The 56,187-nt window shown below is 74.4% G+C and carries 52 protein-coding genes (2 of these 52 only partly in view); 32 read left to right on the forward strand and 20 right to left on the reverse strand.

What is annotated here, in order from left to right; genetic code table 11:
- The 6 genes from cysC to BM237_RS16280 form a co-directional block, all read right to left on the reverse strand.
- Positions 1 to 524 carry the 5' portion of an adenylyl-sulfate kinase gene (gene cysC, locus BM237_RS16260; protein WP_245793661.1) on the reverse strand. 73 nt of this gene lie to the left of the window's left edge, so 524 of the gene's 597 nt are visible here — the first part of the coding sequence; it begins with the start codon at positions 522 to 524; the stop codon falls past the left edge of the window.
- A gap of 47 nt (positions 525 to 571) precedes the next feature.
- Positions 572 to 1,294: a phosphoadenylyl-sulfate reductase gene (locus BM237_RS16265; RefSeq protein ID WP_093850384.1), complete on the reverse strand. Its 723-nt coding sequence runs from the start codon at positions 1,292 to 1,294 to the stop codon at positions 572 to 574.
- Entirely contained in the window at positions 1,291 to 1,476 is a 186-nt protein-coding gene (locus BM237_RS16270; protein WP_093660134.1) for a hypothetical protein, read from the reverse strand. The genes BM237_RS16265 and BM237_RS16270 overlap by 4 nt, the downstream gene beginning before the upstream one ends.
- A gap of 85 nt (positions 1,477 to 1,561) precedes the next feature.
- Positions 1,562 to 3,259: a nitrite/sulfite reductase gene (locus BM237_RS16275; protein ID WP_093850385.1), complete on the reverse strand. Its 1,698-nt coding sequence runs from the start codon at positions 3,257 to 3,259 to the stop codon at positions 1,562 to 1,564.
- 157 nt (positions 3,260 to 3,416) lie between these two features.
- Positions 3,417 to 3,500, reverse strand: coding sequence for a putative leader peptide (locus BM237_RS30545; protein WP_369126574.1), 84 nt, complete (start codon positions 3,498 to 3,500; stop codon positions 3,417 to 3,419).
- A gap of 121 nt (positions 3,501 to 3,621) precedes the next feature.
- Entirely contained in the window at positions 3,622 to 4,200 is a 579-nt protein-coding gene (locus BM237_RS16280) for a GNAT family N-acetyltransferase (RefSeq protein WP_093850386.1), read from the reverse strand.
- An 89-nt stretch (positions 4,201 to 4,289) separates the two neighbouring features.
- On the opposite strand from BM237_RS16280, the gene BM237_RS16285 reads away from it, so the two are divergent.
- From BM237_RS16285 to BM237_RS16305, 5 genes are all read left to right on the forward strand, one after another.
- The gene (locus BM237_RS16285; RefSeq protein WP_093850387.1) at positions 4,290 to 5,330 is read left to right on the forward strand and encodes a carbohydrate kinase family protein; all 1,041 of its coding nucleotides are present in this window, start codon (positions 4,290 to 4,292) and stop codon (positions 5,328 to 5,330) included.
- Between the two features lie 151 nt (positions 5,331 to 5,481).
- Positions 5,482 to 8,169 carry a bifunctional acetaldehyde-CoA/alcohol dehydrogenase gene (adhE, locus tag BM237_RS16290; RefSeq protein ID WP_093850388.1) on the forward strand — a complete coding sequence of 896 codons (2,688 nt, stop codon included), beginning with the start codon at positions 5,482 to 5,484 and terminating at the stop codon, positions 8,167 to 8,169.
- Between the two features lie 50 nt (positions 8,170 to 8,219).
- Complete coding sequence (gene pflB, locus BM237_RS16295; RefSeq protein WP_093850389.1) at positions 8,220 to 10,523, forward strand: formate C-acetyltransferase; 2,304 nt, start codon at positions 8,220 to 8,222, stop codon at positions 10,521 to 10,523.
- Positions 10,523 to 11,368, forward strand: coding sequence for a pyruvate formate-lyase-activating protein (pflA, locus tag BM237_RS16300; RefSeq protein ID WP_093850390.1), 846 nt, complete (start codon positions 10,523 to 10,525; stop codon positions 11,366 to 11,368). The genes pflB and pflA overlap by 1 nt, the downstream gene beginning before the upstream one ends.
- A 107-nt stretch (positions 11,369 to 11,475) precedes the next feature.
- Complete coding sequence (locus BM237_RS16305; protein WP_245793662.1) at positions 11,476 to 12,621, forward strand: YihY/virulence factor BrkB family protein; 1,146 nt, start codon at positions 11,476 to 11,478, stop codon at positions 12,619 to 12,621.
- Positions 12,622 to 12,684: 63 nt separating this feature from the next.
- Here the strand turns inward: BM237_RS16305 and BM237_RS16310 are convergent, their stop codons facing one another.
- Positions 12,685 to 13,134, reverse strand: a complete 450-nt coding sequence (locus BM237_RS16310) for an SPW repeat protein (RefSeq protein ID WP_093850392.1) — start codon at positions 13,132 to 13,134, stop codon at positions 12,685 to 12,687.
- 416 nt (positions 13,135 to 13,550) lie between these two features.
- Between BM237_RS16310 and rsgA the strand changes: the two genes are divergently transcribed.
- The 4 genes from rsgA (at position 13,551) to BM237_RS16330 (ending at position 17,488) form a co-directional block, all read left to right on the forward strand.
- Complete coding sequence (gene rsgA, locus BM237_RS16315) at positions 13,551 to 14,666, forward strand: ribosome small subunit-dependent GTPase A (protein ID WP_093850393.1); 1,116 nt, start codon at positions 13,551 to 13,553, stop codon at positions 14,664 to 14,666.
- Between the two features lie 152 nt (positions 14,667 to 14,818).
- The gene (locus BM237_RS16320) at positions 14,819 to 15,331 is read left to right on the forward strand and encodes a hypothetical protein (protein ID WP_245793673.1); all 513 of its coding nucleotides are present in this window, start codon (positions 14,819 to 14,821) and stop codon (positions 15,329 to 15,331) included.
- A 127-nt stretch (positions 15,332 to 15,458) separates the two neighbouring features.
- Positions 15,459 to 17,009 (forward strand): AlkA N-terminal domain-containing protein, encoded by a 1,551-nt coding sequence (locus BM237_RS16325; protein ID WP_093850395.1) that lies wholly within the window; start codon positions 15,459 to 15,461, stop codon positions 17,007 to 17,009.
- Complete coding sequence (locus BM237_RS16330) at positions 17,006 to 17,488, forward strand: methylated-DNA--[protein]-cysteine S-methyltransferase (protein WP_093850396.1); 483 nt, start codon at positions 17,006 to 17,008, stop codon at positions 17,486 to 17,488. The genes BM237_RS16325 and BM237_RS16330 overlap by 4 nt, the downstream gene beginning before the upstream one ends.
- 122 nt (positions 17,489 to 17,610) lie before the next feature.
- Here the strand turns inward: BM237_RS16330 and BM237_RS16335 are convergent, their stop codons facing one another.
- The 5 genes from BM237_RS16335 to BM237_RS16355 form a co-directional block, all read right to left on the reverse strand.
- On the reverse strand, positions 17,611 to 18,645 hold the full coding sequence (locus BM237_RS16335; protein ID WP_093850397.1) for a DUF2637 domain-containing protein: 1,035 nt from the start codon (positions 18,643 to 18,645) through the stop codon (positions 17,611 to 17,613).
- 260 nt (positions 18,646 to 18,905) lie between these two features.
- Entirely contained in the window at positions 18,906 to 19,760 is an 855-nt protein-coding gene (locus BM237_RS16340) for a (2Fe-2S)-binding protein (protein ID WP_425443701.1), read from the reverse strand.
- Between the two features lie 102 nt (positions 19,761 to 19,862).
- On the reverse strand, positions 19,863 to 20,672 hold the full coding sequence (locus tag BM237_RS16345; protein ID WP_093850447.1) for a hypothetical protein: 810 nt from the start codon (positions 20,670 to 20,672) through the stop codon (positions 19,863 to 19,865).
- 168 nt (positions 20,673 to 20,840) lie between these two features.
- Positions 20,841 to 21,038 (reverse strand): DUF3099 domain-containing protein, encoded by a 198-nt coding sequence (locus tag BM237_RS16350; protein WP_093850399.1) that lies wholly within the window; start codon positions 21,036 to 21,038, stop codon positions 20,841 to 20,843.
- A gap of 70 nt (positions 21,039 to 21,108) precedes the next feature.
- Positions 21,109 to 22,866: a PucR family transcriptional regulator ligand-binding domain-containing protein gene (locus BM237_RS16355; protein WP_093850400.1), complete on the reverse strand. Its 1,758-nt coding sequence runs from the start codon at positions 22,864 to 22,866 to the stop codon at positions 21,109 to 21,111.
- A gap of 377 nt (positions 22,867 to 23,243) precedes the next feature.
- Between BM237_RS16355 and BM237_RS16360 the strand changes: the two genes are divergently transcribed.
- Entirely contained in the window at positions 23,244 to 24,710 is a 1,467-nt protein-coding gene (locus BM237_RS16360) for an NCS2 family permease (RefSeq protein WP_093850401.1), read from the forward strand.
- 73 nt (positions 24,711 to 24,783) lie between these two features.
- On the opposite strand, the gene BM237_RS16365 is transcribed toward BM237_RS16360, so the two are convergent.
- The 3 genes from BM237_RS16365 to aceB form a co-directional block, all read right to left on the reverse strand.
- On the reverse strand, positions 24,784 to 25,254 hold the full coding sequence (locus tag BM237_RS16365) for a nuclear transport factor 2 family protein (RefSeq protein ID WP_245793664.1): 471 nt from the start codon (positions 25,252 to 25,254) through the stop codon (positions 24,784 to 24,786).
- A 70-nt stretch (positions 25,255 to 25,324) separates the two neighbouring features.
- Positions 25,325 to 26,098, reverse strand: a complete 774-nt coding sequence (locus tag BM237_RS16370) for a hypothetical protein (RefSeq protein WP_093850402.1) — start codon at positions 26,096 to 26,098, stop codon at positions 25,325 to 25,327.
- 239 nt (positions 26,099 to 26,337) lie between these two features.
- Positions 26,338 to 27,975: a malate synthase A gene (gene aceB / locus BM237_RS16375; RefSeq protein ID WP_093850403.1), complete on the reverse strand. Its 1,638-nt coding sequence runs from the start codon at positions 27,973 to 27,975 to the stop codon at positions 26,338 to 26,340.
- 375 nt (positions 27,976 to 28,350) lie between these two features.
- Between aceB and BM237_RS16380 the strand changes: the two genes are divergently transcribed.
- The 7 genes from BM237_RS16380 to BM237_RS16410 all read left to right on the forward strand — a co-directional run bounded on the left by BM237_RS16380 (position 28,351) and on the right by BM237_RS16410 (position 34,924).
- Complete coding sequence (locus BM237_RS16380; protein ID WP_093850404.1) at positions 28,351 to 28,665, forward strand: DUF5955 family protein; 315 nt, start codon at positions 28,351 to 28,353, stop codon at positions 28,663 to 28,665.
- A gap of 177 nt (positions 28,666 to 28,842) precedes the next feature.
- Complete coding sequence (locus BM237_RS16385; RefSeq protein WP_093850405.1) at positions 28,843 to 30,045, forward strand: cytochrome P450 family protein; 1,203 nt, start codon at positions 28,843 to 28,845, stop codon at positions 30,043 to 30,045.
- Positions 30,046 to 30,303: 258 nt separating this feature from the next.
- Complete coding sequence (locus tag BM237_RS16390; RefSeq protein ID WP_093850449.1) at positions 30,304 to 31,290, forward strand: sugar ABC transporter substrate-binding protein; 987 nt, start codon at positions 30,304 to 30,306, stop codon at positions 31,288 to 31,290.
- A complete protein-coding gene (locus tag BM237_RS16395) occupies positions 31,287 to 32,327 on the forward strand; it encodes an ABC transporter permease (RefSeq protein ID WP_093850406.1) in 1,041 nt (346 codons plus the stop codon). The genes BM237_RS16390 and BM237_RS16395 overlap by 4 nt, the downstream gene beginning before the upstream one ends.
- Complete coding sequence (locus BM237_RS16400; protein WP_093850407.1) at positions 32,294 to 33,160, forward strand: ATP-binding cassette domain-containing protein; 867 nt, start codon at positions 32,294 to 32,296, stop codon at positions 33,158 to 33,160. Before BM237_RS16395 ends, BM237_RS16400 begins: the two co-directional genes overlap by 34 nt.
- Positions 33,161 to 33,176: 16 nt before the next feature.
- On the forward strand, positions 33,177 to 34,370 hold the full coding sequence (locus BM237_RS16405; RefSeq protein WP_093850408.1) for an ROK family glucokinase: 1,194 nt from the start codon (positions 33,177 to 33,179) through the stop codon (positions 34,368 to 34,370).
- Positions 34,367 to 34,924 carry a hypothetical protein gene (locus BM237_RS16410; RefSeq protein WP_093850409.1) on the forward strand — a complete coding sequence of 186 codons (558 nt, stop codon included), beginning with the start codon at positions 34,367 to 34,369 and terminating at the stop codon, positions 34,922 to 34,924. Before BM237_RS16405 ends, BM237_RS16410 begins: the two co-directional genes overlap by 4 nt.
- A gap of 59 nt (positions 34,925 to 34,983) precedes the next feature.
- On the opposite strand, the gene BM237_RS16415 is transcribed toward BM237_RS16410, so the two are convergent.
- On the reverse strand, positions 34,984 to 36,348 hold the full coding sequence (locus BM237_RS16415; RefSeq protein WP_217655877.1) for a CE1 family esterase: 1,365 nt from the start codon (positions 36,346 to 36,348) through the stop codon (positions 34,984 to 34,986).
- A 288-nt stretch (positions 36,349 to 36,636) separates the two neighbouring features.
- Between BM237_RS16415 and pcaDC the strand changes: the two genes are divergently transcribed.
- The 4 genes from pcaDC (at position 36,637) to BM237_RS16435 (ending at position 40,082) form a co-directional block, all read left to right on the forward strand.
- Positions 36,637 to 37,956 carry a bifunctional 3-oxoadipate enol-lactonase/4-carboxymuconolactone decarboxylase PcaDC gene (gene pcaDC / locus BM237_RS16420; protein WP_093850411.1) on the forward strand — a complete coding sequence of 440 codons (1,320 nt, stop codon included), beginning with the start codon at positions 36,637 to 36,639 and terminating at the stop codon, positions 37,954 to 37,956.
- 85 nt (positions 37,957 to 38,041) lie between these two features.
- On the forward strand, positions 38,042 to 38,707 hold the full coding sequence (locus tag BM237_RS16425) for an MBL fold metallo-hydrolase (protein ID WP_093850412.1): 666 nt from the start codon (positions 38,042 to 38,044) through the stop codon (positions 38,705 to 38,707).
- A gap of 85 nt (positions 38,708 to 38,792) precedes the next feature.
- Positions 38,793 to 39,581 carry an exodeoxyribonuclease III gene (locus tag BM237_RS16430; RefSeq protein ID WP_093850413.1) on the forward strand — a complete coding sequence of 263 codons (789 nt, stop codon included), beginning with the start codon at positions 38,793 to 38,795 and terminating at the stop codon, positions 39,579 to 39,581.
- A gap of 57 nt (positions 39,582 to 39,638) precedes the next feature.
- Entirely contained in the window at positions 39,639 to 40,082 is a 444-nt protein-coding gene (locus BM237_RS16435) for a DUF6278 family protein (RefSeq protein ID WP_093850414.1), read from the forward strand.
- 94 nt (positions 40,083 to 40,176) lie between these two features.
- Here BM237_RS16435 and BM237_RS16440 read toward each other — a convergent pair whose 3' ends face one another.
- Together BM237_RS16440 and BM237_RS16445 are read right to left on the reverse strand one after the other, a co-directional pair.
- On the reverse strand, positions 40,177 to 40,932 hold the full coding sequence (locus BM237_RS16440) for a GntR family transcriptional regulator (RefSeq protein WP_093850415.1): 756 nt from the start codon (positions 40,930 to 40,932) through the stop codon (positions 40,177 to 40,179).
- A gap of 178 nt (positions 40,933 to 41,110) precedes the next feature.
- Entirely contained in the window at positions 41,111 to 41,893 is a 783-nt protein-coding gene (locus tag BM237_RS16445) for a hypothetical protein (protein ID WP_093850450.1), read from the reverse strand.
- 135 nt (positions 41,894 to 42,028) lie between these two features.
- On the opposite strand from BM237_RS16445, the gene BM237_RS16450 reads away from it, so the two are divergent.
- Complete coding sequence (locus BM237_RS16450) at positions 42,029 to 43,396, forward strand: hypothetical protein (RefSeq protein WP_245793665.1); 1,368 nt, start codon at positions 42,029 to 42,031, stop codon at positions 43,394 to 43,396.
- A gap of 80 nt (positions 43,397 to 43,476) precedes the next feature.
- Here BM237_RS16450 and BM237_RS16455 read toward each other — a convergent pair whose 3' ends face one another.
- Complete coding sequence (locus BM237_RS16455) at positions 43,477 to 44,274, reverse strand: SIR2 family NAD-dependent protein deacylase (RefSeq protein ID WP_093850416.1); 798 nt, start codon at positions 44,272 to 44,274, stop codon at positions 43,477 to 43,479.
- A gap of 145 nt (positions 44,275 to 44,419) precedes the next feature.
- On the opposite strand from BM237_RS16455, the gene BM237_RS16460 reads away from it, so the two are divergent.
- The 4 genes from BM237_RS16460 to BM237_RS16475 all read left to right on the forward strand — a co-directional run bounded on the left by BM237_RS16460 (position 44,420) and on the right by BM237_RS16475 (position 48,923).
- Entirely contained in the window at positions 44,420 to 46,243 is a 1,824-nt protein-coding gene (locus BM237_RS16460) for a gamma-glutamyltransferase family protein (protein WP_093850417.1), read from the forward strand.
- 102 nt (positions 46,244 to 46,345) lie between these two features.
- Positions 46,346 to 47,155, forward strand: coding sequence for an inositol monophosphatase family protein (locus BM237_RS16465; RefSeq protein WP_093850418.1), 810 nt, complete (start codon positions 46,346 to 46,348; stop codon positions 47,153 to 47,155).
- Positions 47,156 to 47,191: 36 nt separating this feature from the next.
- Positions 47,192 to 48,616, forward strand: coding sequence for a phytoene desaturase family protein (locus BM237_RS16470; RefSeq protein WP_093850419.1), 1,425 nt, complete (start codon positions 47,192 to 47,194; stop codon positions 48,614 to 48,616).
- Positions 48,617 to 48,719: 103 nt separating this feature from the next.
- Positions 48,720 to 48,923, forward strand: coding sequence for a DUF2191 domain-containing protein (locus tag BM237_RS16475; RefSeq protein WP_093850420.1), 204 nt, complete (start codon positions 48,720 to 48,722; stop codon positions 48,921 to 48,923).
- A 106-nt stretch (positions 48,924 to 49,029) separates the two neighbouring features.
- Here BM237_RS16475 and BM237_RS16480 read toward each other — a convergent pair whose 3' ends face one another.
- Complete coding sequence (locus BM237_RS16480) at positions 49,030 to 50,745, reverse strand: BCCT family transporter (RefSeq protein ID WP_093850421.1); 1,716 nt, start codon at positions 50,743 to 50,745, stop codon at positions 49,030 to 49,032.
- Between the two features lie 150 nt (positions 50,746 to 50,895).
- Here BM237_RS16480 and BM237_RS16485 point away from each other — a divergent pair, with 150 nt between their 5' ends.
- The 6 genes from BM237_RS16485 to BM237_RS16510 form a co-directional block, all read left to right on the forward strand.
- On the forward strand, positions 50,896 to 52,044 hold the full coding sequence (locus BM237_RS16485; protein WP_245793666.1) for a glycerate kinase: 1,149 nt from the start codon (positions 50,896 to 50,898) through the stop codon (positions 52,042 to 52,044).
- Positions 52,045 to 52,330: 286 nt separating this feature from the next.
- Positions 52,331 to 53,167 carry an ABC transporter ATP-binding protein gene (locus tag BM237_RS16490; protein ID WP_093850423.1) on the forward strand — a complete coding sequence of 279 codons (837 nt, stop codon included), beginning with the start codon at positions 52,331 to 52,333 and terminating at the stop codon, positions 53,165 to 53,167.
- On the forward strand, positions 53,164 to 53,988 hold the full coding sequence (locus BM237_RS16495; RefSeq protein ID WP_175541036.1) for an ABC transporter ATP-binding protein: 825 nt from the start codon (positions 53,164 to 53,166) through the stop codon (positions 53,986 to 53,988). Before BM237_RS16490 ends, BM237_RS16495 begins: the two co-directional genes overlap by 4 nt.
- Positions 53,985 to 54,875, forward strand: coding sequence for a branched-chain amino acid ABC transporter permease (locus BM237_RS16500; RefSeq protein ID WP_093850424.1), 891 nt, complete (start codon positions 53,985 to 53,987; stop codon positions 54,873 to 54,875). Before BM237_RS16495 ends, BM237_RS16500 begins: the two co-directional genes overlap by 4 nt.
- Positions 54,868 to 56,043 carry a branched-chain amino acid ABC transporter permease gene (locus BM237_RS16505; protein WP_093850425.1) on the forward strand — a complete coding sequence of 392 codons (1,176 nt, stop codon included), beginning with the start codon at positions 54,868 to 54,870 and terminating at the stop codon, positions 56,041 to 56,043. The genes BM237_RS16500 and BM237_RS16505 overlap by 8 nt, the downstream gene beginning before the upstream one ends.
- On the forward strand, positions 56,040 to 56,187 hold the 5' end (the start) of the coding sequence (locus BM237_RS16510) for an ABC transporter substrate-binding protein (protein ID WP_093850426.1). Its footprint extends 1,136 nt past the window's final position; 148 of the gene's 1,284 nt are visible here — the first part of the coding sequence; its start codon is at positions 56,040 to 56,042; its stop codon lies off the right edge, out of view. Before BM237_RS16505 ends, BM237_RS16510 begins: the two co-directional genes overlap by 4 nt.

The following is a 56,187-nucleotide window of genomic DNA, read 5'->3' on the forward strand; positions in this document are numbered from 1 at the left end:
TCGATCCGCAGGTCCGGATCGGCCGGCGCCTCGTACGGGTCGTCCACCCCGGTCAGCCCGGACAGCTCCCCGGCGGCCTGCCTGGCGTACAGCCCCTTCACATCGCGCTCGGAGCACACCTCCACGGGCGTGGCCACATGCACCTCCAGATAGGCCGTGCCCTCGGCCTGGTGGCGCTTGCGGACCGCCTCGCGGCTGTCGGCGTAGGGCGCGATCACCGGGACCAGGGCCTTCACGCCGTTGGAGGCCAGCAGCTCGGCGACGAAGCCGATCCGCTGCACGTTGGTGTGGCGGTCCTCGCGGGAGAAGCCCAGACCGGCGGAGAGGAACTCCCTGATCTCGTCGCCGTCCAGCACCTCCACCCGGTGGCCCTCGTCGCGCAGCCGCCCCGCCAGCGCGTGGGCGATCGTGGTCTTGCCGGCGCTGGGCAGGCCGGTGAGCCAGATCGTGGCTCCGGTGCCGGTGCCGGTGGTGCTGCCGGTACTGCCGGTTCTGTCCGTGCCGGAGGCGGTCGCCCCGCTCATCTGACGCTCCTCAACTGTCTGGGCCCCTACGGCCTTCGGGTTCGCCATCAGCCATGCAGTCCGCACTCGGTCTTGCCGCGTCCGGCCCAGCGGCCGGAACGGGCGTCCTCGCCCTCCAGCACCCGCCGAGTGCAGGGCGCGCACCCGATGGAGGGGTAACCGTCCATCAGCAGAGGGTTGGTGAGGACACCGTGCTCGGCAACGTAGGCGTCCACGTCGTCCTGCGTCCAGCGTGCGATGGGCGAGACCTTGACCTTGCCCCGCCTCTCGTCCCAGCCGACGACCGGAGTCCCCGCCCTGGTCGGGGACTCGTCGCGGCGCAGCCCGGTGGCCCAGGCGTCGTACCCGCGCAGACCCTCCTCAAGCGGCCTGACCTTGCGCAGCGCGCAGCACAGGTCGGGGTCGCGGTCGTGCAGGCGCGGCCCGTACTCGGCGTCCTGCTCGGCCACGGTCTGCCGGGGTGTGAGCGTGACGACGTTGACGTCCATCACCGCCGCGACCGCATCCCGGGTGCCGATGGTCTCCGGGAAGTGGTAGCCGGTGTCGAGGAACACCACGTCCACACCGGGCGCCACGCGCGAGGCCAGGTGCGCGACGACGGCGTCCTCCATCGAGGAGGTCACGCAGAAGCGCGGGCCGAAGGCGCCGGCGGCCCAGCGCAGGACCTCCAGCGCCGGGGCGTCCTCCAGTTCACGGCCCGCCTTCTCGGCGAGCCGGCGCAGCTCGCCTGCGTCCGCCCGCAGGTCGTACCGGTCCTCGGCGGCGTTCATCGTGTGCTGTCTCCCTCGGTGGAACCGGACCGCCGCAGGCCGTCGGCCAGCAGTCCGAGGAACGAGAGCCTGAAGGCGCGGTTGCAGGAGGCGCACTCCCACGCGCCGTGGCCGTCCTCGGACGGCCGCAGGTCCTCGTCTCCGCAGTACGGGCAGTAGAACGGGGCGGCGCGCTCACTCACGGTGCCTCCCTGTGAGCTTCTCCGCCCGCGCGGCGGGGGTGCGGGTTGGCGGTCGTCTGCGGGGTGGTGGCCGCGTGTGCGTCGCTCACTTGAGCGCACCCTCCTCGGCCCGCGCCGCCCACTGTGCGAAGCGCTCGCCGTCCTGCCGCTCCTCGCGGTAGCGGGTCAGCAGGCGCTCGACGTAGCCGGGCAGTTCGGCGGCGGTGACCTTCAGGCCGCGCACCTTGCGGCCGAAGCCGGGCTCCAGCCCCAGCGCGCCGCCGAGGTGGACCTGGTAGCCCTCCACCTGGTTGCCGTCCGCGTCGGTGACGAGCTGGCCCTTGAGGCCGATGTCGGCGACCTGGATGCGGGCGCAGGCGTTGGGGCAGCCGTTGATGTTGATGGTGACCGGCTCGTCGAAGTCCGGCAGGCGGCGCTCCAGTTCGTCGATGAGGGTGGAGCCGCGGCCCTTGGTCTCGACGATGGCCAGCTTGCAGAACTCGATGCCGGTGCAGGCCATGGTGCCGCGCCGGAAGACCGACGGACGCGCCGTCAGGTCCAGCGACTCCAGGCCCTCCACCAGGGAGTCCACCCGGTCCTCGGTCACGTCGAGGATGATCATCTTCTGCTCGACGGTGGTGCGGACCCGGCCCGAGCCGTGCCCCTCGGCCAGCTCGGCGATCTTGGTGAGGGTGGCGCCGTCGACGCGGCCGACGCGGGGTGCGAAGCCGACGTAGAAGCGGCCGTCCTTCTGGCGGTGCACGCCGACGTGGTCGCGCCAGCGCTGGACGGGGGCCTCGGGGGCGGGGCCGTCGGCCAGCCTCCGTCCCAGGTACTCGTCCTCCAGCACCTGGCGGAACCTCTCCGCACCCCAGTCGGCGACGAGGAACTTCAGGCGGGCGCGGTTGCGCAGCCGGCGGTAGCCGTAGTCGCGGAAGACCGAGACGACGCCCTCCAGGACGTCCGCCACGTCCTCCAGCGGCACCCAGGCGCCCAGCCGGACGCCGAGCTTGGGATTGGTGGACAGGCCGCCGCCCACCCACACGTCGAAGCCGGGGCCGAGCTCGGGGTGGCGTACGCCGACGAACGACACGTCGTTGATCTCGTGCGCCACGTCCAGCAGGGGGGAACCGGAGATGGCCGCCTTGAACTTGCGGGGGAGGTTGGAGAACGCCGGGTTGCCGACGACGCGGCGCTTGGCCTCCTCCAGCGCGGGCGTGCCGTCGACGATCTCGTCGGCGGCGATCCCGGCGACCGGCGAGCCCAGGAAGGCGCGCGGGGTGTCGCCGCAGGCCTCGGTGGTGGACAGGCCCACGGCCTCCAGACGGCGCCAGATCTCGGGGACGTCCTCGATGCGGACCCAGTGGAGCTGGATGTTCTGCCGGTCGGTGATGTCGGCGGTGCCGCGGGCGAACTCCTGGGAGATCTCGCCGATGACGCGCAGCTGCTCGGTGGTCAGCCGTCCGCCGTCGATGCGCACGCGCATCATGAAGTACTCGTCGTCCAGCTCCTCCGGGGCCAGGACGGCGGTCTTGCCGCCGTCGATCCCGGGCCTGCGCTGGGTGTACAGGCCCCACCAGCGCATCCTGCCGCGCAGGTCGGAGGGGTCGATGGAGTCGAAGCCGCCGTGGGCGTAGATCGTCTCAATGCGTGTCCGCACATTGAGACCGTCGTCGTCCTTCTTGAACTGCTCGTTGGCGTTCAGCGGGGTGAAGTGCCCGGCGGCCCACTGGCCTTCGCCGCGGTGGCGGCCGGCCTTGCGGCGGGTCGGGGCAGCGCTGGCTGGCTTGGGGGTGTCGGCCATGGCGGTGTGTTCGTCCTTCTGCTGGACTCGGCTGCGCGGAAAGCGGACCGGACCCGTCCGGGCGCACTGAAGTGCGCGAACCCGGACGGAGAGCGGGAATCGGGGGGCGCCTGCCCGCGACGACGGGGGCGGCGGATGTGCGGCGGTGCTGGGACTGTCAGCCCGTCGGACAGATGGCGCTGGACATGCGGCCGAGGTCGACGTGCCGCCGACTCACCAAGGCAATTCCAGCTCGAGACATGGCAGAAGCGTGGCATGAGCATCTCGCGGCAGTCCACCGATATCCACAGTGCGGACAAAGGTGTCCCGACTCGCGAGACGGGGTGATGTCGTTCCCGGGGTCGCGGGGCCCCGGGAGGGGCTCACACCCCCGCTCCCGGCCAGGGGCCCGGGGCGGGGACGTCCGGTTCGTCCTCCGTCCTGGTGTCGAAGAGACGGAAGCCCCGCCGCCGGTAGTTCGCCAGTGCGTGGGGGCCGTCCTTGCTGCAGGTGTGCACCCACACCCGCCGGGTGGGCTCCCGCTCCGGCCAGCGCTCCGCCAGGTCCCAGGCGCGCGCGGTCCCGTACGACAGCAGGTGCCCGCCGACGCGCCGGCCGCGGAAGGCGGCGATCAGGCCGAAGTAGGTGATCTCCACCGTCCCTTCGGGCTGCGCCTCCAGTTCGATGTACCCGGCCGGGGTCCCGCGGTCGTACGCCACCCACGTCTCCACGCCGGGCCGCTCCAGGAACTCCCGCCACCGTGCGTACGTCCATCCCAGCCGGTCCGTCCAGGTGACGTCCCCGCCGACGGCGGTGTAGAGGAAGCGGCTGAACTCCGGGCTGGGCACCTCCGCCCGGACGATCCGGATGCCGGACCCGCTGTCCGGAATGTGGGCGGGGGAGAGGTCGGACGGGGAGGTCTGCTCCAGCGACCAGGTGGTGACGGCGACGGTGGTGCTCATACTGGGCAGTGAAGCACGCTGCCGCAGGCGTCCGGGAAGCGGCCCCGCGGACCGCCTCCCGGACGGCGGCGCGTACCAGAATGCCCCCCATGCCCACACCCGTGCCCGAGCCCGGCGCCGTCCCCGAGTACGCCGCCCCCGCCTCTCCCGCCGCCGCCCCGCCCGTCGCCGTGCTCGGCGAGTGCGTCGCCGACGCCTTCACCGTCCCGGCGCCCGGCGGCGGGGAGCGGCCCTCGACCCCCTCGATCGGGCTGGAGGTCCTGCCCGGCGGCGGACCGGCCAACACCGCCGTGACCCTCGCCCGCCTCGGCACCCCCACCCGCTTCCTGGGCAGGCTGTCGCGGGACGTCTTCGGCCGGCTCTTCCGCGAGCACCTGGCCGCCTCCGGCGCGGACCTCGGCGCGGTGGTCGAGGCGGCCGAGCCCAGCACCCTGGCCGTCGCCGACGTCGACGCCGACGGCCGCGCCGAGTACTCCTTCCACGCCGAGGGCACCGCCGACTGGCAGTGGACGGACGGCGAGCTGGAGCGGGCCGCGGCCGCTCCGGCGGCCTGTCTGCACACCGGATCGCTGGCACTGGTGCGACCGCCGGGCGGGGATGCGGTGGAGCGGCTGCTGGAGAGGGCGCGCGGGCGGGCCACCGTCTCGATCGACCCCAACGTCCGGCCACTGCTGGTGGAACCGGCCGCCTACCGCGAGCGGCTGCCGCGCTGGTGCGCCGCGGCCGACATCCTGCGGCTGTCCGACGACGACCTCGGCCACCTCCTGCCCGGCGCCGGCGTGGAGGAGGCCGCCGCCGTCCTCCACGGCCACGGCGCGACCCTGGTCGTCGTCACGCTCGGAGCGGCGGGCGCGTACGCCTCGCTGGAGGGCGCGGGGCGCGTACGGCTGAGGGTGCCGGCCGAGCCCACCGCCGTGGTGGACACCGTCGGCGCGGGCGACGCCTTCACGGGCGGCCTGCTGCACTGCCTCCACACCGCCGGGGCCCTCGGCGGGCGCCTGGACGGGCTGACCGCGAACGTCCTGGAGCAGGCCCTGGCCACCGGCGCCGCCGTCGCCGCCGCCACCTGCGCGGTACGGGGCGCCGACCCGCCCTGGACGCACCAGATGGGCCGTCATACGCGCAGGTGAGCGCCCTACCGGCCGGTACGGGACCTTCGGCCCGCACCCCCCGCCGGGGCGGGACCTTCGGCCGCGGGGCAAGGCCCCTTCGGCGACTGCGCCGGATGCCCGGGGCGGCGTGCAATGGAGTCACCGAGGCCCCCACCCAGAGGTGATCCCCATGGCAGAAGCCACCGCACGTCCCGCAGCCCGTCCCGCCGCGCCGGCGGACGCCGGGCGCACCGGGAGCGGCGAGCACGCCGAGACCGTCCGGCACACCGTCGACACCCTGGCCGCGAACGCCGTCAAGTCCCTCGACGAGTACGGCTCCTTCACCCAGGAGCAGGTCGACCACATCGTGCGGAAGGCCTCCCTGGCGGCCCTGGCGAGCCACTGCGAACTGGCCGAGCAGGCCGTCGCCGAGACCGGCCGGGGCGTGTTCGAGGACAAGGCGATGAAGAACCTCTTCGCCTGCGAGCACGTCACCCACTCGATGCAGGGGCTGAAGACGGTCGGCGTCGTCCGCCGCGACGAGCTGAACGGGATCACCGAGATCGCCGAGCCCGTCGGTGTGGTGTGCGCCATGACCCCGGTGACCAACCCCACCTCCACCACGATCTTCAAGGCGCTGATCGCGCTCAAGACCCGCAACCCGATCGTCTTCGCCTTCCACCCCTCGGCCCAGCGGTGCAGCGCCGAGGCGGCCCGGATCGTACGGGAGGCGGCCGTGGCCGCGGGCGCCCCCGAGCACTGCGTGCAGTGGATCGAGGAGCCGTCGATGGAGGCGACCCGTCTGCTGATGAACCACCCGGACGTCTCCACCATCCTGGCCACCGGCGGCAACGCCATGGTCCGGGCCGCCTACTCGTGCGGCAAGCCGGCCCTCGGCGTCGGCGCGGGCAACGTCCCCGCCTACGTCCACCGCACCGCCGACGTCCCCCGCGCGGTGCACGACATCGTGCTGTCCAAGGCCTTCGACAACGGCATGATCTGCGCCTCCGAGCAGGCCGCCGTCCTGGACGCCGAGATCTACGAGCGGGCCGTCGCGGAGTTCCGCCGGCTCCACGCGTACCTGGCCACCGCCGAGGAGAAGGAGAAGCTGGAGAAGTTCCTCTTCGGTACCACCGCCCGGAGCGCCAACTGCGCCGGGGCGAAGCTCAACGCCGACGCCGTCGGCCGGCCGCCGCACTGGATCGCCGAGCAGGCGGGCTTCACCGTCCCCGAGGACACCTCCGTCATCCTCGCCGAGATCACGGGCGTCGGCCCCGCCGAGCCGCTCAGCCGCGAGAAGCTCTCCCCGGTGCTGGCCCTGCTGCGCGCCCAGAGCACCGAGCAGGGCATCGAACTGGCCGCGCGGATGGTCGAGTTCGACGGCCTGGGCCACAGTGCGGTGATCCACGCCGACGACGAGGTGCTGACCGAGGAGTTCGGCCGCCGCGTCAAGGCCGTGCGCATCATCGCCAACGCGCCCTCCAGCCTCGGCGGCATCGGCGACGTCTACAACTCCTTCCTGCCCTCGATGACCCTGGGCTGCGGCTCCTACGGCCACAACTCCGTCTCCGGCAACGTCACCGCCGTCGACCTGCTCAACATCAAGCGCATCGGGCGGCGCAACACCAACATGCAGTGGTTCAAGGTCCCGCCGAAGATCTACTTCGAGCGCCACTCCCTGCGCTACCTCGGCGACATGCGCGGCATGCGGCGCGTCACCGTCGTCACCGACCGCACCATGGACCGCCTGGGCTACCTCACCCGCGTCAAGGACATCCTGCGCTCCCGCACCGAGCCGGTGAACCTCCAGATCATCGACGACATCGAGCCCAACCCGGAGCTGGCCACCGTCGAACGCGGCGCCGCGAAGATGCGCGAGTTCGAGCCCGACACCATCGTCGCCCTCGGCGGCGGCTCGCCCATCGACGCCGCCAAGGTCATGTGGCTGATGTACGAGCACCCCGAGATCGCCTTCGCCGACACCAAGGAGAAGTTCTCCGACATCCGCAAGCGCGCCTTCACCTTCCCGCCGCTGGGGGAGAGGGCGAAGCTGATCGCGGTGCCGACCACCTCCGGCACCGGCGCGGAGGTCACCCCCTTCGCCGTCATCTCCGACCCGGCCGCAGCCCGCAAGTACCCGCTGGCCGACTACGCCCTCACCCCCGACGTCGCCATCGTCGACCCGGTCCTGACCGCCACCCTGCCGCCCGCCGTCACCGCCGACTCCGGCTTCGACGCCCTCACCCACGCCACCGAGGCGTATGTGTCGGTCTACGCCAACGACTACACCGACGGGCTGTGCCTGCAGGCCATCCGGCTGATCTTCGAGAACCTGGAGCGCTGCGTCACCCACGGCCCCGCCGACCCCAGGGCCCGCGAGCGGATGCACAACGCCTCCACCATCGCCGGCATGGCCTTCGCCAACGCCTTCCTCGGCCTGGTGCACGCCATGTCCCACACCCTCGGCAACACCTTCCACATCACCCACGGCCGGACCAACGCGCTGCTGCTGCCGCACGTCATCCGCCACAACGGCCGCATCCCCACCAAGCTGACCGGCTGGCCCAAGTACGAGACCTACCGGGCCCACGAGCGCTTCCAGGAGATCGCCAAGATGCTCGGCCTGCCGGCCGCCACCCCCGAGGAGGGCGTGGAGTCCTACGCCCGCGCCGTGGAGGAACTGCGCGCCCGCTGCGGCGTCCCGGCCTCCTTCCAGGAGGCGGGCGTGGACGAGAGGGAGTTCCTCGCCGCCCTGCCCGAGCAGGCCCGCAACGCCTACGCCGACCAGTGCGCCCCCGCCAACCCCCGGATGCCGATGCTCGACGAGATGCAGGCGCTGATGCGCCAGGCCTACTACGGCCACGCCGCCAAGGCATGAGCACAGCCGCCCGACCGCCCCGCACGGAAGAGCCCCAAGGGAGACCAGCCATGACCACCATCCCGCAGCCGCAGACCCCCCACTCGCCGGACCGCGCCGGTACCGACACCACCGGCCCCCGCGCCGACGCCGGCGCCTGGCAGGGCTTCAAGGGCGGCCTGTGGCGGGACGCCGTCGACGTCCGCGACTTCGTCCAGCACAACTACACCCCCTACGAGGGCGACGGCTCCTTCCTCGCCGGCCCCACCCACCGCACCACCGCCGTGTGGGAGAAGCTGCTGGCGATGTTCCCCGCCGAGCGCGAGCGCGGCGTGTACGACGTGGACACCGCCACCCCCTCCACCATCACCGCCTTCGGCCCCGGCCACATCGACAAGGACCTGGACCTGATCGTCGGCCTGCAGACCGACGCCCCCCTCAAGCGGGCGATCATGCCCATCGGCGGCTGGCGGATGGTCGAGGCGGCCCTGAAGGCCTACGGCCACGAGCCCGACCCGCGGGTGAAGGAGATCTTCACCACCTACCGCAAGACCCACAACGACGGCGTCTTCGACGCCTACACCCCCGAGATCCGGGCCTGCCGCTCGGCCGGCATCATCACCGGCCTGCCCGACGCCTACGGCCGCGGCCGCATCATCGGCGACTACCGCCGCGTCGCCCTGTACGGCGTGGACCGGCTGATCGCCGAAAAGCAGGCCGACCGGGCGCTGCTGGACGACCGCTGGCCCACCGAGGACGTCATCCGCGACCGCGAGGAGAACGCCGAGCAGATCCGGGCGCTGCGCGAGCTGAAGGAGATGGCCGCCTCCTACGGGTACGACGTCTCCCGCCCGGCCGCCACCGGCCGCGAGGCCGTCCAGTGGCTGTACTTCGCCTACCTGGCCGCCGTGAAGGAGCAGAACGGCGCGGCCATGTCCATCGGCCGCATCGACGCCTTCCTCGACGTCTACCTCCAGCGCGACATCGAGCGCGGACTGCTGACCGAGAGCGGCGCCCAGGAACTGGTCGACGACTTCGTGATCAAGCTCCGCATCGTCCGCTTCCTGCGCACCCCCGAGTACAACCAGCTCTACTCCGGTGACCCCACCTGGGTGACCTGGTCGCTGGCCGGGATCGGCGAGGACGGCCGCCCGCTGGTCACCCGTACCGCCTTCCGCGCCCTGCAGACCCTGTACAACCTCGGTCCCGCGCCGGAGCCCAACCTGACGGTCTTCTGGTCGCAGGCGCTGCCCGAGGGCTTCAAGGAGTTCGCGGCGAGGACGGCGGTGGACACCAGCGCCCTGCAGTTCGAGTCCGACGAGCTGATGCGCCCCAAGTACGGCGACGACACCGCCATCGCCTGCTGCGTCTCCGCGATGGCCACGGGGAAGCAGATGCAGTTCTTCGGGGCGCGCGTCAACGTCGCCAAGGCCCTGCTCTACGCCATCAACGGCGGCCGCGACGAGATCACCGGCGAGCAGGTGGTGCGCGGGTTCCGCCCGGTCGAGGGCGAGTACCTGGACTACGCCACCGTCGCCGAGCGCTACGACGCGATGCTGGAGTGGCTGGCCAGGACCTACGTCCACGCCCTGAACGTCATCCACTACATGCACGACAGGTACGCCTACGAGCGGCTGGAGATGGCCCTGCACGACCGCGAGGTGCTGCGCACCATGGCCTGCGGCATCGCCGGGCTGTCGGTCGCCGCCGACTCGCTCTCGGCGATCAAGCACGCACGGGTGCGGGTGATCCGCGACGCCACCGGGCTGGCCGTCGACTACGAGATCGAGGGCGACTACCCGGCCTACGGCAACAACGACGACCGGGCCGACGAGATCGCCCGCGGACTGGTGCACGGCTTCATGGAGAAGGTGCGCCGCCACCCCACCTACCGGGGCGCCGTCCACACCCAGTCGGTGCTCACCATCACCTCCAACGTCGTCTACGGGAAGAAGACCGGCAACACCCCCGACGGCCGCCGCGCCGGCGCCCCCTTCGCCCCCGGCGCCAACCCGATGAACGGCCGCGACCGCCACGGCTACATCGCCTCGGCCCTGTCGGTGGCCAAGCTGGACTACGACGACGCCGAGGACGGCATCTCGCTGACCAACACCATCACCCCCGACGCCCTGGGCCGCACTCCGGCCGAGCGCGCCGGGAACCTCGCCGGGGTGCTGGACGGCTACACCGCCGCCGGGGGCTTCCACATGAACGTCAACGTCCTGGACCACAGGACGCTGGTGGACGCCATGGAGCACCCCGAGAAGTACCCGCAGCTCACCATCCGCGTCAGCGGCTATGCGGTGAACTTCGTCAAGCTCACCCGCGAGCAGCAGCTCGACGTCATCGCCCGCACCTTCCACGGAGCACTGTGATGGAACGCCTGATGCACCGGGCGACCGCGCCGGCGGGGGCCGCCACCCCGGCCGGTGCGGCCACCCCGGCCGGTGCGGCCACCCCGGCCGGTGCGGCCACCCGCCGCCCGGTCACCGGATCGGTGCACTCCTGGGACCTGTCCACCGGCGTGGACGGCCCCGGCACCCGCTTCACCGCCTTCCTCGCCGGCTGCCCGCTGGCCTGCCTGTACTGCCACAACCCCGACACCTGGCGGCTGCGCGACGGCCGCCGCACCACCGCCGACGAGCTCGTCGCCGAGGCGGGCAAGTACACCGCCTTCATCCGGGCCGCGGGCGGCGGCGCCACCCTCAGCGGCGGCGAGCCGCTGCTCCAGCCGGTCTTCACCGGAGAGCTGCTGCACCGCTTCAAGCACGAACTGGGCCTGCACACCGCCCTGGACACCTCCGGCTTCCTCGGCGCCCGCGCCTCCGACGCCCTGCTGGCCGACACCGATCTGGTGCTGCTGGACATCAAGTCCTGGGAACCGGGGCTGTACCGGAAGGTCACCGGGGGCCGCGGCGAGATCGCCCCCACGGTGGCCTTCGCCCGCCGCCTGGCACTGCTGGGCAACGAGGTGTGGGTGCGGTTCGTGCTGGTCCCCGGCCTGACCGACGGGCCCGACAACATCGAGGGCGTCGCCGCCTTCGCCGCCTCCCTCGGCAACGTCTCCCGCGTCGACGTACTGCCCTTCCACAAGCTGGGCGCCGCCAAGTGGGAGGCCGTGGGGAGGACCTTCCCCCTGGCCGGCACCCCCGTGCCCACCCCGGAACAGGTGGCCGAAGCCCGCGGGATCTTCGCCGGTCACGGGCTGTACGCGGTGTGAGCCCCGGGCCGGCACGCACCCGCACCGGTGCGCGGGCCGCGCGGCCCGCCGGGAAACCGGCAGGCCACGGTGTGAGCTGCGGTCACCGGGCCGGATACGTTATGGGCGTGCAACCGGCCCCCTCTCCCCCGAAGCAGTCCTCGAACCCGCTGCGCAGGGCGCGTGCCCTGTACCGCAACGTCCCCAAGCGGAAGCTCGCCTGGCTGCTGCTGAAGGACACCGTCAACTCCGCGATGGAGTACCGGATCCTGGGGCTGGCCGCCGAGGCGGCCTTCTTCACCCTGCTGTCGCTGCCGCCGCTGCTGCTGGGCCTGATCGGGCTGCTCGGTTACCTCGACGCCTGGATCGGCACCGACACCATCGACAGCGTCCGCGCCAACATCCTGAACGCCTCCGCCACCGTCCTGTCCGACCGGGGCGTCAGCCAGATCGCCGAACCGCTGATCGACGACGTGATCGAGGGCGGGCGGCCCGACGTGATCTCCGTCGGTTTCGCGCTGGCGCTGTGGTCCGGCTCGCGCACGATGAACGTCTTCATAGACACCATCACCGTCATGTACGGCCTCGACGGCCACCGGGGCATAGTCGCCACCCGGCTGCTGGCCTTCGGGCTGTATCTGGTCGCTCTGCCGCTGGGCGCGGTCGCCCTGCCGCTGCTGATCGTCGGGCCGGACGCGGTGGTCGGCTGGGTGCCGCAGCTGGAACCGGTGGTCGCGGTCTTCTACTGGCCCGTGGTGGTGGTCGTCTCCATCGCCTTCCTCACCACGCTGTACCACGTCTCGGTACCGGTCCGCTCGCCCTGGGCGGAGGACATCCCCGGCGCGCTGGTCGCCGTGCTGATGTGGATAGCCGGCAGCTTCCTGCTGCGCCTGTACCTCACGCGCACGGTGGACGGGCCGACGCTGTACGGGTCGCTGGCCGCGCCCGTGGCCGTGCTGCTGTGGATCGGCGTCTCGGCCTTCGCGGTCCTGGTGGGCGCGGCCGTCAACGCCGCCATCGACCACGTGTGGCCCTCGGTGACCACCGCCGCCGCCCGCCGCGCCAGCGAGCGGGCCCGCGAGCAGGCCGCCGCCGAGGTCGTCGCCGCGGCGGCGGCGCGGCGCGCGATGCGGGGGGCCGAGGGCGGCGATGGGGGTGAGGGGGAGGAGACGGGGACCGTCGAGCCGCCCGCGGAGTTCCCCGAGCGCTGGACGAAGTTCCTGCCGCCGTCCGACATACGCTCCCGGCTGCGCTCCCGCCGCCGCGACGGCTGACGGCGGGCCGGGGAGGCCTTCCGGCCTCCCCGGCCCGCCGTGCGTCAGCGGTCACGAGCCGGATCACCCCTTCTTGCGTCCGCCGCTGCCCTTGCCGCCCTTCCTGCCGACGGCCAGCAGGGCCAGCCCGAGGAGGAAGACGATCCCTCCGGTGATCACGTTGGTGAGGATCGTCCTGGTGGTGTCCACGTTGCCGGCCACCAGCCAGGGGGAGATCACCGTCCAGGCGCCGATCGCGCACACGGCCATGCTCAGGCCGTAGGCGCGCTCGAACGCCACCGCGAGCGTCAGGCCGATCACGGCGAGCGCGATGCCGGTGACGAAGTTGTTGACGGTCAGCGAGTTGAACTGGCTGAATCCCACGATCCATGGAGACGCCAGCAGGAAGACGCCGCCCAGCACGGTCAGCGCCTCCATCCCCTGCGCCGTCGGCGACGCCGAGGCCTCCGCGTAGCGTGCACGCATCCCGATCAGATCAGGGTGTTCCTCGATGCGTGACGTGGGTGTGGCCATCTGAGCCACCTCCTATGAGACTTTCACCCTTATGCTCTAATTTTCCACCAAACGGCAGGTTATGTCTTCCCGAGGGAGCGCTTCCGCGCGGGCGGCCCGTGAGGTTCCCCCGGACGGGTGAGGGGCGCCGGGAAAACCGGTGGCGCGGGGGCCGCCCGCCGTCCTAGGGTCGGCGGCGCGAGGGCCGGGGAGGCCCTTGGAGGGGCCTGATCGACCTTGATCGGTACGGCCCCGGGGAAGCCGTCGACGATCCGGAACGGGAGGTGGGCCCCATGGCTGCCGTTGCTGCCGCCGCCGCGGGCGCGACCCGCGGCAACGAGTCCGTCCGTTCCACCTCCGCGACCTCCGGCTGACCGCATCCGGCCCGTTCTCCGGGCCGCCGCTCGGGGGCCGCCCTTCCCGAAAGGGCATCCGCGTTGAGTCCTCTCGACGTACCCGCACACCCCGCACACCCCGAACCCCCCGCACACCCGCTCGCCCGCTACGGCTGGGACGGGCACACCGCCGAGGCCTTCGCCCCGTACGGGCGCCGGGGCCTGACCCCCGCCCGCGTGGTCCGCGTGGACCGCGGACGGTGCGACGCCGTCACCGCCGACGGCCCCGTACGGGCCGGCATCGCACCCGTCGTCTCCCCGGACCCGCTGCTCACCGTCTGCACCGGCGACTGGGCCGCCCTCGAACCCGGCGGGCGCCGGACGCCGTGGACGGTCCGGGCCCTGCTGCCCCGCCGTACCGCCTTCGTGCGCTCCACCTCCTCCAAGCGTTCCGAGGGGCAGGTGCTGGCCGCCAACGTCGACCACGCCGTCGTCACCGTCTCGCTGGCCGCCCCGCTCGATCCCGGAAGGCTGGAGCGCTTTCTCGCCCTGGCCTGGGAGAGCGGGGCCCAGCCGCTGGTGGCCCTCACCAAGGCCGATCTGGCACCGGACGCCGCCCACGCCGCCGCCGACGCCGAGGCCGCGGCGCCCGGCGTGACGGTGCTGCCCGTCAGCGCGCTCACCGGCGAAGGGCTGGACGTGCTCGCCGCCGTGCTCGGCGGCGGCACCGCCGTGCTGCTCGGGCAGTCCGGAGCGGGCAAGTCCACCCTGGTCAACGCGCTGACCGGGCAGGAGGCGCTGGAGGTGCGCGAGACCCGCGCGAGCGACGGCAAGGGCCGGCACACCACGACCACCCGCGAGCTGTTCGCGCTGCCCGGCGGCGGAGTCGTCATCGACACCCCGGGGCTGCGCGGCGTCGGGCTGTGGGACGCCGAGGAGGGCGTCGGACGGGCCTTCGCGGACGTCGAGGAGCTGGCGCGCGCCTGCCGCTTCCACGACTGCGCGCACACCGCCGAGCCGGGCTGCGCCGTTCTCGCCGCCGTCGACGACGGCGTCCTGCCGCCGCGCCGGCTGGACAGCTACCGCAAACTGCTGCGCGAGAACCAGTACCTCGCGGCCCGCACCGACGCCCGGCTGCGGGCGGAGCTGCGGCGCGACTGGAAACGGAAGCAGGCGCTGGGCCGCCACATGGCGGAGCGCAAACGCGGCCCGCGCTGACCCGCACCGACCCTCGCCGCCCCGCACGGGACGGGCACGGCGGGCACGGGGCGGCGGAAGCCGGTTGCTAACGTCGCCCCGTGCCCACCCGCAGCGACGCCCCCGCCCAGCCGTTCGGCCCCCGGCAGTTCCAGCTCGTCCTGCTGCGCCGGATGGCCGACTTCCAGCCGGACCTGGTGCTCGACGCGCTGCGCGAACTGGGAGCCGACCGGGCCGAGATGCGCGAGGCCAACCGCCGCTGGCAGGCCGCCGGCCGCTCGCCGCGCCCGCGGGGCGCGGCGGCCCGGTACCGCTCGGTGCTCGGCGAACCGGAGACGGACGAGCCGCGCCGGGTGGGCGACCTGGACTGCCGGGCCCTGCGCTGGCCGCTGCCGCTCTGGCCGGACCTGCGTCTGGAGGTGCTGACCGCGCCGGGCGGAGCGGTGTGGAACGAATGGCTGGTGCGCGCTCCGGGAGCACCCGGCCCCGAGCCGCGCACGGTGGAGGACCTGCTGCCGTGGACGTGCACGGTGGACGAGGTCGCCCGCGCCTTCGCGCCCGCCCGCCCGATGGAGGGCTCGGCGCCCACCCGGTGGCGGCTGGCCTTCACCGCCCCGGACCGGGCGGGAAGGCGGCACGAGGTGATCGCGGAGTTCACCTGGGGCCTGCTCCAGCGACTCCCGTGACACCGGCGGCCTTCCTTTCGCCGACCCGTCTCCGGCCCGGGCGGGCCGATGCCTGCCGGAAGCCGCCACCGTCGCGTCCGATTTCCGCCAGTGGTGGCCCGCCGCGCGGCGCACACTGGATCGCGTGATGGACGACGAGGCCAGGTACGAGGCGGTCCGCAGCCGTGACGAGCGGTTCGACGGAGTCTTCTTCACCGGTGTGCTCACCACCGGCATCTACTGCCGCCCGAGCTGCCCGGCGGTCACCCCCAAGCGGGGCAACGTGCGGTTCTTCCCCTCGGCCGCCGCCGCCCAGCGGGCCGGCCTGCGGGCGTGCCGCCGCTGCCGGCCCGACGCCGTGCCGGGATCGGCCGAGTGGAACGCGCGGGCCGACCTCACCGGCCGCGCGATGCGGATGATCGCCGACGGTGTCGTGGACCGCGAGGGCGTCGAGGGGCTCGCCCGCCGGCTGGGCTACAGCGCCCGCCAGATACACCGCCGGCTCACCGCCGACCTCGGCGCCGGGCCCGTCGCCCTGGCCCGCGCCCAGCGGACGCACACCGCCAGGGTGCTGCTCCAGACGACCGCGCTGCCGGTCACCGAGATCGCCTTCGCCTCCGGCTTCGCCAGTGTGCGGCAGTTCAACGACACCATCCGCGAGGCCCACGCCTGCACCCCGCGCGAACTGCGCGCCCGCGGCCGTGCCAGGGCGGCGACCCGTCCCCGGGGGGCGGCCGAGGAGGCGGCCGGGGGCGGGGGAGTGGAGCTGCGGCTGGCCCACCGGGGCCCGTACGCCGCCGCGGAGGTCTTCGGCTTCCTCCAGCGGCGGGCCGTCCCCGGCGTCGAGGAGGCCACCGGGGAGGCCGGCGCCCGCACCTACCGGCGCACCCTCGCCCTGCCCCACGGCCACGGCGTCGCGGAGGTCCGCGAGAGGGCCGACGAGGCGGGTGGCGGCCCTGGTGGCGGCTCGGGCGGCGGCTGGCTGCCGTGCCGGCTGCACCTGACCGACCTGCGGGACCTGACCACCGCCGTGCAGCGGATGCGGCGGCTGTTCGACCTGGACGCCGACCCGTACGCCGTCGCCGACCGGCTGGGCCGCGACCCGCTGCTCGGGCCCCTGGTCCACCGGCTGCCGGGACTGCGTTCGCCGGGCGCGTCCGACCCGCACGAGGCGGCGGTGCGCGCCGTACTCGGCCAGCAGGTCACCGTGGGCGCGGCCCGTACGCTGACCGCCGCGCTCGTGGCGGCGTACGGCAAGCCGCTGCCCGCCCCCGACGGCAGCCTCACCCACCTCTTCCCCGACCCCGGAACCCTCGCCGGGGCGCCCCTGGACGAACTGCGCATGCCCGGCGCCCGCCGCCGGGCGGTGCGCGCCGTCGCCGCCGCCCTCGCCGACGGCGTCCTCGTCCTCGACCCCGGAGCCGACCGGGACGAGGCCGAACGGGCCCTGCTCGACCTGCCCGGCGTCGGCCCGTGGACGGCCGGCTACATCCGGATGCGCGCGCTGGGCGACCCCGACGTCTTCCTGACCGGCGACGCGGGGGTGCGGCACGGGCTGGAGCGGATCGGGGCCCGCGCGCCGGACGCCGGACGCTGGCGCCCCTGGCGCTCCTACGCCCTGCACCACCTGTGGAACGCCACCCTCACCCCGCCCCCGGCCGAGACCGGGACCGGGACCGAGAACACGGAGAAGCGATGACCACCCTCTACACCACCTGCCCCAGCCCGCTGGGCGAGCTGCTGATCGCCGGCCCCGAGCCCGGCGCGGTGGCCTCGGTCAGCGTGCCCGGCCAGAAGGGCGGCGCCCGGGTGCTGCCCGGCTGGCGGCGCGACGACGCGGCCTTCGCCGGCGTGGTGCGGCAGTTCGACGCCTACTTCGCCGGGGATCTCAAGGAGTTCGACCTGGACCCGGCACCCGGGGGATCGGAGTTCCGCCGGCGGGTGTGGGCCGCCCTGGAGCGCGTTCCCTACGGAGCCACCGTCACCTACGGCGAACTCGCCGCCATGGCGGGCCTGGAGCCGCGCTCGGTGCGGGCCGTCGGGGGAGCGGTGGGCGCCAACCCGCTGATGGTGGTGCGTCCCTGCCACCGCGTCATCGGCGCGAGCGGATCGCTGACGGGATACGCGGGCGGACTGGAGCGCAAGAAACTGCTGCTCACTCTCGAAGGGGTGCTGTGAGGGCACCGTGAGGGTGCTGCGAGCCGCCGTGCCGCCGTGCCGCCGGGGAACGCCGGGGAACGGTACGGCCGCCTCGGCCGGTGGGAACCGGCCGAGGCGGCCGCGGGGGAGAACCGGGAGGATCAGCCGAACTGCTTCTCTATGGCGGCGAGTTTGGCCTCCAGTGAGTCCAGCCGGGGACTGGTCAGGCTCTCCTCGGAGCCGAACGCGTCCGCCGGGCGGGGCGGATCCACCTTGCGCAGCCCGTCCGCGCCCAGCGTGCCGCCGCCGGCGTCGTCCGAGGCGGCCCCCAGCGCGGCGCGCGGCCGCGCGGGCTGCGGGGAGCCCGCGCTGACCTCCAGCTCCACCTGCTGCGCGTCGGCCCCGCGGCCCAGCCGGCTGATCGCCCGCAGCCGGGCCCGCTCCAGCTTCCGCTGCTCGCGCTTGCGGGCGCGCTCCTCCTCCTTGCGGCGGCGGTCCTCGCGGACCTCGTCGACCGCCTCGTCCAGCGTCCGCACGCCCTCCAGCAGCATCAGCGACCAGGCGGCGTAGGTCTCGCGTGGGGCGCGCAGCCAGCGCACCACCCGGATCTGCGGCAGCGGACGCGGCACCAGGCCCTGTTCGCGCAGGGCGGCGCGCCGGGTCTGCTTGAGCGCCCGGTCGAAGAGGATGGCCGCCGCGATCGACATGCCCGCGAAGAACTGCGGGGCGCCCGCGTGCTCGTCGCCGCGCGGGGCGTGCACCCAGTTGAACCACGCCGCGGCGCCCGCGAAGAGCCACACCAGCAGCCGCGAGCCGAGGGAGGCGTCACCGTGGCTGGCCTCGCGCACGGCGATGACGGCGGAGAACATCGCCGCGCCGTCCAGGCCGAAGGGGACCAGGAACTCCCAGCCCCCCGACAGGCCGAGGTTCTCCCGGCCGAATCCCACCAGGCCGTGGAAGGAGAGCGCGGCGGCGACGCCCGCGCAGCAGAACAGCAGCACGTAGGAGGCGATGGCGTAGACCGTCTCCTTGCGGCGGCGGCGCTCCTCCATGCGCTCCCAGGAGTCCGCGGCCTGGTCCTCCTCGGTCCTGTGGCGTCCGCTTCCGCGGCCCATCAGCACGACCGCGACCAGGGCGCCGACGAGCAGTACGGCACCCGCCAGCACCCAGTTCATCGATATGTCCGTCAGTCTCATCCGGGGGTGTCCCCTGCCTGGCGGCATGCCGTCAAGACGGCCCCGCCGTGCTCGCGTTGGCTTCGTTGACCCGCAGCATCCTGGCGGAAAAAAGATTGTGCGGCAGGCCCTTTGGGCCCAAAAAACGCCGATGGTGGCCAGAACGTGCGAACAGGAGTGTAGCGAGCCGTAATCGCTGCCGATTACCGGCCGGATGCTCGAACCCCGGGGGGAGTTCACCCCGCCCGCCCGGACCGCCCCGGCGGAGGAGGGGCGGCGGGTCAGGCGCGCGCGGCGCTCAGCCGCTCCACCCGGTCGGCGTCGCAGGTGCGCGGGCAGGTGACACAGGTGTCCTGCGGGCGCAGCGTGTAGAACATGCAGCAGCTCGCCCGGTCCCGGGTGGGGTACTTCTCGCCGTCCGGCCCGGACAGCTCCCGGAAGGCGGCGCCCCGGGGGAACGGGGCGACCGAGCCCGGCAGCAGCAGCTCCGCCTCGGCCATCGCGCGCCGCTCCTCGCCCAGCAGATGGCCGACGTACCACAGGCCCTCGGTGATCTCGTCCGTCGCCATGCCCCACAGCGCGCGCGGTCCGCGGCGCATGAGCGGCCCGAACGCCTCCAGGAGGGGGCCGAGGTGCTCGGCCACGGCCTCGCGTACGGCCGCCCGGAGCGCCTCCTCGCCGTGGACGACACGGGCGCCGGGCAGGGCGGCGGCCGGATCGCCGGGCAGACAGGAGAACTCCCGGGCGCGCACCGCGATCCGGCCCGAGGCGCGGTCGTAGGCCACCGAGTCCACCGGGACACGCGGCACCCGGCGGTGCAGGAACCAGGGGAGCGTCACCAGCAGGCAGACCGACCAGGCGTAGCGGTGCAGGCCGAAGCCGGCCACCACGTCGGGCCGGGCCCGCTCGCCGTAGTCGCGCCGTACCTGCTCGTCGTCCCAGGCCAGGAAGGCGTCCAGGACGGCCCCGCCCTCGGCCAGCTCCGCCGCCCGTACCCAGCCGCCGCCGCGCGGCAGCTCACCGGCCTCCCGCACCTCGGTGACCCGCAGGCCGGGGAAGACCTCGGCCAGGCGGTCGTAGGCCGCGGCCAGCGGCGACGCGGCGGGCGTCTCGGGCGCGGGGGCGAGAGTGCACATGGCCATGCGGGTACCACCGAATCGACGGCTATAACAGGTAAGGCTTACCTTAGCTCACATGATCGGTGCCGGCGCAATGCCCGTCCGCACGAGTGGCGCGCGTCACTCCGCGGAACCCTCGGCCAGCCGGTCGGCCAGCCAGCTCGGCACCCCGCCCAGCAGGCGGAACAGCCGCCGCGCCTCGGCCCGCAGCCGCTCCGCCTCCGGCTCCGGCCGGACGTCCGCCAAGGACACCAGGGCCGGCGCCATGCCCACCAGATAACCCAGCTCCTCGCGCAGCCGCAGCGACTCGGCGAAGCCGTGCCGCGCCTCGGTGAGCTCACCGCCGCGCAGGGCCAGCCCGGCCAGATGCCGCCACGTGAAGGAGCACAGCAGCGCGTCCCCCTGGGCGGTGGCGGCGGCGTGCGCCCGGCGGTACGCCGCCCGCGCCGCCTGGGGGCTGTCGCCGAAGTGCTCGGTCATCAGGCCGCGCCGGAAGTCCAGCATCGCCCGCCGGGAGGAGTCGGGCGGCAGCAGGGCTGCGGCCCGGCCCAGCGCGGCACGGGCCTCGTCGGCCCGGTCGCGTACGGCCAGCACCGTCGCGGCGTAGGCCAGATGGCCGCGTTCGCAGGCGGCCGCACCCCGCTCCTCGTCCGTCGCCGCCAGGGCCTCGGCCACCCGCAGCGCCTCCTCGGCGCGCTCCCAGCCGTCGGCGGTGAACATGCAGCGCTCCACCAGCAGTCCCGCCCGCCGCAGCGCCGCCCCGGCGTCGTCCCGCGCCACTCCCGGCTCCAGCAGCGCCGCCGCGTCCTCCCAGCAGCCGCGCGACCTCAGCCGCCACACCGCGTGGTCGAGCGGACCGCCCTCCGCGTCAGCGCCCGGCCCCGACCCCGCACCCGATCCCGCACCCTCCAGCCGTACCGAACGTGACATGGCGGTCTCCGCCACAGTGCCCTCCCCAACCAAGCGCGCCGTCGAGCCGGATGTGAGCGAATCCCAGCACGAACACCGGGGCCTCGCCAAGGGGTAAGTGTGAACGGTTTCACAATCTTGGTCAGCTCTTGACACACCCCGGACGGCATGCGTCGCCGACCGTCGCGGTCACTCGTCCCACCAGCGGTCGTCCGGCTCGCGCCGGTTGGCGACGACCGCCGCGACCGGCGGGATGACCATGGCCACCACGCACATGGCGATCGCCAGCGGGACCGACCACAGGCGCACGAAGGCCCACGCGCCGACGAAGAGGGCCAGGCACAGCCCCATCAGCGCGAAGTAGCGGTGCCGCCTGCGCGCGTACACCCTTCCAGCCTAGGGCCGGGCCGGGCCGGGCCTGGCGGCCGGGGAGGCTCGGGGCGGCTCGGGCGGGCGCTCAGCGCATGCGCAGGGCGAGGAAGAAGTCCACCTTGTCCTCCAGCCGGGACAGGTCGCGGCCGGTGAGCCGCTCGATGCGGCCCACCCGGTAGCGCAGGGTGTTGACGTGCAGGCCGAGGTGGGCGGCGCAGCGCGTCCAGGAGCCGTCGGAGGCGAGGAACGCCTCCAGGGTGGGCACCAGTTCGGCGCGGTGGCGGCGGTCGTACTCGTACAGCGGGTCCAGCAGCCGGGCGGTGAAGGCGCGGCGCACGTCGTCGGGCACGAAGGGCAGCAGCAGAACGTGCGAGGCCAGCTCCTCGTGCCCGGCCGCGCAGACCCGCCCCGGCCGGGCGGCGGCCACGCGCCGGGCGTGGCGGGCCTCCTCCAGCGCCCCGTGCAGACCCTCGGCCGAGTGGACGGCGGCGCTGACGCCCAGGGTCAGCCGTCCCTCGGGTCCGCCGAGGCCGTCCAGGCCGCGCTCCAGCGGGTCCCGGAGGGCGTCCAGCAGGGCGGTGGCCGCGAACGCGCCCTCGGTCCCGGCGGGCGGCCCGGCCGCCTCGGCGGTCTCCTCGCCGGCCCCTTCCTCGCCGGGCCCCTCACCGCCGGTCTCCTGCCCGGGAGCCGCCGCGAGCGGGACGAGCGCGACGGCCTCCCCGCCGGCCGGCACCACCGCGACCCGGTCCGCCGCCTCCCGGCCGCCGGCCGGGCCGGCCAGCGCCTCCTCCAGCAGGGCCCCGGCGGCCCGGGCCCGCTCCTCCTCGGACAGGCCGGGGCCGCCCTCCCAGTCCAGCCGGGCGACGACGACCTGCCACAGGGACGCGGCCCCGGCCCCGGGCAGCAGCGCGGGGGCCGTCATCCGCAGCCGGGCGGCGACCTCGGCCGACGGCGCGCCGGAGCGCAGCAGTTCCAGCACCTCCCCGGCCAGGCGGCGGCCCACCGAGCGGGCGGTGTCCCGCCGCTCGCGCTCGGCCGCGATCAGCCGGGTGACGCCGTGCAGCAGGTCCAGTCGCTCGGCCGGCCACTCGTCCGCGTCGGCCTCCACCACCAGCAGCCAGCCCGACAGCGCCGCCAGCACCGCCTGGCGGGGGTCGGCGCCCGCACCGGCCGGCGGGCCGTCCACGGGGAACAGCGAGTACACCGTCTCACCGGCCACCGTGCGGTACGGGCCGGGGCGCCCCGCCCGCACCGCGGCCAGGTGCTCGCCCGCCAGACGGGTGCGGACGGGGGCCGGCAGCCGGTCCGCGCCGGCCCCGGCGACCGGCCGGCCGACGGGGGAGAGCACCCACGCCCGCAGGTCCAGATCGGAGCCCAGCAGGTCCAGCACCGCGTCCGGGCCGCCGCCCGCCGGGTCCGGGGACATCAGCCGCCGGTGCCGCTCCACCACGGCGGCCAGATCGCCGGCCCGCTCGCCGGACACCTGCCGCACCACATGCTCGGTGACGGTGGCGAAGGCGACCTTCTCGTCCACCGAGAACAGCGGCATCCGGTGCCGTGCGCAGGCCGCCACCAGGTCCCCGGGCACCGGGCCCAGCTCCGCCTCGCCCGCCGCCAGCGCGGCCACGCCCGCGGCGGCCAGGATGCGGACGAACGGCTCGAAGTCCTCGGGCCCGCGCCGCCAGGCCAGCCCCGTCAGGACCAGCTCACCGCCCGACAGATAGCGGCTCGGGTCGCGCAGGTCGGTGGTCATCACGCCCCGCACCGGCCGGTCGAGCCCCTCCTCGCCGCTCAGGAGCCGCAGCCCCAGCCAGGGGCTGTCCAGGAGTGCGCGCAACCGCATCGTCGTCGTCCGCCGATCTCTTCCGTACCGCCGGTGCCGTACCGCCGGTGCCGTACCGCCGGTGCGCGGGGCGCGCGTACCGCGTCCCGGACCGCACGGGCCTTCGTTCGAATCTACAAGACCCGCGCGTGGGCCGTACGGGTGCTTCGTGCCGCCGGTGACCGCACCGGCCGGGCGACGAGCCGTTCCGCCGGGGGCGTGCGGTGTAACACGGGTGTAGCCGCCCGATCCCCCGCACTCCCGCCCGGCACCGGATCCCGCCACGGGTCGGCGGGGGAACCCCGCGACCGACCGAGAAGAGCCGACGACGTGGACTTCCCGTGCCCCGCCGACAGAGAGGCGGCGCTCGCCGCCGGCGCCGAGCGCCTGAGCGGCCCATGAGCCGGAGAGGCCCCGAAGGCCCAGAAGGCCCCGAGAAGTCCGAGCCGCCCGAGGACCCCCGGGTGGTCGGCCCCCCGCCCTCCAAGGGATCGCGCGTGGACCGCTGGTTCCACATCTCCCGCCGCGGGTCCACGGTCGCGCGGGAGGTGCGCGGCGGTGTCACCACCTTCATGGCGATGGCGTACATCCTGCTGCTCAACCCCGTGCTGCTGTCCGTCCCCGACCGCTACGGGAACCGGCTGGAGGCCGCCGAGGTGATCACCGCGACCGCGCTGGCCGCGGCCGTCACCACCGTCGCCATGGGCGTGATCGGCCGTGCTCCGCTGGCGCTGGCGGCCGGGCTGGGCGTCTCGGGCGTGCTGGCCACCCAGGTCGCCCCCGAGGTGAGCTGGCCGCAGGCGATGGGGATGTGCGTGATCTACGGATCGGTGATCATCCTGCTGGTGGTCACCGGGATGCGCGAGCGGATCATGAACGCCATCCCGACGGCGCTCAAACACGCCATCACCATCGGCATCGGCCTGTTCATCGCGATGGTCGGCCTGGTCAACGCGGGCTTCGTCGGCCTGGGCGAACCGGGCTCCCCGGTCACCCTCGGCCAGGGCGGCCGGCTGACCGGCTGGCCGGTGCTGGCCTTCTGCGTCACCCTGCTGCTGATCTTCATGCTGCTGGCCCGCGGGGTGCCCGGCGCCCTCCTGATCGGCATCGCCGCCGGCACGGCCGTCTCGATGACGGCCACGGCGGCCTTCGGCATCGGCGGCGAGGAGTGGGGCGGCGCCGTTCCCGAGCTTCCCGGGCGGCTGGTCTCCGCCCCCGACTTCGGCCTGCTGGGGAACGTGGAGATCGGCGGTCTGGCGGGTCTGGGCGTCACCGGCTTCACCATGATCGTCTTCACTCTGGTGCTGGCCGGGTTCTTCGACGCGATGGCCACCATCATCGCCGTCGGCCACGAGGCGGGCCTCACCGACGAGCGGGAGCGGATGCCGGGGCTGGGCCGGGCACTGCTGGTGGACGGCGCGGGCGGGGTGGTCGGTGGAGTGGCGAGCGCGTCGGGCCAGACGGTCTTCATCGAGTCGGCCACGGGCGTGGGCGAGGGCGCGCGTACGGGGCTGTCCGCCGTCGTCACCGGGTTGCTGTTCGCGGCGGCGCTGCTGTTCACCCCGCTGGCGCTGATCGTGCCCGGTCAGGTGGCCTCCGCCGCGCTGGTCGTCATCGGCGCGATGATGATGCAGAACTCCCGGTACGTGGACTGGACCGACCGCACCACGGCGATCCCCGTCTTCCTCACCGTCGTCCTGATGCCCTTCACCTACTCGATCACCACCGGCATCGGCGCCGGTGTCATCGCCTACACCGCCGTGCGCACGGCGGTGGGGCGCTGGCGCGAACCGGGGGTGCTCATGTGGCTGCTGACGGCGGTGTTCCTCGTCCACTTCGCGGTGGGCGGGACGGGAGGGGCGTAGGCGAGCCGGCCGGTGCCGGGCCGGACGACCGCCCGGTCCGGCCCGGCACCGGCCCGGCCCCGAGGGGGCGCCGTCAGTCCCGCCGCTCCTCCATCATCTCGGCCCAGCCGCTCTGGATCATCGTCTGGAAGCGCCAGACACCGCCCCGGCGCACCAGGATGTCGGCGTAGCGCATGCGGTGCTCCTCGCCTCCCGCCGTCATCACCGAGTCGGTGAACACCACGACGAGGCTGGAGGAGAGGAAGAACGGGGTGCGCGCCGACTCGAAGCGGGCCCCCTCGTCCCCCGCGCCGCCCATCACCGCGTTCATCGTCCCGGTGTAACGCCGTCGGTCCCACTGGTCCGTCCGGGCGTCGCCGTCGGAGCCGTCGGTCACCAGGTTGAGCGGGAAGACGGCCATGTCGGCCATGCGCTCGATGTTCTCCGGGGTGGGGGAGGAGGCGAGGCCGTCGTAGGAGGCGAACCACTCCTCCACGCTCCGCAGGTCCTCCTCGGTCGGGGTGTAGCCGGTCAGGGCCGCGGCGATCTCGGTGTTCTTCGGCAAGACTCTCCATTCGTCAAATTTGACTAGTTGCGGGAAGGGTAGCGCCCGCCACCCTGGTGGTCAAACTTGATTAGCTGAAATCCGCCGGAGGCCGGCGCGGGCCGCCGGTGCCCAGCAGCGCTTGCGCCGCCTCGCCGACCGGCTGCGGAGTGCCCGCCAGATCCAGCGTGAAGAGCGGCAGGCCGAGGCTTTCCGCGCGGTCGAGGGCCTGGCGGGTGTAGCCCGCCAGGGAGAAGCAGACGGCCACCGCCGACTCGTTGAGGCCGTGCAGCCACAGCGTCTCGACGGCGTCCGGTCCGGTCGGCGCGGTGGTGGGGTCCACCCGGGCCAGGACATCGGGCCCGCGCAGATCGACACCCGGGACCGGATGGGCCCCGGCCACGGGGCGCACCCGCTCGAAGCCCAGCCAGTCCAGAAAGAGCGCGGCGGCCGTCACCACGTCCCGGGCGGTGCGGATGGCGACCGGCTGGAAGTCGGGCCGCCCGCGGGCCGCCCCCGGCGAAGGCGCGTCCGCCGCCTCCCCGCCGGCGGCCACGGCGGACGGGAAGGCCGCACCGGAGGACTGGGCGGGGAATCGGGCTGGGGGCTCGGCGAGGGGAGGCCGCAGCAGCGCGCCGCACGGGCAGCCCAGCTCCGGCCGGGGCCACTCGTCGTACCGCCCGCAGGCGGAGCAGCGCAGCGTCAGCCAGGAGTCGGCCCACACGCGGTGCCGGATCCGTACGGGAATCCCGCCGCGCAGCAGCGCGGGCGTCACGGGGACGCCGCAGCGGCACGGATAGGAGGGGACGATGTAGAGGTGCTCACGACGGCACTGGGGGCACCGCACCGGCACGGTCTCTGCCAATCTCGGCTCCAGTCGGACGGTCGGACGGTCGGACGGTCGGACGGTCGGACGGTCGGGCCCGAGGGCCGCGGGGACAAGGGGCTCGCGGGCTCATCGTCCCCGACGGACACGCCCGCCGGGAACGGGTCCGCACGGCCGGGGTGCCCCGCGGCGGACCGGAGGGGCGACTTCCGGTCATATTCCCCCGGCAGCTCCGCGACCCGGCGTGCGGTGCGCCGCCACCCGGCGCCCGGCGCCGCTCAGTCCAGCAGCTCGTACGCCGGCAGGGTCAGGAACTCCGCGAAGTCCTCGTCCAGCGCCACCCGCAGCAGCAGGTCGTGCGCCTGCCGCCACCTGCCCGCCGCGTACGCCTCCTCGCCCAGCCCGGCGCGGATGTCCGCCAGGTCCTCGGCGGCCAGCGAGCGCACCAGCTCGGGGGTGACCTCCTCCCCGGTGTCCAGCACCACGCCGGCGTCGACCCACTGCCGGATCTGCGAGCGCGAGATCTCGGCGGTGGCGGCGTCCTCCATCAGCCCGAAGATCGCCACGGCACCCTGGCCCCGCAGCCATGCCTCGATGTACCGGACACCGACCCGGACGGCGCCCACCAGCCCCTCGCGAGTGGGTACGGCCTCCAGGGAGTCGACGGCGAGCAGGTCGGCGGCGGTGACGCGCACGTCCTCGCGCAGCCGGTCCTTCTGGTGCGGCCGGGAGCCGAGCACCGCGTCGAAGGACGCCCGCGCGACGGGCACCAGATCGGGGTGGGCCACCCAGGAGCCGTCGAAACCGTCCCCCGCCTCGCGGTCCTTGTCGGCCCTGACCTTCGCGAAGGCCCGCTCGTTGGCCCGCGGGTCGCGCCGGTCGGGGATGAAGGCGGACATGCCGCCGATGGCGTGGGCCCCGCGCCTGTGGCAGGTGCGCACCAGCAGCTCGGTGTAGGCGCGCATGAAGGGCGCGGTCATGGTCACCGCGTCGCGGTCGGGCAGCACGAACCGCTCACCGGCGTCCCGGAAGTTCTTGACGATGGAGAACAGGTAGTCCCAGCGGCCCGCGTTGAGACCGGAGGCGTGGTCGCGCAGTTCGTGGAGGATCTCCTCCATCTCGAACGCGGCGGTGATCGTCTCGATCAGCACGGTGGCGCGGACGGACCCCTGGGGGATGCCGCAGTAGTCCTGGGCGAAGACGAAGACGTCGTTCCACAGCCGCGCCTCCAGGTGCGACTCCAGCTTGGGCAGGTAGAAGTACGGGCCCCGGCCCGTCTCCAGCAGCAGACGGGCGTTGTGGAAGAAGTACAGCCCGAAGTCGGCCAGCGCGCCGGGCACGGCGCGGTCGCCGACCCGCAGATGGCGCTCGTCCAGGTGCCAGCCGCGCGGCCGTACCACGACGGTGGCCAGCTCCTCGTCGGGCCGCAGCTCGTAGCGCCTGCCCCCGGGCGCGGTGAAGTCGATGCGGCGGCGGTGGGCGTCCATCAGGTTGATCTGGCCGCCGACCATGTTGCCCCAGGTGGGGGCGGAGGCGTCCTCGAAGTCGGCGAGCCAGACGCGGGCGCCGGAGTTGAGGGCGTTGACCGTCATCCTGCGGTCGACCGGACCGGTGATCTCCACCCGGCGGTCCCGGAGCGCCTCGGGGGCCGGCGCCACCCGCCAGGCGCCCTCGCGGACGTGGGCGGTGGAGGGCGGGAAGTCCAGGGTGCCGGTGCGGGCGATCTCGGCGCGGCGCTCGGCCCGGCGGACCAGCAGTTCGTCGCGGCGCGGGGTGAACCGATGGTGCAGCTCGCCGAGGAAGGCGAGGGCGGCATCGGTGAGGACCTCCCCGTGGCGCCCTCGGTGCTCGTCGGGCGTCCGGGCGGGATCGGCGCCGGTGACGACGGCGGGCGGGGGCGGCACTGCTGCGGACATGGCGTGTCACTCCTTCGTCGGGGCGGCGGGCAGGGGGGCCGCTTCCACCGGCACGTTCCGCCGCCGGGGACCAGTGTCCCCACCGCGGCGGGCCGGAGCCCGCCGGGCCCCGGCCCTCATGGCCTGAACCATGCCCCGAGTCTCGCCCTCCGTGTAGCGCGATGTGCGGAGAGTGGCGTTTACTGTGCGCACCCCTTCTCCGGCCGTACGCCGCCGGGAGGGGCCGGGTGGCGGGTCCGTACGGCTGCGGAGCGGCGGCGGAACGGCGGGGGAGCGCCGCGGAGCACCGGGAACGGCACGACGGCAGACGACGGCAGACGACGGAGCACGACGGCAGACGACGAGGAACACAGCATCCATGTGGGGGGAGCTGCGTTGCGGAAGGAAGCGGTAGGACACCGGGCGGTCGTCCACGGACAGGACGACCCGCGGGTCATCGCACTGCGGCGGGCCGTGTCCCGCCTGCACCGGGAACTCGCCGGTTACCGTGCACAACTGGCGGACCGGCAGATAGCCGAGGAGGAACTGGCCGCCATGGAAGCCGCGCTCCGCGCGGGCGCTCCCGAGGTCGGCAGGCTGCGCCACTCGCTGCTGCTGATCGCGGGGGCGGTCGGTTCGGTGAGCGCGCTGGCCGAGGCACTGGCGGAGGTGTGCAAGGCCGTGGAGCTGTTCGGCGCGCCGACGCCCTGAGGGGGACGCCCCCGTGTTCCGCCGGCCGGGCGCGCGGGCCGGCGCCGTCGGGAGGTCCCGTACGGACCGTTTCGGCCCACCTGCGGCCCGCCGGACCACCTGGCCGGATAACGATGTCGCCGCAGGACCTCCCGCTGGCATCATCGGCGGCGGACGGCCACACAGGGGGAGGCGCGGATGAGCACCGACGAGCGGGCACCGGTCGATCTGGCGTCCCTGGGCGAGGACTTCGTCCGCGACCCCTATCCCGTCTACGCCGAGCTGCGGGCCCGCGGCCCGGTGCACCGGGTGCGGATACCCGAGGGCGCCGAGGCGTGGCTGGTCGTCGGATACGAACAGGCGCGGGCCGTCCTGGCCGACCCGCGCCTGTCCAAGCACTGGAGCAACGCCTCGCCCGCCCTGCCGCTGGGCCCTCCGGCGGCCGGGATCAGCATGCTCAGCTCCGACCCGCCGGACCACACCAGGCTGCGCAGGCTGGTCGCCCGCGAGTTCACCGCGCGGCGCACGGCCTCCCTGGAGCCGAGGGTGCGGGAGATCGCCGACGGGCTGCTGGAGACGATGCTGAAGGAGCCGGAGCGGCGGGCCGATCTGGTGGACGCCTACGCCTTCCCGCTGCCCATCAGGGTCATCTGCGAGCTGCTGGGCGTGCCGTTCCTGGACCGGGACGCCTTCCGGGCCTGGTCGGCCACCGTCGTCGGGGACGCGGGCTTCGAGGAGAAGCGGGCCGCGAACGAGGCCGTCACCGCGTACCTCACCGAGCTGCTGGAGGAGAAGCGGCGGCAGCCGGGCGAGGACCTGCTGAGCGCCCTGCTGCACACCGCCGACGAGGACGGCGACCGGCTGTCGGCCGAGGAACTGCTCGGCATGGCCTGGCTGCTGCTCATCGCGGGCCACGAGACCACCGTCAACCTGATCGCGAACGGCACCCTCGCCCTGCTCACCCACCCCGACCAGCTCGCGCTGCTGCGCTCGGACCCCTCCCTGACCGAGGGCGCGGTCGAGGAGATGCTGCGCTACGACGGCCCGGTCGAGACGCCCACCTACCGCTTCACCACCGAGCCCGTCGAGATCGGCGGGACGGTGATCCCCGGCGGAGGGGAGCTGGTGCTGGCGGTCCTCGCCGACGCCAACCGCGACCCGGGGCGCTTCGCGGACCCCGGCCGCTTCGACGTCCGCCGCGAATCCCGCGGCCACCTCGCCTTCGGGCACGGCATCCACCACTGCCTGGGCGCCCCGCTGGCCCGGCTGGAGGGCCGTGTCGCCGTTCGCGCGCTGCTGGACCGCTGCCCGGACCTGGCCCTCGACATCCACCCGGCGGCCGTCTCCTGGCGGCAGGGCATGCTCATCCGCGGCCCGCACCGCCTGCCGGTGCGCTTCTGAGGAGCCGCCCCTCCGCCTCCTCAGCCCCCTCCGTCTCACTCACCCCACCCGCACCGCCCGCTCCCTCCCGCGCCACCCCCGATCCCCGTGCGAGCCGCGGTGACGGATACTTGTGCGGCCGGGGCCGGGCGCCGTCCGCGCCCCGGCACGGCACGAAAGCCGGCCGCCGGGCCGGCACTCACGCAGCGAGAGGGCGGAAACCGTGTGACCACGGCAGGAGGGGTATGCAGGGGCGTACGGACCGGTGCCCGGACCGGCATACGGACGAGGGCCACGGCGCTGGCGGCGGTCCTCGCGCTCGCCCTGGCCGGATGCAGCAGCACCGGCGGGAAGCGGGCCGAGGAGGAGCGCGAGCGCGCCGGAGGCCGCGCGGCGGTGGACACCCCGCGCTGGACGTTCGCGATGGTCACCCACTCGGGAGACGGCGACACCTACTGGGACATCGTCCGCAGCGGCGCCGAGCAGGCGGCCGTCAAGGACAACGTGGAGTTCGTCTACTCCCACGACAAGGAGGCCGGCCGCCAGGCCCAGCTCGTCCAGGCCGCCATCGACCGGAAGGTGGACGGGCTGATCGTCACCCTCGCCAAGCCCGAGGCGATGGAGGCGGTGGTGCGCGAGGCGGTGAAGGCCGGCATTCCGGTGGTCACGATCAACTCCGGCCAGGACGAGTCCGCCGACCTCGGCGCCCTCGCCCACATCGGCCAGGACGAGTCCGTCGCCGGCGAGGCGGTCGGCCAGGAACTGAACGAGCGCGGCCACGACAAGGCCCTGTGCGTCGTCCACGAGCAGGGCAACGTCGGCCACGAGGAGCGCTGCGACGGAGTGCGCGAGGCCTTCGACGGCGAGGTGGAGAACCTCTACGTGGACGGCACCAACATGCCCTCCGTGGAGTCCTCCGTCGAGGCCGAGCTCCAGTCCGACCGGGACGTGGACACCGTCGTCACCCTCGGCGCGCCCTTCGCCGCCACCGCCGCCAAGGCCGTGAAGCGGGCGGGCGGCGGCGCGGAGGTCAACACCTTCGACCTCAACGCCCAGGTCGCCGCCGGACTGCGCGACGGCACGATCGGCTTCGCCGTCGACCAGCAGCCCTACCTCCAGGGCTACGAGGCCGTCGACCTGCTGTGGCTGCACCGCTACAACGGCAACATGCTCGGCGGCGGACGGCCGGTCCTCACCGGCCCGCAGCTGGTGACCGGGGACGACGCCGCCGACCTGGAGAAGTACACCGAGCGGGGCACCCGGTGACCGCCACCCCCGCGGCCCTGGCGGAGGACGCCGCCGAGCGCGGCCCGGTGGCGCGGCGCCTGCCGGCCCGCCCCGAGCTGGGCGCGGTGGTCGGGGCCGCCGCCGTCCTGGTCTTCTTCGCCCTCGCCGCCGACGGCTTCCTGCGCCCCGCCGGCCTGGGCACCGTCCTGTACGCCGCCTCCACGATCGGCATCATGGCGGTGCCGGTGGCGCTGCTGATGATCGGCGGGGAGTTCGACCTGTCGGCGGGCGTGATGGTGACCAGCTCGGCGCTGGTGTCCTCGATGTTCAGTTACCAGATGACGGCGAACACCTGGGTCGGTGTCGCGGTGTCCCTGCCGGTCACCCTCGCGATCGGCTTCTTCAACGGCTGGACGCTCACCCGCACCCGCCTGCCGAGCTTCATCATCACCCTGGGCACCTTCCTGATGCTCACCGGCCTCAACCTCGGTCTCACCAAGCTGATCGGCGGCACGGTCTCCACCAGGGCGATCGGCGACATGGAGGGCTTCGACTCCGCCCGCGCGGTCTTCGCCTCCGACATCACCGTCGGCGGCTTCCAGCTGAGGATCACCATCGTGTGGTGGCTCGCGCTGGTCGCCGCGGCCACCTGGATCCTGCTGCGGACCAGGGCGGGCAACTGGATCTTCGCCACCGGCGGCAACGCGGAGGCCGCCCGTGCGGTCGGCGTCCCCGTCGACCGCGTCCGGATCGGCCTGTACACGGGCGTGGCCCTGGCCGCCTGGATCTCCGGCCAGCACCTGCTGTTCAGCTACGACGTCGTGCAGTCCGGCGAGGGCGTGGGCAACGAGCTGATCTACATCGCCGCGGCCGTCATCGGCGGCTGCCTGCTCACCGGCGGCTACGGCTCGGCGGCCGGCGCCGCTGTCGGCGCCCTGATCTTCGGCATGACCAGCAAGGGCATCGTCTACGCCCAGTGGGACCCCAGCTGGTTCAAGTTCTTCCTCGGGGCGATGCTGCTGCTCGCCACGCTGCTCAACGCATGGATCCGCAAGCGGGCGGAGGCATCCTCGTGAACGGGACACCCACGGCGGCGGCCGGCTCCCCCACGGCACTGGTGGAGCTGGCCGGCGTCGGCAAGCGCTACGGCAACGTGACCGCGCTGGAGGGCGTGTCGCTGGCGGTCCGCCCCGGCGAGGTCGTCTGCGTGCTCGGCGACAACGGCGCCGGCAAGTCGACCCTCATCAAGATCGTCTCCGGGCTGCACCGGCACGACGACGGCGTCTTCCGCATCGACGGCGAGGAGGTCCGCCTCACCTCCCCCCGCGAGGCCCTCGACCGCGGCATCGCCACCGTCTACCAGGACCTGGCCGTCGTCCCGCTGATGCCGGTGTGGCGCAACTTCTTCCTCGGCTCCGAGCCCGTCACCGGGCGCGGCCCCCTCCGCCGCCTGGACACCGCCGCCATGCGCCGCACCACCCGCGAGGCCCTGCTGCGCATGGGCATCGACCTGCGCGACGTGGACCAGCCCATCGGCACCCTCTCCGGCGGCGAGCGGCAGTCGGTCGCCATCGCCCGCGCCGTCCACTTCGGCGCCCGGGTGATCGTCCTGGACGAGCCGACCGCCGCCCTCGGCGTCAAGCAGGCCGGGGTGGTCCTGCGCTACGTCGCCGCCGCCCGAGACCAGGGGCTGGGCGTCGTCCTGGTCACCCACAACCCCCACCACGCCCATCTGGTCGGCGACCGGTTCGTGCTGCTCAGGCGCGGTTCCATGGCCGGCAGCCACGCCCGGGAGGAGATCGTCCTGGACGAGCTGACCCGTCAGATGGCGGGCGGCAGCGATCTGGACCGGCTCGGCCACGAACTGGCGCGCATCCGTCCCTCGGAGCCGGACCGCAAGGCTCCGTAGGGCACAATCGACGGTGATGAGTACGTACCGTGACCGGGCGCACCGAGGCTCTGCCGGATCGGCTGCCGGAACGAGCGCCGGAACGAGTGCCAGGGCGACCGCCAGAGCGACGGTGTTCAGGGCCGTGGCCATGCGCGAGCGGCGCTCCTACGTCTCCGCGCCGCGCGTGCCCACGGTGGGCATCGACATCGGCGGCACCAAGGTGATGGCGGGTGTCGTCGACGCCGACGGCCGCATCCTGGAGAAGGTCCGGGCCGAGACCCCCGACAAGTCCAAGAGCCCGCAGGCCGTCGAGGACACCATCGCCGAGCTGGTCCTGGACCTCTCCGACCGCCACGACGTGCACGCCGTCGGCATCGGAGCGGCCGGCTGGGTGGACGCCGACCGCTCCCGGGTGCTGTTCGCCCCCCATCTGGCTTGGCGCGACGAGCCGCTGCGCGACGCGCTGACCGCCCGCCTGGCCGTGCCCGTCATGGTCGACAACGACGCCAACACCGCCGCCTGGGGCGAGTGGCGCTTCGGTGCCGGCCGGGGCGAGGACCACCTCGTCATGATCACCCTCGGCACCGGCATCGGCGGCGCCATACTCGAGGACGGCCAGGTCAAGCGCGGCAAGTACGGGGTGGCCGGGGAGTTCGGCCATATGCAGGTCGTTCCCGGCGGCCACCGCTGCCCCTGCGGCAACCGCGGCTGCTGGGAGCAGTACAGCTCCGGCAACGCCCTGGTCCGCGAGGCCCGCGAGCTGGCGGCGGCCGAGTCGCCGGTCGCGTACGGGATCATCGACCGCGTCGGCGGCAACGTCCGCGACATCACCGGACCGCTGATCACCGAGCTGGCCCGCGAGGGCGACGCGATGTGCACCGAGCTCCTCCAGGAGATCGGCGAGTGGCTCGGCGTCGGCATCGCCAACCTGGCCGCCGCGCTGGACCCCTCCTGCTTCGTCGTCGGCGGCGGGGTCAGCGCCGCCGACGAACTGCTGATCGGCCCCGCCCGGGACGCCTTCCGCCGCCACCTCACCGGCCGCGGCTACCGTCCCGAGGCCCGTGTCGCGCGCGCCGAACTCGGCCCGGAGGCCGGCATGGTCGGCGCCGCCGACCTCGCCCGGCTGGTCGCCCGCCGCTTCCGCCGCGCCAACCGCCGCCGGGTGGAGCGGTACGAGCGCGCCGGGGTCGGCCTGCTGCCCTCGCGCGGCTGGGGGGCGGGCCGTTGACCGCCACCGTGCCCCTGCCGCAGCCCGGGACCCCGCCGCACCGGCCCAGGCACCGCTGGCTGGTCGCGATCATCGTGGTGCTGCTGATCGCCGTCCCCGCCGGCTACCTGGTGCTCTCCGCCTACCAGAGCCGCGACAGCGGCAAGGACAAGCAGCGCGCCGCCGCGGCCACCGGCCTGGTGTGGCAGTGGCCCAGCAAGCTGGAGAGCCGCATCTACGAGGTGCCCGTGCCCGGCGGGTCCAGTTATGTGGCGCACTACGAGACCAACAGCTGGCAGCGCAGTTCCTTCTATGTGCAGTTCCGTACCTCCCGGCGGGGCCTGGAGAGGTTCATCGAGGAGGCCGGCGGTGATCCGGGAGCCCTGCGCGAGGGTGTCTCCGGGGTCACCGGGCGGCAGGCGCAGACGGTGGGCTGGGAGCTGGACGCCCCCGGCCGCCGCTACGTGGGCGCCAGGATCGAGCGGCCCGGGGAGCGGCCGGATCTGGCGGTCACCGTGGACGTCACCAGCGAGGACCGCCTGCGGGTCTACGCGGTCTCCACGGTCGATTTCTGACGGCCGGCCCCGCCGGAGCACTCCGGCGGGGCCTCACCTCAGGAATGCGGTCCGTCCGGTCAGCTGCGCGAGCCGCCCGCGGCGGCGCAGGCGGTGCCGTTGAGGGCGTAGGAGCCCGGCTGGGCGGTGTCGCCGGTGTGGGTGGCCTGGAAGCCGATGTCGACCGACGCGCCCGGGGCGATGGTGGCGTTGTAGGAGACGTTCCTGGCCGTCACCCGGCCGGAGGCGGGGGAGTACTGCGCGTTCCAGCCGGAGGTGATGGTCTGCCCGTCGGGCAGGGTGAGGGCCAGCGACCAGCCCTCGATCGCGGTGGTGCCGGTGTTGGTGATGGTGATGCTCGAGGTCAGACCGGTGTTCCAGGCGTTGACGGTGGCGGTGACCCGGCAGGTCGCCGGTTCCGGTTCCGGTTCCGGCTCCGGCTCCGGGTCCGGACCCGGGTCGGAGGTGTCGAACTGGGAGAAGAACTTCCATATCTCCGCCGGCAGCCAGGTCCTGGAGCCGCTGTCACCAGGCGCCCCGTCCTGCGGGGCGGCGATGTGCCCCTCGTCGAAAGCGGCCCAGACGACCGGGTGATCGGCCGAGCAGCCCGAGTAGGCGGTGATCCGGTGGCTCAGGCTGCCCTGGGCCGGCTCCGGCGGGTTCTGGGGGGTGCAGCCGTTGTTCCCGACGAACCTGTCCCGCATCGCCCGGCCGCCGGAGATGCCGAGGACGCTGTCCCTGAGGCCGTGCACTCCGAAGTAGGCGATGGGCCTGGTGCCGTCGTCGCATCCGCTGAGTACTCCGGCGCTCTGGACCGCGACCGCGCGGAAGACCGTGGCGCGGGAACACGCGAGCGAGTACGACATCGCGCCCCCGTAGCTGAATCCCAGGGCGAAGCGCTGTTCCTGGTCGACGCACAGGTCCGCCTCGATCCGCCGGATCATGTCGTCGACGAAGGCGGTGTCCCGCCCGCCGGTGTTGGCCCAGCCGTTGTCGAGGCCCTGGGGCGCGACGAAGACGGCGCTCTCGTCGGCCAGCCGCTGGAGCCCGTAGTAGGCCCAGGTGCCCGTGTCCACGGTGCGGCCGGTGGCCACGTCGGTGGAGGTGCCGCCCAGCCAGTGGAACCCGAAGACCAGCCGGTAGGGGCGGTCGCGGTCGTAGCCGTCGGGGATCCGGAGGATGAAGCTCCGGTTCCTGCCGCCGCTCTGGATCGTGTGGGTACCGCTCGTCAGGGTGGGGGCCCTGCCGCATCCGGAGCTCGCGGCGGCGGCGGCGGTGGCGGCGGTGGCGGTGGTGGCGGTGGTGTCAGCAGCCGCGCGGGGGGTCGTGGGCGGGGTGCTCTCGCCCCGGCCGTGGCCCAGCGCGATGCCGTCCATGCCCAGGACGAGCAGTACGGCGACGACGGCCGTCCATAACAGGGACCTTGCCCTTGCCGTCCTTGTCATCGTGAGACTCCTTCTCGGTGTGGGGGGTCGTCCCGGGCCGGCGGACGTGGCGGTGGAACGGGAGCGGTCGCAGCGGCCGCCCACCTAGGTGTACGAAATATCGAACGTCGTTCGGGAATCCGGGATGCCACGGATCCTAGAGAGGTGGCCGGTCGTGTCAACACCGCTCGCGAAACCCGGGGCCCAGGTGTCCGGCCGCGCGAGACCGGACGACCGGACGACCGGACGACCGGACGACCGGTCGCCCCATGCGCCCCGCCGACACCCCCGCCTGTGAGGAACCGGGGGATGTGGGAGCGTGAGCGGGTGAGCGAGAAGAACGTCGACACCCTGCAGTACCGAGTTGACGGGCCGGAGCACGCCCCGGTCCTCGTCCTGGGACCGGCCCTCGGTACCACCTGGCACATGTGGGACCGTCAGGTCCCCGAACTCAGCCGCCACTGGCGGGTGCTCCGCTACGACCTGCCCGGCCACGGCGGCGCGCCCGCCCGCCCCGCCACCTCCGTCGGCGACCTCGCCGCCCGGCTGCTGGCCACCGCCGACGCCGCGGGCGCCGACCGCTTCGCCTACGCGGGCTGCTCCCTGGGCGGCGCCGTGGGCGCCCGGATCGCGCTGGACGCGCCCGGCCGGCTCACCTCCCTGGCGCTGATCTCCTCCGCCCCCCGCTACGCCACCCCCGACACCTGGCGGCAGCGCGGCGTGGTGGTGCGCACCAACGGACTGGACCCCATCGCCCGCTCCACCCCCGAGCGCTGGTTCACGCCCGCCTTCGCCGCCGCCCAGCCCGCCATCGTGGAGTGGGCCGTCCAGATGGTCCGCACCACCGACCCCGGCTGCTACATAGCCGCCTGCGAGGCGCTGGCCTCCTTCGACATACGTCGGGAGCTGGCCCATATCGGCGTGCCCACCCTGGTCGTCGCCGGGGCCGAGGACCGGGTCACCCCGCCCGCCGACGCCCGCGCCCTGGTGGCGGGCATCCCCGACGCCCGGCTCGCCCTCGTCCCCGACGCCTGCCACATGGCCCCCGTGGAGCGGCCCGGCGAGATCACCGAACTGCTGGCCGGACACTTCTCGGCCGCCCTCCCCGCCGGCCGGCGGGACGCCCCGGCGGCCGTCCCGGTCCCCGCCCAGGCGCCCGCCGGCGGCGCGGGCCGCACGCCGGACGCCCTGCCCACCCGTACCGCGATCGCCGCCCTGACCGCCGGAGAGCAGAGCCAGGACCACCCCGGCGCCGCGTACGACACCGGTCTGAGGCTCCGCCGCGATGTGCTCGGCGACGCCCACGTCGACCGCGTGGCCGAGGAGACCGACGACTTCACCGGCGACTTCCAGGACCTCCTGACCCGCTACGCCTGGGGCGAGGTGTGGGCCCGCACCGGCATCGACCGCCGCACCCGCTCGGTGGTCACCCTCACCGCGCTCACCGCCGGCGGGCACCTGGAGGAGCTGGCCTCGCACACCCGCGCCGCGCTGCGCAACGGGCTCACCCCGCAGGAGATCAAGGAGGTGCTGCTGCACACGGCCGTCTACTGCGGAATGCCCGCCGCCGGAGCCGCGTTCGCCGTCGCCCGGCGCGTCATAGCGGAGGAGACCACCCCCCGCGACTGACACCCCGAGACCGAACCCCGGGACAGGTTCCGGAGGATGGCGGGACTTCGCGGCGAAGATCGCGGACGGGCAGCACAATGACCCCATGGAGCTCACCAAGAAGGGCCACGCCTGCGTCGCCCTGCACCGCGAAGGACGCACGCTCGTCATCGACCCGGGCGGCTTCAGCGAGGCGGACGCGGCCGTCGGCGCCGACGCGATCCTGGTCACCCACGAGCACCCCGACCACTTCGACGAGAGCCGGCTGCGCGCCGCGCTGGAGGCGAACCCGGCCGCCGGGATCTGGACCCTGCGCAGCGTCGCCGAGCGAATCTCGGCCGCCTTCCCCGGACGCGTCCACACCGTCGGCGGCGGGGACGCCTTCACCGCCGCCGGCTTCGAGGTGGAGGTGCACGGCGAGCTGCACGCCGTCATCCACCCCGACATCCCGCGCGTCACCAACGTCGGCTACGTCGTCACCGCCCCCGGCGCCGGCACCGTCTTCCACCCCGGCGACGCCCTGACCGTCCCCGGCCGCCCGGTGGACACCCTGCTGCTGCCGGTGCACGCCCCCTGGAGCAAGGTCGCCGAGGTCGTCGACTACGTGCGCGAGGTACGGCCGCGCGTGGCGTACGACGTCCACGACGGACTGCTGTCGGACTTCGGGCATCTGATCTACGGCCGCCTCCTCGGCCCGAACGGTCCCGGCACCGCCGGTGCGGAGCACACCCGGCTGGAGCCCGGGCAGAGCGTCGCGCTGCGGGAGGACTGAGCCCCGCCGGAGGGAGCGCCCCGCCGGCGGCCGGCTGCCGCCCGCCGTCCGCCGGCTGTCGGTGCCGGGCGGTAGATTCGCTGCCATGCGTATCGCCACCTGGAACGTCAACTCGATCACCTCACGGCTCGAACGGCTGCTGGCCTGGCTGGAGAGCAGCGGCACGGACGTGCTGTGCCTGCAGGAGCTGAAGTGCACCGCGGAGGCGTTCCCGGCCGAACCGCTGCGCGAGCTGGGCTACGAGGCCGCGGTCAACGCCTCGGGCCGGTGGAACGGGGTGGCGGTGCTGTCCCGGGTGGGTCTGGAGGATCCGGTGATCGGCCTGCCCGGGGGGCCCGACTACGAGGGCGTCACCGAGCCCCGCGCGGCGGGCGCCACCTGCGGCGGGGTGCGGGTGTGGTCGGTGTACGTGCCCAACGGCCGCGAGGTGGGCCACCCGCACTTCGAGTACAAGCTCCGGTGGTTCGCCGCGCTGCGCGAGCTGGCCGTGCGGGAGACGGCGGGGGAGGCCGGAGGACGGCCCTTCGCCGTCCTCGGCGACTACAACGTCGCGCCGGCCGACGAGGACGTCCACGACCCCGCCGTCTTCGAGGGCTCCACACACGTCACCCCGGCCGAGCGCGAGGCGCTGGCCGCGCTGCGCGCGGCGGGCCTGGCCGACGTCGTGCCGCGCCCGCTGAAGTACGACCGCCCCTACACCTACTGGGACTACCGCCAGCTCGGCTTCCCCAAGAACAAGGGCATGCGCATCGACCTGGTCTACGGCAACCCGGCCTTCGAGTCGGCGGTGAAGGACGCCTACGTCGACCGCGAGGAGCGCAAGGGCAAGGGCGCCTCGGACCACGCCCCGGTCGTCGTCGACCTGGAGGTGTGAGGGCCCGCCCGCGTGCCTTGTGCCGTTCGCCGCGCCGGTGATGTCACGCTGAGGCGTATGAACATCCCCTTCCTGGACAACTGGCGCAAGAGGCACGGCATGTCCCGCGGGGTGGCGGTGATGCAGCCCGCCTCCCACGACGCCGAGGGAGTGGCGCAGCTGCTGTCCGAGTGCGAACTGCTGCGCAGGCAGGCCGAGTCGGCGGGGATCGAGTTGGAGGACACGCCCGGTTCACTGGCCGCCCTCGACCAGCTCCTGCCGCGCTGGCGCGACGAGGGTCCCGAGGCGCTGACCTGGCTGGGCAACGACGCGGGCCTGTATCTGGGCACCGTCGTCGTCCGCACGGTGCCGGGCGCGGAGTGGCAGGTGTGGCCGAACGGCCGGCCGGTGGTGCGGCTGGCCTCCGGGCGGGAGCTGGACGTGGTGGCGGCGGGCCACGAGTGGGCGCTCAGCGGCACACCGGAGCTGTCGCAGGTGTACGCGGAGGCATCCGAGGCGTGACGGGCGCCGGCCGGACCGGCGGCGAGCGCATGACGGGCGCCGGCCGGGACGCACCCGGGCCGCGAGACCCGGTCGTGGCCGGGGAGCGGGCCCGTCAGCCGGGGAAGTCGATGCGGTACTCCAGCCGCCACCGGTCCGCGCGCACCACGATGTCGGAGGTCTCCACGGCCCGGCCGTCCGCCGTGTGGTGGGTGCGCTCGATGACCGTCACACACTGCCCGGGGGAGCATCCCAGGGCCTGTGACTCCGCGCTGGTGGCCGACCGCGAGCCGACCAGCTCGGTGGCCCGCGCCACGGGGAGGCCGATGGCCGCGAACCGCTCGCGCACCCCGCGCCGGGCGTACGGGCCGCGCTCGGGGAAGACCACCTCGGTGCCCTCGGTGAGAGCCAGCGGCTCCCAGCTGGTGGCGAGCTGGAGCGGGCGCCGGTCGGCGAGGTACTCGTACCGCGTGCACATCACCCGGTCGCCCGCGCCGATGCCCAGCCGTTCGGCTATCCGCGGCGGGGCCCCGGTGGCGGCGGAGGCGGCCTCCCACAGCAGTGCGGGGGCGGCCGGGGAGCCGGTGAGCAACCGGGCCGCGAACGGCGAGTCCACCGCCTCGCCGGTGCGCAGCAGGCTGCCGGCGGGGCTGCGGTCGGTGACGAAGACCCCCCGCCCGAACTGCCCCTCCGCATAGCCGGCGGCCTTCAGCACGCGCACCGCCCGGTCCACGGTCTGGTCGCTGGCGGCGTAGGTGCGTTTCAGCTCCGAACGCGAGGGGATGCGGGAGCCCACGGCCAGGGCCCCCTCGTCGATCTGCTGCCGCAGATCGTCGGCGATCCGCTGGTAGACCGGTCTGCTGTCGCCCATCCGGGACTCCTCTCCGTACTGCCGCCTGCGGGGTGGGAACGGTCTCCGTACCTGGGTCAACAGGGTAGGAGGGGGGCCTGTGCCGCATGAGGCGTCGTGGGCAACATCATCAAGAACACCTCGGCGACATCGGTACCCGGTTCCGCGAACTCCTTGCGTAATCCGGTGCTTGACCGGGTCAGTTCTCCGTGCGGCTCCTCGCCCGGTGCTGGCGGCGGGCGGGCGGGGGTACGGAGGCGGGCGCGGACGGCGCGGTGGTGGCGTCCCGGGTTACGTCCGCGACCAGTTCGACGACATCGGGTCCGTACGCCTGGGAGTTGACCACCTTCAGCAGCAGGCAGAAGTCGCCGCCGGTGCCGTACTTGCGGGCCAGCCGGGCGTGGTGGCGGGCGAGATGCCGGGCGGCCGCCTGGTTGGTGACGGCCCGCTGGCCGCACAGGACGAACACCGGGTGGGAGCCCTCGCCCGCGGTGAGCCGGGCGAGCAGGACGTACTCCACCGATCCCCGCTCCATCCGGTAGCGCTCGCCGCCGATGGTGAACGCGGCCTGGTCCGGGCCCGGTTCGGGGGTGGTGTCGATCCTCACCCCCGGCAGCAGGGAGTGGAGGTGGGCCGCCGTCCGCCGGTTCGCCGCCGGGCCTCCCACGCAGAACTCGGTCCGCTCGCCGAAGCCCTGGCGGACGTTCTCGTGCGACAGCACCTGCGCGTTCGCGCGGCACTCCTTGACCAGTGCGGACAGCTCCAGCAGGGCGAACACGTCGTCGCGGGAGACGGCGCCCTCCCCCGTGGCGGCCTTGCGGCCGACCACCAGCAGGCACTCGGAGTGCTCCGGCATCCCGAAGAAACGCTGTTTGCGGCGGAGCGCGCGGCGCCACAGGTAGGTGCGGCCGAACCAGCCGAGCGAGGTGGTGATGCCGGCCGCGAGCACGCCCAGCACGATGTCGCGCAGGTTGTCGTCCATGGGGCGGAAGCGTATCGCCGGATGCCGCATCTGTTCGAAACATGACAAGGGAACGGGGGGCGGGGCGGGGGCGTGAAAACTGTTCGTAGCACGGCGGTGACAGCCGATGAAACACACCCGGTGTGCCATGGCCCCATGCCAGTGCCGAAACCGACCGGCAGCATCCACCGGGCCGCTGCCTGCCTCGACGTACCCGGCGGTCCGGACCTGCCCGAGGCCGCCGAGTTCGCTGCCGCGCTCACCGCGCTCACCGCCGAACTCGACCCGGCCGCCGGATGGTACGCGGTCTTCGCCCGGCGCGACCCCGAAGGGCTGGCCGCCTGCCTGGCGGGCCGCCGGATCCCGCCGTGGGACGTGGTCGCATCCCTGCTGGACGATCTCACCGTGCGCCGGGGCCCCCGGCGGGCACGCCCCCGGGCCGCATGGCTGAGGACGCTGTACCTGGCGTCGCTCACGGCCTGCGACGAGGCGGCCGGCGACCCGCGGCGGCGGGCCGCAGAACTGCGGGACGTGCTGACGCGGACGCTGCGTGAGCAGCGGCACGCGGCCCAACGCGAACAGGCCCTGGCCCGCGTGCTGACGGCGGGCGGCCACCCGGCCGGCGCCGGCAGCCTGGCCGCCGACCTCGCCTGGGCGCGCGACGACCGGGCCCGTGCCACGGCCCGCTGCCGGGAACTGCGCGAACGCCTGGCCGTCCTGGTGGCCCGCGGCGGGGCCGGTCCGGGGCACGGACCCGGACACGTCCCCTCGTCCCCGGAGCCGTCCGGCCCGGTGCGCGCCCGGCCGCGAGGGGCCCGGTTCGCCGGGCTGGAGACCGGGGCGCGGGCCGATCCGGCCGCCGGCCCCGTACCCGCCGCGATCCCGGCCGTACCCGCCCCGCGCGGGGCCCGGTTCGCCGGAGTGGAGAGCGAGGGGGACGAGCGGGCGACGCGGCCCGAGGACCCGGCCGGGGACGCGGCCCGGGCGGCCCGCGTCCAGAGGCGGTGCGACGAGACCGTCGCCCGGCTGGCCGGGCTGCGCGCCCGCGGCCGCACCGGAGAGGCGCACGCCCTGCTGTGCGAGGCCGCCGGCCGTCCCGCCCTCTGGCTGCCGGTACTGGTCGAACGTCTGGAGCAGGCCGGTATGGGCGCCGATGTCGCGGACCTGCTGTGGGAGGCCGCGAACCTGCCGCCCGGCCCCCTGGCCGAGGCCGCCGAAGCGCTCGCCGCCGCGGGCCGCGCCGAGGACTGCGGGCGGCTGCTGCGGCAGGCGGCCGCGCGTCCGGCGGGGGAGGTGGCCTCCGCCGCGCTCGCCCTGCGCGGGGCGGGCCTCGGCTCCGGGGCCGTCGAACTGCTGTCGGCGGTGGTCCGGGCCCGGCGACCGGAGGAGGCGGCCGAGGCCGTGGCGGCCGACCCGGCCGCCCTGACGCCCCTGCTGCTGGCGGCCGCGGCACGGGTCTCCGACCGCCGCCGCAGGGACATCGAGGGGGTGCTGGCCCGGGGACGCCCCGCCGCCGGCCGGTGACCGTCCCGCCCGCGCTCGCCCGCGTTCGGCCATCCGGCCGTGTCCGGGACAGGACACCCGGCGCGGTCGTGCCGCCCGACTCAGCCCGCCGCCAGCTCCTCCAGCAGGGCCGGCAGCGCCCGTCCGATCGGCTCGCGCACCACCCGGTCGGCCAGCGGGTCGTACGGCGTGGGCTCGGCGTTGACGATCACCAGCCGCGCACCGTGCTCGGCGGCGATCCCGGCCAGCGAGGCGGCGGGCTGCACCTGCAGACTGGTGCCGACCGCGACGAACACCTCGCACGCCTTGGCCACGGCCAGCGCCTCGCCCAGCACCTGCGGGTCCAGCGCCTCGCCGAACATCACGGTGGCCGACTTCAGAATGCCGCCGCACCGCAGGCACTCGGGGTCCGCGACCCCGGCCCGCACCCGCTCCAGCGCCCGCTCCATCTCCGAACGCGCATGGCACCCGGTGCACACCACGGCCCGCGCGGTCCCGTGCAGCTCCAGCACCTTGCGCTCGGGCATCCCGGCCATCTGGTGCAGCCCGTCCACGTTCTGGGTGATCACCCGCACCGGTACCCCGGAACGCTCCAGCCGCGTCACGGCCTCGTGCGCGGCGTTCGGCCCGGCCCGCAGCGCCGGGCTCTCCAGCCGCATCCGCCAGGAACGGCGGCGGATCTCCGGATCGTTCATGTAGTGGTCGTAGGTGACGAGCTTCTCGGCCTCGGGGTCCTTGCGCCACACCCCGTTCGGGCCGCGGTAGTCGGGGATCCCGGAGTCGGTGGAGATCCCCGCGCCGCTGAGGAGGGCCACCAGCGGCCTCCGGCCCGTCCCGGCCCCTTCGCCCCGGCTCTTCCCGCCAGGGTCCTGCGCGCCCGGCCTGCCCTGCGTGCTCATGCCTCCGAGCCTACGCAGCCGGGCCCCGGACCTCGACCGCGTTTCCGCCCGGCCGCGGTGGTGGCACACTGCGCCCGGACACGCCCGCGTCCGCCGGCCGTGCCGCCCCTTGCCGACCGACCGCCTGCCCCCGGGAGCCGAGCCGATGACCTTCACCACCCGCCCGACCCTGCAGGGCACCTTCGGGATGGTCTCCAGCACCCACTGGCTGGCCTCCGCCTCCGCCATGGCCGTCCTGGAGGACGGCGGCAACGCCTTCGACGCGGCCGTCGCCGCGGGCTTCGTCCTCCAGGTCGTCGAGCCGCACCTCAACGGCCCCGCCGGGGAGGTGCCGATCATCCTGGCGCCCGTCGGCGGCCCGGTGCGGGTGCTGTGCGGGCAGGGGCCCGCGCCGCGCGGCGCGACGGTGGAGCACTACACCTCGCTCGGCCTGGAACTGGTGCCCGGCACGGGCCCGCTGGCCGCCGCCGTCCCCGGCGCGTTCGACGCCTGGATGACACTGCTGCGCGACCACGGGACCCGCGAGCTCGCCGATGTGCTGAAGTACGCCGTCGGCTACGCCGAGCACGGCCACCCGGCCGTACCCGGGATCGGGGCGACGGTGGAGCGGGTGCGCGGACTGTTCGAGACGGAGTGGACGACATCCGCCGAGCTGTATCTGCCCGGCGGGCGCCCCCCGGCGCCCGGCGCCCTGCTGCGCAACCCCACTCTCGCCGCCACCTGGCGGCGGCTGCTGGCCGAGGCGGAGTCGGCCGGGACGGGACGCGAGGGGCGTATCGAGGCCGCCCGGCGGGTGTGGCGCGAGGGCTTCGTGGCCGAGGCGCTCGCCGACTTCGCCGCCCGTCCCGCCATGGACACCTCCGGCGAGCGCCACGCCGGCACCCTCACCGGCGACGACATCGCCTCCTGGTCGGCCGCCTACGAGGAGCCCGTCACCCACGACTGGAACGGCTGGACGGTCTGCAAGGCCGGCCCCTGGTCGCAGGGCCCGGTGATGCTCCAGCAGCTCGCCCTCCTGGCGGACCTGCCCGCAGGCGGGCCCGAGTACGGCACCGGGGAGTACCTCCACACCGTGATCGAGGCGAGCAAGCTCGCCTTCGCCGACCGCGAGGCCTGGTACGGCGACGCGCGGGGGGCCGACACCGTACCGCTGGACGACCTGCTCTCCGGCGCCTACACCGCACGCCGCCGGGCCCTCATCGGGGAGAGCGCCTCCCACGAGCTGCGCCCCGGCGGCCCCGGCGGACGCACGCCCCGGCTCGGCGCCCACGCGGCCGGGGCCGCCGCACGGGCGGGGGACGGCTCCTGGGGCCGGGACCGGGCCGCCGGCACCGGCGAGCCCACCGTGGCCCGCGACGGCGCGACCTCTGGCGACACCTGCCACCTGGACGTCGTGGACCGCCGGGGCAACATGGTCAGCGCCACGCCCAGCGGCGGCTGGCTCCAGTCCAACCCCGTCGTCCCCGCCCTCGGCTTCCCGCTCGGCACCCGGCTCCAGATGGCCTGGCTGGAGCCCGGACTGCCGAACACCCTCACCCCGGGCCGCCGCCCGCGCACCACCCTCACCCCCTCGCTCGCACTGCGCGACGGGGAGCCCGTCCTGGCCTTCGGCACGCCCGGCGGCGATCAGCAGGACCAATGGCAGACCCACTTCCTCCTCGCCGTCGCCCTGCGCGAGCCGGTGCGCGGCGGCTACGACCTCCAGGGCGCCGTCGACGCCCCGAACTGGCACCACGAGGGCTTCCCCGGCTCGTTCTGGCCGCGCGCCATGCGGCCGGGCGCCGTCACGGTCGAGTCCCGAGTCGGGGAGGAGGCCATCGGCGAGCTGCGGCGGCGCGGGCATCTGGTGACCGTCGGCGGCCCCTGGACGGAGGGGCGGCTGTGCGCGGTCGCCCGCGACCCGGAGACGGGCGTGCTGTCGGCGGCGGCCAACCCGCGCGGCATGCAGGGCTACGCGGTCGGCCGCTGACGGCCTCGCAGCGGCTCCGCCAAGTGGACCGGGGGGCTCGCGTTCACCCCGCGGCCATCCGCCGTCCGGCGGGAACCCGCGGCGGCGTGTTTCCATGGACGGATGATCGACGACGAACTGCTGACGGGGGTCGAGGAGGCCGTGCGCAAGGCCGCCGCGGCCGAGGTCATGCCGCGCTGGCGGCAGCTGGCCGCCCACGAGGTGACCGAGAAGAGCGGCCCGCACGATCTGGTGACCGTCGCCGACCGGCGCGCCGAGGAGCACCTGACCGGGGCCCTGACCGCGCTGCTGCCCGGCTCGGTGGTCGTCGGCGAGGAGGCGGTGCACGACAACCCGGCGGTCTATCGCGCGCTGGGCGGCGAGGCGCCGGTGTGGATCGTGGACCCGGTGGACGGCACACGCCAGTTCGTCCACGGCGACCCCGGATTCTGCACCCTGGTGGCCCTCGCCCACGGCGATACGCTGCTGGCCTCCTGGACGTACGCGCCCGCCCGCGAGGAACTGGCCGTCGCCGTGCGCGGCGAGGGAGCACGGCTCAACGGCGAGGAGATCCGCTCCGGCGGCCCCGCGCCGGACGCGCCCCTGGAGGTCGCCCACTCGCACCCGGACTTCACCACCGACGCGCAGAAGCGCTCCCTGGAGGGCCTGTACACCGACGAGGTCAGGCCCCGGCCGTGCGGCTCGGCGGGTCTGGAGTACCTGAACGTGGCGCGCGGCGCGCTCGACGCGGTGGCCTTCACCTGGGAGAACGCCTGGGACCACGCCGCCGGGCTGCTGCTGGTGGCCGAGGCGGGCGGCGGCCACGCCACGCTCACCGGGGAACCGTTCCGCCTGGCGGGCGGCAACGCGCTGCCCTTCACCGCCGCCCGGGACGCGCTGACGGTGCGTCGTATCCTCTCCCTGCTGGCCTGAACCGGTCAGACCTCAGCGCCGAGGGGAGAAACCGACGTGGCGTCGATGCGGGACGTGGTCGTGGTGGGAGCCGGTCCGAACGGGCTGACCGCCGCGGTGGAGCTGGCCCGGCGGGGCTTCTCCGTCGAGCTGTTCGAGGCGATGGAGTCGGTCGGGGGAGGGGCGCGCACCGAGGAGCTGACGCTGCCCGGCTTCCGGCACGACCCCTGCTCGGCCGTGCACCCGCTGGGCGTCGGCTCGCCCGCCTTCTCCGCGATGCCGCTCACCGAGCGGTACGGCCTTGAGTGGCTCCACCCCGAACTGCCCCTGGCCCACCCCTTCCCCGACGGCACGGCCGGGGTGCTGGCCCGCTCTCCGGCCGAGACGGCCGCCTCCTTCGGGCCGCGCGACGCGGGGACGTACCGCCGGCTGGTGGCGCCGTTCCTGGGCCGCTGGACGACCCTGGTCGGGGACTTCTTCAAGGTGCCGTGGGACGGGCTGCCCCGCGACCCGGTCACCCTGGCCCGCTTCGGGCTGCTGGGGCTGCGGCCGGTGGACTGGCTGGTGCGCCGCTTCCGCGACGACACCGCCCGCGCGCTGATGTTCGGGCTGGCCGCCCACGCCATCGGCCCGACCACCTCGCCCGCCACCGGCGGCATCGCCCTGGTCTTCGCACTGGCCGCGCACGAGGTCGGCTGGCCGATGCCGCGCGGCGGCTCGCAGTCCCTGTCCGACGCGCTCGCCGCCTACCTGCGCGACCTGGGCGGACAGATCCACACCGGGGTGGAGGTGCGGCGGCTGGACGAGCTGCCGCCCGCCCGCGCCTACGTCTTCGACACCTCGCCCACCGCGCTGGCCCGCATCGCCGGACTGGGCGACGCCTACCGGCACTTCCGCTACGGCGCCGGCGTCTTCAAGATCGACTACGCCCTGGACGGACCGGTCCCGTGGGCTTCCGAGGAAGCCCGCCGCGCCGGGACCGTCCACATCGGCCCCTCCAGCGGCGAGATCGCCGCCGCGCTGCGCGCCGCCTCCACCGAGGGCGTCCGGCCCGACCCGCCGTTCCTGATCACCGCCCAGCCCACCGTGGTCGACCCGGGCCGGGCGCCGGAGGGCAAACACGTCTTCTGGGTGTACGGCCATGTGCCGCGCGGCTGGAGCGGGGACGCCACCGAGGCGATCGAGCGGCAGATCGAGCGCTTCGCGCCAGGCTTCCGCGACCGGGTGCTGGCCCGCGCCACCGCCGGGCCGCCGGAGCTGGCGACCCGCAACGCCAACTACGTCGGCGGCGACATCGCCTGCGGCGCCTTCACCGGGCTCCAGACGCTGCTGCGGCCGGGGCTCGCCCGTATCCCGTACGCCACCGCCCACCCGGCCGTCTTCCTGTGCTCGTCGGCCACCTGGCCGGGCCCGGGCGTCCACGGCATGCCCGGCCACAACGCGGCCAAGGCGGTCTGGCGCCGCCTGCGGGCGCGCGCATAGCGTGCCGCACGGACCCGTCCGGCCGGGCCCGGGAGCCCGGCCCCGGCGGACGGGTCCGTGCGACGGGCTCCCCGCCCGGCCGGGCGAGGGCTAGAGTGCCGCCATGGCGAAGACGGAGATCTCGCTCGACACCGAACTGGTCGTCGAGGTCATGGTGCTGAGCGGGATCGGCAACCCCCGCGACGCGATCGAGGCGGTCGTGCGCGACTACGTCGTGCGCGGTCACCGCACGGAGACGCGGACGGGCGAGGAGGCGGAGACCCGGCTGCGGGAGATCGACACAACGCCCAGGATCCAGGAGGGCTGAGCCCGTCGCAGGGGGCGGGCCCGGCGTCCGGAGCCGGCTGGTTCGGGCGCGTGCGCCGGCCTCTCCCGGCGGGGCGGGACCCCGCCGGGAGAGGCGCCCGGAGGCGTCAGGAGTCCTGCGGGTCCTCGCCCTCCCGCGCCGGGGACTTGCCACCCCCGGCCGCCCGCCGCAGCCGCGGATGGCGACGGGCGCTCTGCTGCTCGCTGACGGCCTCGCCGACCATCGCCCGGATGGCCTCGCGCGCCCCGTGCAGCGGATGGTGGCGGGGCGGCCCGGCGCCCGGGTCCTCGCGCAGCTCCTTCACCAGCGACCAGCACAGCGCCAGCATCACCACGACGAAGGGCAGCGCCACCAGGATCGTCCCCGTCTTCAGCCCCTCCAGGCCGCCGGCGACCAGCAGCACGGCGGCCACCGAGGCCATCAGCACACCCCAGGTGACGACCAGCCACTCGCGCGGGTGCAGCGCGCCGCCGGAGGTCAGCGAGCCCATCACCAGGGAGGCGGAGTCGGCGCTGGTGACGAAGTAGGTCATCACCAGGATCATCGCGATCACCGAGGTGACCGTGCCCAGCGGCAGTGCGTCCAGCAGACCGAACAGCGAGGCCTCCACGCCGTCCTCCAGCCGCCCGGCCATGTCCGCCTCGCCGGTGGCGTCCAGCCGCATGGCGCTGCCGCCCATCACGCAGAACCAGACGACCGTGACGCCGCTGGGTACCAGCAGGACGCCGGTCAGGAACTCGCGGATGGTGCGGCCGCGGGAGATGCGGGCGATGAAGGTGCCCACGAACGGTGCCCACGACAGCCACCACGCCCAGTAGAAGATCGTCCAGGTGCCCAGCCACTCCTTGTTGCCGAAGGCGCCGGTCCGGGAGGAGAGCACGACCAGGTCCTGGAGGTAGGCGCCGACTCCGGCCGGGATCGCGTCGAGGATGAACACGGTCGGGCCCAGCAGGAGGACGAAGAGCATCAGCGCGGCCGCGAGCACCACGTTCATGCTGCTGAGCCACTTGATGCCCCGGTGCAGTCCGGAGAAGGCCGAGACGACGAACGCGGCCGACAGCACCAGGATGACGAGCAGTTGCAGCTCCCGGGAGTCGTCCCAGCCGACCGTCAGGTTCAGGCCCTTGGCCACCTGGAGGGCGCCCAGGCCCAGGCTGGTGGCGGTGCCGAAGACCGTGGCGAACACGGCCAGCAGGTCGATGACCCGGCCGGGCCAGCCGTTCGCGCGGCGCTCGCCCAGCAGCGGGACGAAGACCGAACTGATGCGGTTGCCGCGGCCCTTGCGGAAGGTGACGTAGGCCAGGGCGAGGCCGGCCACGCCGTAGATCGCCCAGGGGTGCAGCGTCCAGTGGAAGAAGGAGTACTCCAGCGCGACGCGCTCGGCCGCGCCGCTGCCACTCTGGACGTCACCGAAGGGCGGCGGGTCGACGTAGTACGTCAGCGGCTCGCCGACGCCGTAGAACATCAGGCCGATGCCCATGCCGGCACTGAACATCATCGCGATCCACGCCAGGTTGGAGAACTCCGGTTCGTCGGAGTCCTTCCCGAGCCTGATCCGGCCGAAGCGGCTGACCGCGATCACCAGGCACAGCACCAGGAAGAGGTCGGCTGCCAGGGTGAACAGCCAGCCGAAGTTGCCCAGCACCCAGTTCAGCGCGGTGGTGGAGACGGAGGAGAAACCGTCCGTGCCGATGGCCGCCCAGGCCACCACGGCCAGCACGGTCACCACTCCGACGGCGATCACCCCGGTGTCCGGGGGCGGGTCCTTCCGGGCCGTCTCCGGGGCGGGCTCCCGGGGCGGATTACTCACATCGGTGCTCATATCACCCAACTATGAAATGGTTCTTCCGGTTCGTCGGACGGGCGCGCCGAGCGGTCGCGGGCCGTCCGAGGGCGCATCGTGGTTCCGCGTGCCCGCCGCCGATAGGGTCTAGACGGCGCGACAGCCTGTTCGAGACACGAGAGAGACCGCGTGGAAACGACACACACCGAGACAGGCCGCGTGCTGATCGCCGCGGACAAGTTCAAGGGGTCGCTCACCGCCGCCCAGGTGGCCGAGCACACCGCGGCCGGGATCCGCCGGGCCCGCCCCGGCACCGGGGTCGAGGCGCTGCCCGTCGCGGACGGCGGCGACGGCACCGTCGACGCGGCGGTCGCCGCCGGGTTCGCGCTGCGCCAGACGGCGGTCACCGGGCCGCTGGGCAAGGCGGTCACCGCCTCCTACGCGCTGCGCGGCGACACCGCCGTGGTGGAGATGGCCCAGGCCTCCGGCCTCCAGAAGATGCCCGAGGGCGTCCTCGCCCCGCTGTCGGCCACCACCTACGGCACCGGTGAGCTGCTGCTCGCGGCGCTGGAGGCCGGAGCGCGCACCGTCGTCCTCGGCGTGGGCGGCTCCGCCACCACCGACGGCGGCGCGGGCATGCTCACCGCGCTCGGAGCCCGCCTCCTCGACGCCGGCGGCAACCCCCTCCAGCCCGGCGGCGGACCGCTGCGCCATCTGGCGACGGCCGACCTGTCGGGCCTGGACCCGAGGCTGAAGGACATCGAGATCGTCCTGGCGAGCGATGTCGACAACCCGCTCACCGGCCCCCACGGAGCCGCGGCCGTCTACGGCCCCCAGAAGGGCGCGCGGGAGGCGGACGTGGAGTTTCTGGATTCCGCGCTGGCCCACTACGCCCGCGTGCTGGAGACCGTTCTCGGCCCGCGCGCCGCGCGGCTGGCCCGGCGGCCCGGCGCGGGCGCGGCCGGCGGCGTCGGCTACGCCGCCCTGGCCGCGCTCGACGCCTCCTTCCGGCCCGGCATCGAGGTGCTGCTGGACGTACTGGGCTTCGCCGACGCCCTGGAGCGCGCCGATCTGGTGATCACCGGCGAGGGCTCGCTGGACGCCCAGACCCTGCGCGGCAAGGCCCCCGCCGGGGTGGCCGCCGCCGCCCGCCGGGCGGGCCGGCCCGTGGTCGCGGTCTGCGGGCGCCTGGCCATCGGCGAGGACGAACTGCGGGCCGCCGGGATCGAGGCGGCGTACGCCCTGGCCGACCTCGAACCGGACCCGGTCGTCTGCATGGCGCAGGCCGGGCCGCTGCTGGAGCGGGCGGCCGAGCGGCTGGCGGCCGAACGCCTGTGACCTGCCCCGAAGGCCCGGACCGCCCCGCGCGGTCCGGGCCTTCGGCCTGTCCGGCGCGGCCCCCCTCCCGTGCCCCCTTTCGCCCTCTTCCGTGACACCCCGCCATCCGCCCGGGAGCGGAGGCCGCGGGTCCGCTGTGCCCGTGCACAGCCGGGCCCGGGCACCTCTGGTCACCGGCAGCGATTCGCCCACCGGCCGTGGACGGCCCTTCGCGGCCGGTGCTGGGGTGAGCGCCGTGATCCCGGTGGAGCCCACCGGGGGACAGGACGGAAGAAGAGGAGGGCCGATGACGGCCGCTTCGCTGGAGGTCCGGGAGGTGTCCGTGGGCTACGGCCCGGTACGGGCGCTGAACTCGGTCTCCGTTGATGTACCCGAGGGCGCGGTGGTCGCCGTCCTCGGCGGCAACGGCGCCGGCAAGACCACCCTGCTGCGCGCGGTCTCGCGCACCCTGCGCTTCCACGGCGGGACGATCGCCTCCGGCACGGTCTCCTTCGCCGGACGGCGGCTGGACGGCCTCACCCCCGCCCAGGTGGTGGCCGCCGGGGTGGTGCAGGTGCCCGAGGGGCGGCAGGTGTTCGCCCGGATGACCGTGGCCGACAACCTCCGCGCCGGCGCGCTCGGCGCGACCGGGGGCCGCCGGGCGGCCGCCGAGGCGCAGGCGCGGGTCCACGAGCTGTTCCCGGTGCTGGCCGAGCGGGCGCACCAGCGGGCCGGACTGCTCTCCGGCGGCGAGCAGCAGATGCTCGCCATGGGCCGCGCCCTGATGGCCCGCCCCAAGCTGCTGCTCCTGGACGAGCCCTCCCTCGGCCTGGCCCCCCTGATGGCCGACCGGATCGCCGAGACCGTACGGGAGATCAACGCCCAGGGCACCTCGGTACTGCTGGTCGAGCAGAACGCGGCGATCGCGCTGCGGCTGGCCTCCCGCGCGGTCGTCCTGGAGGTGGGGGAGGTGGTCCTGGCCGGGGACGCGGACGAACTCGCCGCCTCCGACGAGGTACGCCGCCGCTACCTGGGCGTCACCGACGACGCCGGGCACCCCGGCGCCCCGGAGGGCGCCGGCGCCGAGGGCGTGTCCGGAGGAGTCCCGCGCCCGGCCGCGACCCTGCGCAGGTGGTCGGCGTGAGGACCTCCGGCACCCGGGAACCGGCACCGGCACCCGCCGGGGAGGACGTCCCCGCGCTGCGGGTGGACGGCCTCACCGTCCGCTTCGCCGGGCTCACCGCGCTGGACGCCGTCTCCTTCACCGTCGAGCCGGGCAGCGTCCACGCCGTCATCGGCCCCAACGGCGCGGGCAAGTCCACCACCTTCAACGTCCTGTCCGGCGTCTACCGCGCGACCGCGGGCAGCGTCCGCTTCGGCGACGAGGAACTGACCGGGCTGGCGCCGCACGCGATCGCCTCCCTCGGCGTGGCCCGCACCTTCCAGAACATCGCGCTCTCCCCGTACACCACGGTCGCCGACACGTTGATGCTCGGCCGCCACCGGCTGACCCGCACCGGCTACCTGGCCGCCGGGCTCCGCCTGCCGCGGGCCGCGCGCGAGGCGGCCCGGCACCGCGAACGGGTGCGGGAGATAGCCGAGTTCACCGGTCTGGAGCCCTATCTGAACCAGCCCGCCGGCTCACTGCCGTACGGGCTGCAGAAGCTGGTCGAACTCGGCCGCGCGCTGTGCATGGAACCCCGGCTGCTGCTCCTGGACGAGCCCGTGGCCGGCATGACCGCCGACGAACGCCGCCGCACCGCGTCCCTGATCGCGGGTGTGCGCGAGGGGCTCGGCATCTCGATCGTCCTGGTGGAGCACGACATGGGAATGGTGATGCGGCTCGCCGACGCGGTGACCGTACTCGACTTCGGCCGCAGGATCGCCGACGGCACACCCGACGAGGTCCAGCGCGACCCCGCGGTCGTCCGCGCCTATCTGGGACAGGAGGCGGCGAGCGCATGACGACCTTCGTCGAACTGCTGCTGAGCGGGCTGTCCATCGGCTCGGTCTACGCGCTGATCGCCCTCGGCTTCGTGATCATCTTCAAGGCGACCGAGGTGGTGAACTTCGCCCACGCCTCGCTGCTGCTGGCCGGCGGCTATCTGACCGCCGTCCTCCGGGACGACATCGGGTTCTGGGCGGCCCTGCTGGTGGGCGTCGCGGGCGCGGCGGCGGTGGGCGCGCTGGTGGAGTTCCTGGTGATCCGCCGCTACCGCGGACACGACCACAGCGTGCTGGCCATCGTCACCATCGGCGTCGACATCGTGCTGGTCACCGAGCTGACCCGGCAGATCGGCGCCCGCGTCCTGCCCATGGGCGACCCGTGGGGCGCTCAGGTGCTCACCCTCGGATCGGTCAGCATCCCGCAGACCCGGGTGGCCGCCTTCGTCACCGCCGCCCTCATCATCGGCGCCTTCCTGCTGGCCTTCCGCTTCACCTCCTGGGGCGTGGCGATGCGGGCGGTGGCCGAGCACCCCGAGACCGCGGCGCTGATGGGCATCCGGCTGGGCCGGGTGTCCTCCTCGGCCTGGGCGGTGGCGGGCGCACTGGCCACGGTCGCCGCCCTGTTCCTGACCGTCTTCCCCACCCCCGGCCTGGAGCGCGGCACCTCCCTGGTGGCGCTCAAGGCCTTCCCCGCCGCGATCCTGGGCGGACTGGACTCCACCACCGGGGCCCTGGTCGGCGGGCTGGTCATCGGCGTCACCCAGTCCATGGCCGCCGGCTACCAGAGCGACCTGACCTTCCTGGGCCGGGGCATCGGCGACCTCGCCCCCTATCTGGTGATGCTCCTGGTCCTGCTGGTGCGTCCGGCGGGCCTGTTCGGAACGAGGGAGCTGTCCCGTGTCTGAGTCCACCACCGCCGCGACCACCGGGTCCGCCGGGACGGCCAAGGCGTCCGGGGCGTCCGGGGCCGGATCCGCCACCGGACGAGGCCGCCGGGCACGCGCCCGAGTCCGGCCGCCGCGCCGCGCCGCCGCGTACACGGTGGCCGCGGCGGCCGCGGGCGGCCTGCTGCTGCTCGCCCTGCCCTTCTACCTCGACCGCTTCTGGCTCCAGGCCGGGCTGCTGGCCATGGCCGCCGCCATCGGCGCGATCGGGCTGAACCTGCTGACCGGCGCCACCGGCCAGCTCTCCCTGGGCCACTCCTTCTTCCTCGCCGTCGGCGCGTACGGCTACTGCGTACTGGCCGGCGACACCGGCGGGGAGCTGACCGGTCTGGGTCTGCCCGGCTGGCTGGCGGTCACCGGCGCGGTGGCCCTGGCCGGTGCGGCGGGCGGGCTGTTCAGCCCGATCGCCGGACGGCTGCGGGGAGCCTACCTGGGCATCGCCACCCTGGCCCTGGTCTTCATCGGCCAGCATGTGCTGCTCAACGCACACGATCTGACCGGCGGTTACAACGGCCGCCCGGTCCCGCCGCTGTCGCTGCTGGGCATCACCTTCGACGACACCGAGACCGTGGTCGCCGCCGTGCCGTTCCAGTCGATGGAGAAGCTCTGGTACGCCGGGCTGGTCCTGCTGGCGGTGTGCGCCTTCTTCGCGCACGGCGTGCTGCGCGACCGTCCGGGCCGGGCGCTGAACGCCATCCGCGACCACCGGATCGCGGCCGGGGTGATGGGCGTGCCGGTGGCCCGCCAGCGGGCGGGGGTGTTCGTCCTGTCCTCGATGTACGCGGGTCTGGCCGGGGTGCTGCTGGCGCTGGTCTTCCAGCAGACCGTGCCCGAGTACTTCGGCATCGTCCTGGCCCTGGAGTACCTGGCCATGATCGTCATCGGCGGTCTGGGCTCGGTCTCCGGAGCCGTCACGGGGGCCGTGTTCGTCACCCTGCTGCCCCAGATCCTCACCCGCTACAGCGAGGCACTGCCCCTGGTCTCCGCCCCCGGAACGGGCGGGGTCGCACCGGGCGAGATGTCCCGCTACCTGTACGGCGCCGCGATCGTGGCGATCGTGCTGTTCCTGCCGGGCGGCCTGGTGCGGCTCGCCGCCCGCCGCGGTCACACCAAGAAAGACGAGGCATGAAGACTGTGAAGACGCAGAAGAAGCACACGGCGCGCGCCGCCGCGGTGGTCGCCGCGACCGCCCTCGCCCTCATCGCCACCGGGTGCAGCTCCAAGGCGGGCGGCGGCGACTCCGGCGGCACCGGCGCCGACGGCGTGCGGACCG

The organism is Streptomyces mangrovi, from assembly GCF_900114215.1.
GTDB classification, from domain to species: Bacteria; Actinomycetota; Actinomycetes; order Streptomycetales; family Streptomycetaceae; genus Streptomyces; species Streptomyces barkulensis.

What these genes read in the sequence shown, in the direction of transcription:
- BM237_RS16265 (WP_093850384.1), bottom strand. Translation starts at nt 1,294, where the DNA reads ATGAACGCCGCCGAGGACCGGTACGACCTGCGGGCGGACGCAGGCGAG.
- BM237_RS16275 (WP_093850385.1), bottom strand. Translation starts at nt 3,259, where the DNA reads ATGGCCGACACCCCCAAGCCAGCCAGCGCTGCCCCGACCCGCCGCAAG.
- BM237_RS30545 (WP_369126574.1), bottom strand. Translation starts at nt 3,500, where the DNA reads ATGTCTCGAGCTGGAATTGCCTTGGTGAGTCGGCGGCACGTCGACCTC.
- BM237_RS16280 (WP_093850386.1), bottom strand. Translation starts at nt 4,200, where the DNA reads ATGAGCACCACCGTCGCCGTCACCACCTGGTCGCTGGAGCAGACCTCC.
- BM237_RS16285 (WP_093850387.1), top strand. Translation starts at nt 4,290, where the DNA reads ATGCCCACACCCGTGCCCGAGCCCGGCGCCGTCCCCGAGTACGCCGCC.
- adhE (WP_093850388.1), top strand. Translation starts at nt 5,482, where the DNA reads ATGGCAGAAGCCACCGCACGTCCCGCAGCCCGTCCCGCCGCGCCGGCG.
- pflB (WP_093850389.1), top strand. Translation starts at nt 8,220, where the DNA reads ATGACCACCATCCCGCAGCCGCAGACCCCCCACTCGCCGGACCGCGCC.
- pflA (WP_093850390.1), top strand. Translation starts at nt 10,523, where the DNA reads ATGGAACGCCTGATGCACCGGGCGACCGCGCCGGCGGGGGCCGCCACC.
- BM237_RS16310 (WP_093850392.1), bottom strand. Translation starts at nt 13,134, where the DNA reads ATGGCCACACCCACGTCACGCATCGAGGAACACCCTGATCTGATCGGG.
- BM237_RS16320 (WP_245793673.1), top strand. Translation starts at nt 14,819, where the DNA reads ATGGCCGACTTCCAGCCGGACCTGGTGCTCGACGCGCTGCGCGAACTG.
- BM237_RS16325 (WP_093850395.1), top strand. Translation starts at nt 15,459, where the DNA reads ATGGACGACGAGGCCAGGTACGAGGCGGTCCGCAGCCGTGACGAGCGG.
- BM237_RS16330 (WP_093850396.1), top strand. Translation starts at nt 17,006, where the DNA reads ATGACCACCCTCTACACCACCTGCCCCAGCCCGCTGGGCGAGCTGCTG.
- BM237_RS16335 (WP_093850397.1), bottom strand. Translation starts at nt 18,645, where the DNA reads ATGAGACTGACGGACATATCGATGAACTGGGTGCTGGCGGGTGCCGTA.
- BM237_RS16340 (WP_425443701.1), bottom strand. Translation starts at nt 19,760, where the DNA reads ATGTGCACTCTCGCCCCCGCGCCCGAGACGCCCGCCGCGTCGCCGCTG.
- BM237_RS16345 (WP_093850447.1), bottom strand. Translation starts at nt 20,672, where the DNA reads ATGTCACGTTCGGTACGGCTGGAGGGTGCGGGATCGGGTGCGGGGTCG.
- BM237_RS16355 (WP_093850400.1), bottom strand. Translation starts at nt 22,866, where the DNA reads ATGCGGTTGCGCGCACTCCTGGACAGCCCCTGGCTGGGGCTGCGGCTC.
- BM237_RS16360 (WP_093850401.1), top strand. Translation starts at nt 23,244, where the DNA reads ATGAGCCGGAGAGGCCCCGAAGGCCCAGAAGGCCCCGAGAAGTCCGAG.
- aceB (WP_093850403.1), bottom strand. Translation starts at nt 27,975, where the DNA reads ATGTCCGCAGCAGTGCCGCCCCCGCCCGCCGTCGTCACCGGCGCCGAT.
- BM237_RS16385 (WP_093850405.1), top strand. Translation starts at nt 28,843, where the DNA reads ATGAGCACCGACGAGCGGGCACCGGTCGATCTGGCGTCCCTGGGCGAG.
- BM237_RS16400 (WP_093850407.1), top strand. Translation starts at nt 32,294, where the DNA reads ATGGATCCGCAAGCGGGCGGAGGCATCCTCGTGAACGGGACACCCACG.
- BM237_RS16405 (WP_093850408.1), top strand. Translation starts at nt 33,177, where the DNA reads ATGAGTACGTACCGTGACCGGGCGCACCGAGGCTCTGCCGGATCGGCT.
- BM237_RS16415 (WP_217655877.1), bottom strand. Translation starts at nt 36,348, where the DNA reads ATGACAAGGACGGCAAGGGCAAGGTCCCTGTTATGGACGGCCGTCGTC.
- pcaDC (WP_093850411.1), top strand. Translation starts at nt 36,637, where the DNA reads ATGTGGGAGCGTGAGCGGGTGAGCGAGAAGAACGTCGACACCCTGCAG.
- BM237_RS16425 (WP_093850412.1), top strand. Translation starts at nt 38,042, where the DNA reads ATGGAGCTCACCAAGAAGGGCCACGCCTGCGTCGCCCTGCACCGCGAA.
- BM237_RS16430 (WP_093850413.1), top strand. Translation starts at nt 38,793, where the DNA reads ATGCGTATCGCCACCTGGAACGTCAACTCGATCACCTCACGGCTCGAA.
- BM237_RS16435 (WP_093850414.1), top strand. Translation starts at nt 39,639, where the DNA reads ATGAACATCCCCTTCCTGGACAACTGGCGCAAGAGGCACGGCATGTCC.
- BM237_RS16440 (WP_093850415.1), bottom strand. Translation starts at nt 40,932, where the DNA reads ATGGGCGACAGCAGACCGGTCTACCAGCGGATCGCCGACGATCTGCGG.
- BM237_RS16445 (WP_093850450.1), bottom strand. Translation starts at nt 41,893, where the DNA reads ATGGACGACAACCTGCGCGACATCGTGCTGGGCGTGCTCGCGGCCGGC.
- BM237_RS16450 (WP_245793665.1), top strand. Translation starts at nt 42,029, where the DNA reads ATGCCAGTGCCGAAACCGACCGGCAGCATCCACCGGGCCGCTGCCTGC.
- BM237_RS16455 (WP_093850416.1), bottom strand. Translation starts at nt 44,274, where the DNA reads ATGAGCACGCAGGGCAGGCCGGGCGCGCAGGACCCTGGCGGGAAGAGC.
- BM237_RS16460 (WP_093850417.1), top strand. Translation starts at nt 44,420, where the DNA reads ATGACCTTCACCACCCGCCCGACCCTGCAGGGCACCTTCGGGATGGTC.
- BM237_RS16465 (WP_093850418.1), top strand. Translation starts at nt 46,346, where the DNA reads ATGATCGACGACGAACTGCTGACGGGGGTCGAGGAGGCCGTGCGCAAG.
- BM237_RS16475 (WP_093850420.1), top strand. Translation starts at nt 48,720, where the DNA reads ATGGCGAAGACGGAGATCTCGCTCGACACCGAACTGGTCGTCGAGGTC.
- BM237_RS16480 (WP_093850421.1), bottom strand. Translation starts at nt 50,745, where the DNA reads ATGAGCACCGATGTGAGTAATCCGCCCCGGGAGCCCGCCCCGGAGACG.
- BM237_RS16490 (WP_093850423.1), top strand. Translation starts at nt 52,331, where the DNA reads ATGACGGCCGCTTCGCTGGAGGTCCGGGAGGTGTCCGTGGGCTACGGC.
- BM237_RS16500 (WP_093850424.1), top strand. Translation starts at nt 53,985, where the DNA reads ATGACGACCTTCGTCGAACTGCTGCTGAGCGGGCTGTCCATCGGCTCG.